Annotated in this window: 51 protein-coding genes (1 of these 51 cut by a window edge); 15 read left to right on the top strand and 36 right to left on the bottom strand. The window is 73.6% G+C overall.

Features of this window, described 5'->3' with window-relative positions; all coding sequences use genetic code 11:
* The 10 genes from VK501_RS21540 to VK501_RS21495 form a co-directional block, all read right to left on the bottom strand.
* Positions 1-562 (bottom strand): GTP-binding protein (locus VK501_RS21540; protein WP_324341064.1); only part of this gene is annotated, 562 nt, incomplete at its 3' end.
* 12 nt (positions 563-574) lie between these two features.
* Positions 575-1,486, bottom strand: a complete 912-nt coding sequence (gene cysD, locus VK501_RS21535) for a sulfate adenylyltransferase subunit CysD (RefSeq protein ID WP_324341062.1) — start codon at positions 1,484-1,486, stop codon at positions 575-577.
* On the bottom strand, positions 1,483-2,379 hold the full coding sequence (locus VK501_RS21530) for a sulfite exporter TauE/SafE family protein (RefSeq protein ID WP_324341060.1): 897 nt from the start codon (positions 2,377-2,379) through the stop codon (positions 1,483-1,485). The genes cysD and VK501_RS21530 overlap by 4 nt, the downstream gene beginning before the upstream one ends.
* Positions 2,380-2,385: 6 nt before the next feature.
* Complete coding sequence (locus VK501_RS21525) at positions 2,386-2,994, bottom strand: phosphoadenylyl-sulfate reductase (RefSeq protein WP_324341058.1); 609 nt, start codon at positions 2,992-2,994, stop codon at positions 2,386-2,388.
* Positions 2,982-4,799, bottom strand: coding sequence for a nitrite/sulfite reductase (locus VK501_RS21520; RefSeq protein ID WP_324341057.1), 1,818 nt, complete (start codon positions 4,797-4,799; stop codon positions 2,982-2,984). The genes VK501_RS21525 and VK501_RS21520 overlap by 13 nt, the downstream gene beginning before the upstream one ends.
* 105 nt (positions 4,800-4,904) lie before the next feature.
* Positions 4,905-6,164, bottom strand: coding sequence for an RNA polymerase sigma factor (locus tag VK501_RS21515; RefSeq protein ID WP_324341055.1), 1,260 nt, complete (start codon positions 6,162-6,164; stop codon positions 4,905-4,907).
* Positions 6,161-6,508, bottom strand: a complete 348-nt coding sequence (locus VK501_RS21510; protein ID WP_324341053.1) for a YciI family protein — start codon at positions 6,506-6,508, stop codon at positions 6,161-6,163. Before VK501_RS21510 ends, VK501_RS21515 begins: the two co-directional genes overlap by 4 nt.
* A 16-nt stretch (positions 6,509-6,524) precedes the next feature.
* A complete protein-coding gene (locus VK501_RS21505) occupies positions 6,525-6,875 on the bottom strand; it encodes a YciI family protein (RefSeq protein WP_324341051.1) in 351 nt (116 codons plus the stop codon).
* 147 nt (positions 6,876-7,022) lie between these two features.
* Positions 7,023-7,250 (bottom strand): hypothetical protein, encoded by a 228-nt coding sequence (locus tag VK501_RS21500; protein WP_324341049.1) that lies wholly within the window; start codon positions 7,248-7,250, stop codon positions 7,023-7,025.
* Positions 7,251-7,277: 27 nt separating this feature from the next.
* Positions 7,278-7,730 carry an FCD domain-containing protein gene (locus VK501_RS21495; protein ID WP_324341047.1) on the bottom strand — a complete coding sequence of 151 codons (453 nt, stop codon included), beginning with the start codon at positions 7,728-7,730 and terminating at the stop codon, positions 7,278-7,280.
* Between the two features lie 150 nt (positions 7,731-7,880).
* Here VK501_RS21495 and VK501_RS21490 point away from each other — a divergent pair, with 150 nt between their 5' ends.
* Positions 7,881-8,828, top strand: a complete 948-nt coding sequence (locus VK501_RS21490) for an ornithine cyclodeaminase family protein (protein WP_324341045.1) — start codon at positions 7,881-7,883, stop codon at positions 8,826-8,828.
* 554 nt (positions 8,829-9,382) lie between these two features.
* On the opposite strand, the gene VK501_RS21485 is transcribed toward VK501_RS21490, so the two are convergent.
* From VK501_RS21485 to VK501_RS21460, 6 genes are read right to left on the bottom strand one after another with little or no spacing between them, the layout of a single operon-like run.
* A complete protein-coding gene (locus VK501_RS21485) occupies positions 9,383-11,008 on the bottom strand; it encodes an alkaline phosphatase D family protein (RefSeq protein WP_324341043.1) in 1,626 nt (541 codons plus the stop codon).
* Positions 11,009-11,052: 44 nt separating this feature from the next.
* Positions 11,053-11,364: an NIPSNAP family protein gene (locus tag VK501_RS21480; protein ID WP_324341042.1), complete on the bottom strand. Its 312-nt coding sequence runs from the start codon at positions 11,362-11,364 to the stop codon at positions 11,053-11,055.
* Positions 11,365-11,373: 9 nt separating this feature from the next.
* Positions 11,374-12,228 carry an alpha/beta fold hydrolase gene (locus tag VK501_RS21475; protein WP_324341040.1) on the bottom strand — a complete coding sequence of 285 codons (855 nt, stop codon included), beginning with the start codon at positions 12,226-12,228 and terminating at the stop codon, positions 11,374-11,376.
* Positions 12,225-13,433: an NAD(P)/FAD-dependent oxidoreductase gene (locus VK501_RS21470; protein WP_324341039.1), complete on the bottom strand. Its 1,209-nt coding sequence runs from the start codon at positions 13,431-13,433 to the stop codon at positions 12,225-12,227. The genes VK501_RS21475 and VK501_RS21470 overlap by 4 nt, the downstream gene beginning before the upstream one ends.
* Before the next feature lie 39 nt (positions 13,434-13,472).
* Positions 13,473-15,044, bottom strand: a complete 1,572-nt coding sequence (locus tag VK501_RS21465; RefSeq protein WP_324341038.1) for an acyl-CoA carboxylase subunit beta — start codon at positions 15,042-15,044, stop codon at positions 13,473-13,475.
* A gap of 53 nt (positions 15,045-15,097) precedes the next feature.
* The gene (locus tag VK501_RS21460) at positions 15,098-15,874 is read right to left on the bottom strand and encodes a hypothetical protein (RefSeq protein ID WP_324341036.1); all 777 of its coding nucleotides are present in this window, start codon (positions 15,872-15,874) and stop codon (positions 15,098-15,100) included.
* A 246-nt stretch (positions 15,875-16,120) separates the two neighbouring features.
* Here VK501_RS21460 and VK501_RS21455 point away from each other — a divergent pair, with 246 nt between their 5' ends.
* Positions 16,121-17,218, top strand: coding sequence for a hypothetical protein (locus VK501_RS21455; protein ID WP_324341034.1), 1,098 nt, complete (start codon positions 16,121-16,123; stop codon positions 17,216-17,218).
* Positions 17,215-17,604, top strand: a complete 390-nt coding sequence (locus VK501_RS21450) for a hypothetical protein (protein ID WP_324341033.1) — start codon at positions 17,215-17,217, stop codon at positions 17,602-17,604. The genes VK501_RS21455 and VK501_RS21450 overlap by 4 nt, the downstream gene beginning before the upstream one ends.
* Positions 17,605-17,638: 34 nt before the next feature.
* On the opposite strand, the gene VK501_RS21445 is transcribed toward VK501_RS21450, so the two are convergent.
* Together VK501_RS21445 and VK501_RS21440 are read right to left on the bottom strand one after the other, a co-directional pair.
* Positions 17,639-18,115, bottom strand: a complete 477-nt coding sequence (locus VK501_RS21445; protein ID WP_324341032.1) for a DUF2269 family protein — start codon at positions 18,113-18,115, stop codon at positions 17,639-17,641.
* A 39-nt stretch (positions 18,116-18,154) separates the two neighbouring features.
* The gene (locus VK501_RS21440; protein ID WP_324341030.1) at positions 18,155-19,774 is read right to left on the bottom strand and encodes an acyl-CoA mutase large subunit family protein; all 1,620 of its coding nucleotides are present in this window, start codon (positions 19,772-19,774) and stop codon (positions 18,155-18,157) included.
* Between the two features lie 105 nt (positions 19,775-19,879).
* Here VK501_RS21440 and VK501_RS21435 point away from each other — a divergent pair, with 105 nt between their 5' ends.
* The 3 genes from VK501_RS21435 (at position 19,880) to VK501_RS21425 (ending at position 23,657) form a co-directional block, all read left to right on the top strand.
* Positions 19,880-21,043, top strand: coding sequence for a molybdenum cofactor biosynthesis protein (locus tag VK501_RS21435; protein WP_324341028.1), 1,164 nt, complete (start codon positions 19,880-19,882; stop codon positions 21,041-21,043).
* A gap of 54 nt (positions 21,044-21,097) precedes the next feature.
* Entirely contained in the window at positions 21,098-22,045 is a 948-nt protein-coding gene (locus tag VK501_RS21430; protein ID WP_324341026.1) for a UDP-glucuronic acid decarboxylase family protein, read from the top strand.
* Between the two features lie 97 nt (positions 22,046-22,142).
* Positions 22,143-23,657: a sugar transferase gene (locus VK501_RS21425; RefSeq protein ID WP_324341024.1), complete on the top strand. Its 1,515-nt coding sequence runs from the start codon at positions 22,143-22,145 to the stop codon at positions 23,655-23,657.
* A 55-nt stretch (positions 23,658-23,712) separates the two neighbouring features.
* On the opposite strand, the gene VK501_RS21420 is transcribed toward VK501_RS21425, so the two are convergent.
* The 8 genes from VK501_RS21420 to VK501_RS21385 all read right to left on the bottom strand — a co-directional run bounded on the left by VK501_RS21420 (position 23,713) and on the right by VK501_RS21385 (position 33,500).
* Positions 23,713-24,105 (bottom strand): hypothetical protein, encoded by a 393-nt coding sequence (locus tag VK501_RS21420; RefSeq protein WP_324341022.1) that lies wholly within the window; start codon positions 24,103-24,105, stop codon positions 23,713-23,715.
* A 70-nt stretch (positions 24,106-24,175) separates the two neighbouring features.
* Positions 24,176-25,402 (bottom strand): iron uptake transporter deferrochelatase/peroxidase subunit, encoded by a 1,227-nt coding sequence (gene efeB / locus VK501_RS21415; RefSeq protein ID WP_324341020.1) that lies wholly within the window; start codon positions 25,400-25,402, stop codon positions 24,176-24,178.
* A gap of 90 nt (positions 25,403-25,492) precedes the next feature.
* Positions 25,493-26,566 carry a glycosyltransferase gene (locus tag VK501_RS21410; RefSeq protein ID WP_324341018.1) on the bottom strand — a complete coding sequence of 358 codons (1,074 nt, stop codon included), beginning with the start codon at positions 26,564-26,566 and terminating at the stop codon, positions 25,493-25,495.
* A 12-nt stretch (positions 26,567-26,578) separates the two neighbouring features.
* Positions 26,579-28,807 (bottom strand): O-antigen ligase family protein, encoded by a 2,229-nt coding sequence (locus VK501_RS21405; RefSeq protein ID WP_324341016.1) that lies wholly within the window; start codon positions 28,805-28,807, stop codon positions 26,579-26,581.
* On the bottom strand, positions 28,782-29,369 hold the full coding sequence (locus tag VK501_RS21400) for a hypothetical protein (RefSeq protein ID WP_324341014.1): 588 nt from the start codon (positions 29,367-29,369) through the stop codon (positions 28,782-28,784). The genes VK501_RS21405 and VK501_RS21400 overlap by 26 nt, the downstream gene beginning before the upstream one ends.
* A gap of 61 nt (positions 29,370-29,430) precedes the next feature.
* Complete coding sequence (locus tag VK501_RS21395; protein ID WP_324341013.1) at positions 29,431-30,510, bottom strand: glycosyltransferase family 4 protein; 1,080 nt, start codon at positions 30,508-30,510, stop codon at positions 29,431-29,433.
* 61 nt (positions 30,511-30,571) lie between these two features.
* Positions 30,572-31,732, bottom strand: a complete 1,161-nt coding sequence (locus VK501_RS21390) for a glycosyltransferase (RefSeq protein WP_324341011.1) — start codon at positions 31,730-31,732, stop codon at positions 30,572-30,574.
* An 88-nt stretch (positions 31,733-31,820) separates the two neighbouring features.
* A complete protein-coding gene (locus VK501_RS21385; RefSeq protein WP_324341009.1) occupies positions 31,821-33,500 on the bottom strand; it encodes a glycosyltransferase in 1,680 nt (559 codons plus the stop codon).
* 109 nt (positions 33,501-33,609) lie between these two features.
* On the opposite strand from VK501_RS21385, the gene VK501_RS21380 reads away from it, so the two are divergent.
* Both VK501_RS21380 and VK501_RS21375 read left to right on the top strand, forming a co-directional pair.
* Positions 33,610-34,746 carry a glycosyltransferase family 4 protein gene (locus VK501_RS21380; protein WP_324341008.1) on the top strand — a complete coding sequence of 379 codons (1,137 nt, stop codon included), beginning with the start codon at positions 33,610-33,612 and terminating at the stop codon, positions 34,744-34,746.
* A gap of 64 nt (positions 34,747-34,810) precedes the next feature.
* Complete coding sequence (locus VK501_RS21375) at positions 34,811-35,749, top strand: NAD-dependent epimerase/dehydratase family protein (protein ID WP_324341007.1); 939 nt, start codon at positions 34,811-34,813, stop codon at positions 35,747-35,749.
* Between the two features lie 10 nt (positions 35,750-35,759).
* Here the strand turns inward: VK501_RS21375 and VK501_RS21370 are convergent, their stop codons facing one another.
* From VK501_RS21370 to VK501_RS21355, 4 genes are all read right to left on the bottom strand, one after another.
* Entirely contained in the window at positions 35,760-36,026 is a 267-nt protein-coding gene (locus tag VK501_RS21370; RefSeq protein ID WP_324341006.1) for a hypothetical protein, read from the bottom strand.
* A gap of 53 nt (positions 36,027-36,079) precedes the next feature.
* A complete protein-coding gene (locus VK501_RS21365; RefSeq protein ID WP_324341004.1) occupies positions 36,080-37,048 on the bottom strand; it encodes an NAD-dependent epimerase/dehydratase family protein in 969 nt (322 codons plus the stop codon).
* A 36-nt stretch (positions 37,049-37,084) separates the two neighbouring features.
* Complete coding sequence (locus tag VK501_RS21360) at positions 37,085-38,341, bottom strand: nucleotide sugar dehydrogenase (RefSeq protein WP_324341002.1); 1,257 nt, start codon at positions 38,339-38,341, stop codon at positions 37,085-37,087.
* 111 nt (positions 38,342-38,452) lie between these two features.
* Entirely contained in the window at positions 38,453-39,301 is an 849-nt protein-coding gene (locus VK501_RS21355) for a WecB/TagA/CpsF family glycosyltransferase (RefSeq protein ID WP_324341000.1), read from the bottom strand.
* Positions 39,302-39,454: 153 nt separating this feature from the next.
* Here VK501_RS21355 and VK501_RS21350 point away from each other — a divergent pair, with 153 nt between their 5' ends.
* Positions 39,455-40,432, top strand: coding sequence for a GDP-mannose 4,6-dehydratase (locus tag VK501_RS21350; protein ID WP_324340998.1), 978 nt, complete (start codon positions 39,455-39,457; stop codon positions 40,430-40,432).
* 102 nt (positions 40,433-40,534) lie between these two features.
* Here the strand turns inward: VK501_RS21350 and VK501_RS21345 are convergent, their stop codons facing one another.
* Together VK501_RS21345 and gmd are read right to left on the bottom strand one after the other, a co-directional pair.
* Positions 40,535-41,470 carry a glycosyltransferase family 2 protein gene (locus VK501_RS21345; RefSeq protein ID WP_324340996.1) on the bottom strand — a complete coding sequence of 312 codons (936 nt, stop codon included), beginning with the start codon at positions 41,468-41,470 and terminating at the stop codon, positions 40,535-40,537.
* 79 nt (positions 41,471-41,549) lie between these two features.
* Positions 41,550-42,521, bottom strand: coding sequence for a GDP-mannose 4,6-dehydratase (gene gmd / locus VK501_RS21340; RefSeq protein ID WP_324340994.1), 972 nt, complete (start codon positions 42,519-42,521; stop codon positions 41,550-41,552).
* Between the two features lie 75 nt (positions 42,522-42,596).
* Here gmd and VK501_RS21335 point away from each other — a divergent pair, with 75 nt between their 5' ends.
* A complete protein-coding gene (locus tag VK501_RS21335; protein WP_324340992.1) occupies positions 42,597-43,721 on the top strand; it encodes a glycosyltransferase family 4 protein in 1,125 nt (374 codons plus the stop codon).
* A 92-nt stretch (positions 43,722-43,813) separates the two neighbouring features.
* Here VK501_RS21335 and VK501_RS21330 read toward each other — a convergent pair whose 3' ends face one another.
* Positions 43,814-44,590: a class I SAM-dependent methyltransferase gene (locus VK501_RS21330; RefSeq protein WP_324340990.1), complete on the bottom strand. Its 777-nt coding sequence runs from the start codon at positions 44,588-44,590 to the stop codon at positions 43,814-43,816.
* Positions 44,587-45,450 carry a glycosyltransferase family 2 protein gene (locus VK501_RS21325; RefSeq protein ID WP_324340988.1) on the bottom strand — a complete coding sequence of 288 codons (864 nt, stop codon included), beginning with the start codon at positions 45,448-45,450 and terminating at the stop codon, positions 44,587-44,589. The genes VK501_RS21330 and VK501_RS21325 overlap by 4 nt, the downstream gene beginning before the upstream one ends.
* 35 nt (positions 45,451-45,485) lie before the next feature.
* Between VK501_RS21325 and VK501_RS21320 the strand changes: the two genes are divergently transcribed.
* The gene (locus VK501_RS21320) at positions 45,486-46,514 is read left to right on the top strand and encodes a glycosyltransferase (protein ID WP_324340986.1); all 1,029 of its coding nucleotides are present in this window, start codon (positions 45,486-45,488) and stop codon (positions 46,512-46,514) included.
* Positions 46,511-48,091 (top strand): oligosaccharide flippase family protein, encoded by a 1,581-nt coding sequence (locus VK501_RS21315; protein WP_324340984.1) that lies wholly within the window; start codon positions 46,511-46,513, stop codon positions 48,089-48,091. The genes VK501_RS21320 and VK501_RS21315 overlap by 4 nt, the downstream gene beginning before the upstream one ends.
* A gap of 179 nt (positions 48,092-48,270) precedes the next feature.
* On the opposite strand, the gene VK501_RS21310 is transcribed toward VK501_RS21315, so the two are convergent.
* Together VK501_RS21310 and VK501_RS21305 are read right to left on the bottom strand one after the other, a co-directional pair.
* Positions 48,271-49,893, bottom strand: a complete 1,623-nt coding sequence (locus VK501_RS21310) for a hypothetical protein (RefSeq protein ID WP_324340983.1) — start codon at positions 49,891-49,893, stop codon at positions 48,271-48,273.
* Entirely contained in the window at positions 49,890-50,609 is a 720-nt protein-coding gene (locus VK501_RS21305) for a cytidylyltransferase domain-containing protein (protein WP_324340981.1), read from the bottom strand. Before VK501_RS21305 ends, VK501_RS21310 begins: the two co-directional genes overlap by 4 nt.
* A gap of 45 nt (positions 50,610-50,654) precedes the next feature.
* On the opposite strand from VK501_RS21305, the gene VK501_RS21300 reads away from it, so the two are divergent.
* The 3 genes in view from VK501_RS21300 to pseC are tightly spaced (at most 34 nt apart) and all read left to right on the top strand, a layout consistent with a single transcriptional unit that may run on beyond the window.
* Positions 50,655-51,584 (top strand): hypothetical protein, encoded by a 930-nt coding sequence (locus tag VK501_RS21300; protein ID WP_324340978.1) that lies wholly within the window; start codon positions 50,655-50,657, stop codon positions 51,582-51,584.
* A gap of 34 nt (positions 51,585-51,618) precedes the next feature.
* A complete protein-coding gene (pseB, locus tag VK501_RS21295; protein WP_324340977.1) occupies positions 51,619-52,605 on the top strand; it encodes a UDP-N-acetylglucosamine 4,6-dehydratase (inverting) in 987 nt (328 codons plus the stop codon).
* Positions 52,602-53,289, top strand: partial view of a UDP-4-amino-4,6-dideoxy-N-acetyl-beta-L-altrosamine transaminase gene (pseC, locus tag VK501_RS21290; RefSeq protein WP_324340974.1) — the 5' portion only. It continues 494 nt past the right edge of the window; the window shows 688 of its 1,182 coding nt (coding positions 1-688); it begins with the start codon at positions 52,602-52,604; its stop codon lies off the right edge, out of view. Before pseB ends, pseC begins: the two co-directional genes overlap by 4 nt.

The following is a 53,289-nucleotide window of genomic DNA, read 5'->3' as shown; positions in this document are numbered from 1 at the left end:
CGCTCGAGCGGTCGACGACGTTGTCCCCGTGCAGCGCGCTGACGGGGATGAAGGTCAGGTTCTGCAGGCCGATCTCGTTCGCGAAGCACAGGAACTCGCGCACGACCGTGTCGAAGCGCTCCTCGGAGAAGCCGGCGAGGTCCATCTTGTTCACGCACACCGTGACCTGCGGCACACCCAGCAGCCCCGCGAGGGCGGCGTGGCGGCGCGACTGCTCGGTCAGCCCGCGGCGGGCGTCGACCAGGATCACCGCGAGGTCGGCGGTCGAGGCGCCCGTGACCATGTTGCGCGTGTACTGCACGTGGCCCGGGGTGTCGGCGATGATGAACGTCCGCCGTGAGGTCGCGAAGTAGCGGTAGGCGACGTCGATCGTGATGCCCTGCTCGCGCTCGGCGCGCAGGCCGTCGGTGAGCAGCGCGAGGTCCGGTTCACCGTCGCGGGTGACCGCCTCCAACGCGTCGCTGTGCAACGACTTCGCGTCGTAGAGCAGCCGCCCGATCAGGGTCGACTTGCCGTCGTCGACGGAGCCGGCGGTGGCCAGGCGGAGGAGGGTCGTGTTCATGAAGTTGGGGTCCTAGAAGTACCCGGCGACCTTGCGGTCTTCCATGGCCGCCTCGGACACGCGGTCGTCGGCACGGGTCTCGCCGCGCTCGGTGACGTTGGTGGCGGCGATCTCGGCGACGACGGCCTGCAGCGTGGAGGCCTCGGAGGCCACGGCGCCGGTGCACGAGATGTCGCCGACCGTGCGGTAGCGCACCGAGGCGGTGAACGGCTCGGAGTCGCGCTCGTCGCGCCCGATGAACGGCGAGTCGGCGTAGAGCATCCCGTCGCGGCGGAAGACCTCGCGCTCGTGGGCGAGGTAGATCGACGGCACCTCGATGTCCTCGTCCTGGATGTACTGCCAGACGTCGAGCTCGGTCCAGTTGCTCAGCGGGAACGCGCGGACGTTCTCGCCGCGGCGCACGCGGGCGTTGTAGAGGTTCCAGAGCTCGGGCCGCTGCGCCTTGGGATCCCAGCCGCCGAAGTCGTCGCGGAAGGAGAGGATGCGCTCCTTGGCGCGGGCGCGCTCCTCGTCGCGGCGCGCGCCGCCGAAGGCCGCGTCGAAGCCGTGCTCGGCGAGCGCGTCGAGCAGCGTCGTCGTCTGCAGCCGGTTGCGCGAGGCGCGCGGGCCGGTCTCCTCGGTCACCCGGCCGCGGTCGATCGACTCCTGCACCGAGGCGACGACGAGGCGCTCGCCGAGCTCCTCGACCATCTTGTCGCGGAACTCGAGGACCTCGGGGAAGTTGTGCCCCGTGTCGATGTGCATGAGCGGGAAGGGGAACCGGCCCGGGCGGAAGGCCTTCTCGGCGAGGCGCACGAGGACGATCGAGTCCTTGCCGCCGCTGAACAGCAGCACCGGCTTCTCGCGCTCGGCGGCGACCTCGCGCATGACGTGGATGGCCTCGGCCTCGAGGGCCTGCAGGTGGGTGAGCGTGTGGGTGCTCATGCGGGGAGGGCCTCCGGGAGGGGACGGGCGGGATGGCGGCGTACCTGGACGCGATGGATCAGCGCGACGACGATGCCGACGATCACGGGCACGCCCACGATCGTCCAGGTCGGCAGGTCGACGCCCGCCTTGGTCAGGACGCCGAGCGAGGAGCCCAGCAGGACGCAGCCCAGCGCGGGACGCAGGACGATGGCCGGCACCTGGCTGCTGAGCGCGGTGCCGATCAGCACGCCGGGCAGCGAGCCGACGAGGATCGTGCCCATCAGGGCGAAGTCGATGTTGCCGGCGACCAGCTGCGCCAGGCCGGCGGCCCACAGCACGATCGCCGCGTGGAAGACGTCGGTGCCGACCACGCGGTGCGGCGTGAGGCGGAAGACCAGGATCAGCGCCAGGCCGATCAGGGCGCCCGAGCCGACGCTCGTCAGCCCGAGCAGGAAGCCCAGCACGACGCCGAGGCCGACGGCGCGGACCTTGGTGCCCGTCGTCAGCTCGACCGTGTGGCGCTCGCGCTCGATCGCCGCCTGCAGGAACAGCGCGCGGAAGAGCATCGAGATCGAGACGACCAGCAGCGCACACGCCACGCCGGTCAGCAGGATCGACGGCGAGTGCTTGAGCACCAGCTCGAGCAGGATCACGCCCGCGACCGAGCCCGGCACGCTGCCGAACGCCAGCCACTTCGACACGCCGAGGTCGACGGTGCCCTTGCGCAGGTGCCGCCAGCCGCCGAGCGTCTTGGTGACCGCGCCGTAGGCGAGGTCGGTCCCGATGGCCACCGTCGGGTGCACTCCGGCGAACAGGATCAGCAGCGGCGTCATGAGCGAGCCGCCGCCGATGCCGGTCATGCCGATGAGGACGCCGACCCCGAGGCCGAAGACGATGACGAGGGGGTCCACGAGACCTCAGACCACGTGCAGTCCGCACTCGGTCTTGTCGGTCCCGGCCCAGCGGCCGGCGCGGCCGTCCCCGGGCTGGGTGCAGCACGCGCACCCGATCGAGGCGTAGCCCGAGTCGTGCAGCGGGTGGTACGGCAGGTTGCGCTCGAAGATGCGGCTCCAGACGTCCTTCTCGGTCCAGAACGCCAGCGGGTTGTACTTGGCGATCCCGCGCTTGGGGTCGACCTCGACCAGCTCGGCCGTCGCCCGGGTCGCGGCCTGGTCGCGACGCACGCCGGTGATCCACGCGTCGGCGTCGCCGAGCGCCCGCTCCAGCCCCGCGACCTTCAGCGGGGTGCAGCAGTGCTCGGGACCGGTCCAGGGCTGCTCGGGGTTCGCCGCGTCCTCGACCTCGACATGGACGCCGTAGTGCTCCTCGAAGCGCTTCCAGGTCTGCAGCGTCTCGGGGAACAGCACGCCCGTGTCGATCGTGACGACGCGAACCTGCGGCGCGATGGCCAGCAGCTCGTCGAGGATCACCGACTCCTCCTTCTGGAAGGAGCACAGAAAGACGAGCCGCTCGTGCTGGGCGGCCGTCTTCAGCGTCTCGGTGAGCTGGTCGCTCAGACCGCGCACTCGCCCTCACCCCGGATCACCTGGAACGGCACGCTGCGGTCCCAGTCCAGGAACATGTTCATGGTGTCGAGGCCGAACTCGACCGGCAGCGCGAGGTCGTGCTTGACCTCCTGCTCGAACCGGATGGTCCCCACGCGGTCGGCGTACTGCTTGAACGTCTCGCCCTCGGTGCGCTCCGCCTCGTACATGCGGATCCAGCGCTCGACGGCGACCGGGACGCGCTTGGCGGGCAGGCGCACCTTCAGGCGGGCGCCGTAGCCGACCGCGCCCTTCTCGTAGGTGCCGCCCACGTGCGCGACATACGCCGGGATCGTGTGCTCGCCGACCTTGATCGACGCGCCGTAGAACCCCAGGTCGGCGATGTGGTGCTGGCTGCAGCCGTTGGGGCAGCCGGAGTTCTTGATGTGGATCCGCCGTGAGAGTGGGTCCTGGATGTCCATCTCCAGCAGCTTGGCGTTGATGGCCGCGTTGAGGCCCATCGAGCTCGTGATGCCGAGCTTGCAGGAGTCGGTGCCGGGGCAGCTGACGTTGTCGGTGATCTCCTGCGCGCCGGCCTCGCCGAGGCCGATCGCCGTCAGGCGCTGCCACACGTCGTAGACCGCCTCGTCGCGCACCCAGCGCAGCACGAGGTTCTGGCCGACGGTCGTGCGGGCCCAGCCGCCCGAGAAGTCGCGCATGATCTGCGCGAGGTCGCGGAACTGCGACGGCGTGAGGTCGCCGCGGTAGACCTTGACCTCCACCGCGTTGAAGCCGGCCTGCTTCTGGGCGCGGACGTTGGACTCGCTGAAGCGCTCGAACTCCGAAAGGTCGCCGTTGGGCGAGCCGAAGGACGCCGGGACGGCCGGGGCGGCAGCCTCCTCGTCGACATCGAAGCGGCGGGCGGCCACGGAGAAGTCGCGCTCGGCGACCCAGTCGGCCCGGAGCTGCTCGTCGACCTGGTTGCGCAGCTCGTCGATGCCGAACTTGTCGACGAAGACCTTGATGCGCGCGCGGGCGCGGTTGACGCGCAGCCAGTCCTGGGCGTCGAAGATCCGGAACACCGCCTCGGCGACCTTCAGGTAGTCGCCGTTGTCGGCCAGGACGAAGTCGTACAGCGTGGGCGCGATGCGCGGCATGATCGACGTGCCGCCGCCGACCCGGACCTCGAAGCCGCGGTTGCCCGCGGCGTCGACCTTGGAGATGAAGGCGATGTCGTGGATGCCGGTGATCGAGCGGTCCTCGCCGGGCGTGCCCTCGAAGGCCGTCTTGATCTTGCGGGGCATCAGCTGCGTCGTGGGGTGCCGCACGAAGTAGCGGACGTAGGCGCCGACGTAGGGCGTCGGGTCGAAGACCTCGCCGTCCAGGATCCCGGCCCACGGGTCGCCGGTGACGTTGCGGACCGTGTTGCCGCAGCCCTCGCGGCTCGACAGGTTGCTGTCGGCCAGCTCGCGGATCGCCTTGGCGGCGTGGCGCAGCGGGATGTGGTGGATCTGGATGTTCTGGCGCGTCGTGATGTGCGCCTTGTCGAGCGGCGCGTACTTCTCGACCACGTCCGCGAACGCGTCCATCTGGTCGGGCGTGATGCCGCCGAACGGCAGCTTGACCCGGATCATCTGGACGTCGGGCTGGCGCTGCCCGTACACGCCCTGCTTCAGGCGGAAGCCGATGAACTCGTTCTCGGGCGTCTGCCCGTCGAGGAACTTCTCGGCCTCGTTGTCGAAGTCATCGAATTCCTGCGTGATCGCGGGGATGATGTGGCCGGGGACGTTCTCGTAGACCTCGGGGTTCTTGAGGGTCCCCTTGCGGCCGAGCGTGGTGGGCTCCATGCGGGCAAGGTAGCAAAACCCGATCGCAAATCCACCTATTAGCTCTGCCGCTTGGCCAAGCCGTTTTCACACGATTTCGGTGGGAATACGGCCCGTCGACCGGGCTCAGACGGCGGCGCGGCGTCGCTGCAGCTCGGCGCGCTCGACGGCGTTGCCCGTGGCGGCGATCGCGCGGTCGTAGGCGGCGGCCGCGGCGTCGGCGGCGCCCGTGCGGCGCAGCAGCTCGGCGTGCGCCGCGTGCAGCGGCGCGTAGCGGTCCAGCCGCGGGTCGTCGAGCAGCGGCCGGACGAGCTGCAGGCCGGCCTCGGGCGCGCCGGCGAACGCCAGCGCCGCGGCGCGGTTGACGCGGATGACCGGCGACGGCGCGCGCCGGTCGAGCTCGGCGTACAGCGTGGCGATCTCGACCCAGTCGGTCTGCTCGGCGCTCTGCGCGGTGGCGTGCAGCGCGGCGATGGCCGCCTGCAGCTGGTAGGGCCCCGGGCAGCGCAGCGCGATCGCGTCGTTCAGCGCGCGGGTGCCCTCGGCGACGCGGCCCTGGTCCCAGAGGGAGCGGTCCTGGCGGTCGAGCGCCACGTAGGCGCCGTGGTCGTCGGTGCGCGCGTCGCGGCGGGCGTCCTGCAGCAGCATGAGCGCGAGCAGGCCGAGGATCTCGGCGTCGTCGCCGACGAGGTTGACCAGCAGGCGGCCCAGGCGGATCGCCTCGGCGCACAGCTCGCCGCGGACCAGGCGGTCGCCCTCGGCCGCGGCGTAGCCCTCGTTGAACACGAGGTAGACGGTGGCGCAGACGCCGGCGATGCGGGCGCCGAGCAGCTCGGGCGGCGGGACGCGGTAGGGGATCCCGGCGGCGGCGATCTTGCCCTTGGCGCGTACGAGGCGCTGGTACATCGCCGCCTCGGTCGTCAGGAACGCGCGGGCGACCTCGGCGGTCGTCAGGCCGCCGAGGCACTTGACGGTGAGGGCGACGCGCGCCTCGAGCGCGAGCGCCGGGTGGCAGCAGGTGAAGATCAGCCGCAGGCGGTCGTCGGCGATCAGGGGATCGTCCTCGTCGCCGAAGGCCTCCGGGTCGGCGCCCGGGTGGGCGCCCGCCGCCGTGTCGCGCCGGGCGAGCGCGGCGAGCCGCTCGATGCGGTCGGCCAGCCCGCGCTCGCGGCGCAGGCGGTCGATCGCGCGGTGGCGCGCGGTCGTGGTGATCCACGCCCCCGGGCGGTCGGGCACGCCGTCGCGCGGCCAGGTCGCCACCGCGGCGGCGAACGCGTCCTGCAGCGCGTCCTCGGCCAGGCCGAAGTCGCCGACCTGGCGGATCAGCGTCGCGAGGATCGCCGGGCCCTCCTCCCTGAAGGCCCGGGCGATCGCCGCGTCGGTCATGGCTGGTCGAACTCCATGACGGGCCGGACCTCGACCGTGCCGTAGGGCGCGTTGGGCACCTTCGCCGCCCATGCGACGGCCGCCTCGCGGTCGGGCGCGTCGATGGCGTAGTAGCCGCCGAGCATCTCCTTGGTCTCGGCGAAGGGGCCGTCGGTGACGAGCGTCTCGCCGTCGCGGACGCGGACCGTCGTCGCGGCCTCCAGGCCCTCCAGGGCGTTGTCGCCGAGGTGGGCGCCGGCGTCGGTCAGCGACCGGCCGTAGGCCATCCAGTCCTCCATCGAGGCCCGCGCGTCGGGATCGTCGCGCACCTCCTTGGGGACGTAGAGCAACAGCATGAACTTCATTGCGGCGGCCTCCGGCTCAGGACTGGTCGAAGACCATGATCGGGCGGACCTCGACGCTGCCGTAGCCGACGCTCGGGATCTTCGCCGCCCACGCCAGCGCGGTGTCGAGGTCGGGCACGTCGATCAGGTAGTAGCCGCCGAGCATCTCCTTGGTCTCGGCGAACGGGCCGTCGGTGACCAGCGTCTCGTCGTTGCGGACGCGCACCGCCGTGGCGGTGTCGAGGCCCTGGAGGGCGTCGCCGGCGACGAGCACGCCGGACTCCTGCAGGTCCTGCGTGTACTGCATCCAGCGCGGGTACTCGGCGGCGAGCTGCTCCGGAGCCGGTCCGCCTTCGACCGGCGTGTAGATGAGCATCATGTACTGCATGGTGGCCTCCGTGGGGTCGTCTTCTCGGTCGGCGTATCCGGCCGTTCGAGGACTCGACGGCCAGGGTGCGACCGATTCGACACCTTCTGCGCGCTCGAGGCAAACGTGGCGCGTTGCCACTCGTGTGGCGGCCGGCGCCGCCCGCGGTCAGCCGCCCCAGGGAACCGGGTCGCCCCAGGGCGAGGGCGCGTCGGGCTCGCGGCCGGTGCCCTCCAGCAGCGCGGCGCGCTGCCAGGGGTTGGCGCGCGGCGCCTCCTCGACGACCACGGGCGCGAAGTCCCGCATGAACCGCTCGAGGGCCGCGACCACGGCGGCCGCCTCCTCGGGGGAGGCCGACGGCGCGACGATCTCCAGCTTCGGACGGCGGTTGGGCACGCGGCAAGCCTAGATGGTCGATCTCGGTCACGTGCGCTCCAGGGCCGCGGAGAGCGCCTCGCCGGCCTCGGAGTGGCTGCGCTGCACGAGGTCGACCGCGGTGTCGACGTCGCCGGCCTGCAGCGCGGCGATGATCTCCGGGTGCGTGTTGTCGCCGGCCGAGAACGCCTTGCGGGTGAAGATCCAGAGGTCCATGCGATGCAGCCGGGGCAGCAGCAGGTCGACGCTGACGCGCAGGTCGGGATCGCCGGCGGCGTCCAGAAGCACGCGGTGGAAGTCGTCGTCCGCGTGGATGGCGTCCTCGATGCGGCCCTCGCGCAGCGCGGCGACGTGGGCGGCGTCGGCGGCGCGGAGGCGGTCGAAGTCGTCTGGTGTCAGCGCGGCGGCGCCGCGGCGCGTGGCCTCGCCGTGCAGGCGGGCGGAGGTCGCGAACGCCTCGCGGGCGTGCTTGAGGTCGAAGGGGGGCGGATCCTGGGTCATCTCGTTCCGCTAACGCTACTCGTGCCCGAACGTGCCGCCCTAGGGGGTGCCGTAGGCGGCCAGCGAGGCCGAGGCCCACGATGGCCAGCCGTCGCCGCCGGAGGTGGGTCCCCAGTCGCGACAGCGACACAGTCTCCTAGTCTTCCGGCCATGCCAGCCGTCCCCGTCCTGGACCACGATGCGGTGCTCGCCGCGGTGTCGCCGCGCGAGGCCATCGACCGCACGCGCGAGGCGTTCCTGCGCCATCGCGCCGGCGAGTGGCGAATGCCGGCCAAGGTCTACCTCGAAGCGCCGCCGCACGGCGACTTCCGGGCGATGCCGGCGCTCGGCGACGGGCTGGCGATCCTGAAGTGGATCTCGTCGTTTCCCGGCAACCCGGCGCTCGACCTGCCGACGGTGATGGGGGTGCTGCTGGTCAGCGACGCGACGACGTCGGAGCCGCTGGCCGTCGTCGACGCCCGGTCGGTCACCGCGCTGCGGACCGGCGCGGTCGCGCCCGTCGCGGCGCGGGCGCTGGCGCGCGAGGGCGCATCCACCGTCGGGATCGTCGGCTGCGGCCTGCACGGCGCCTGGACCGCGCGCTGCCTGGCGGCCGACGGCTACGGCCCGGGCGTGTGCTTCGACCCGCGGCCGGAGGTCGCCGAAGCGCTGGCGGCCGAGCTGGGCTGGCGCGCCGGAACGCGCGAGGAGGCACTGGACGCCGACGTCGTGTGCTGCATCACGCCCGGCCGGGAGGTCGTCGTCGACGCCGGCGATCTCCGTCCGGGCCAGCACTACAACATGCTCGGCGCCGACGGCCCCGGCAAGGCGGAGGCCTCGATCGACGCGGTCGCCGCGTGCGCGCTGTTCTGCGACGAGTGGGCGCAGGCCTCGCACGGCGGGGAGCTGACGGGAGCGGTCGAGGAAGGCCTCGTGACGCGCGACCAGGTCACCGACCTCGGCGCCGTCCTGGCCGGCGAGGCGCCCGGCCGCCCGGGCGCCGAGGCCGTGACGATGTTCGACTCGACCGGCCTGGCCATCCAGGACCTGGCGATCGCGTCCGCGGCGCTGGCGGCGTGGCGCGACGGGCGCGTGGAGGCGGCGACGATGAGGTTGTAGGCCGTTGGAGGAGGGTCGCGGGGCGGGCGCGTGTGGCGTTCCGCTCCGACGGGGTCGGTGTGCGGGAGGCGGTCGGGGATCGGCGACGGGAACGGGCGTGGGGGCGGCCGCTGGCGTGTCGTGTCGTCCGCGGCGGTCGGGGCCGGGGGCGGTGGGCCTGTTTGGCGCGGTGTGACCGCGGTGTTCGGGCCCACCGTGGGGCGTTGGCGGTGGGTCGGGGGCGGTGGGCCTGTTTGGCGCGGTCTGACCGCGGTGTTCGGGCCCACCCTCCCTCCCGGGCGCCCGCGGACGACCGGCCCCGCCTCGTGCCCGCGCGCGCATGCTCTTGTCATTGCCAACAGACCCCGCGCCGCGGCACCACCGGCGCCCGAGCGGAACGCCACGACCGACCGCGCGTCGCGGCACCACCGGCGCCCGAGCGGAACGCCGCGACCGACCGCGCCGCGGCACCGCCGACCACGCGCCGCGGCACCGCCGGCCCCTACGCCGCCGGCCCCTACACCGCCGGCCCCTACACCGCCGGCCCCGGCAGCCGCCGGCGCCGCGGCCGCCCCCTACGCCGCCGGCCCGTGCTGGCCCTTGATGCTCGGCTGGCCCGGGGTGATGTGGTAGGTCCAGTCGGCGGAGGGCAGCTTCTTGGTGGTCTTCTTCTTGATGGTCTGCAGGCGCACGAGCTCGCACGACAGACCGGACGGCTTGGCGACGACGGAGCCGAACCCGTGGTGGTCGAAATCGGCGTTGTCGACCTGGGGGTTGATGCCGCGCAGCGAGTCGATCAGGGCCGGCGGCGTCGCGGGGTTGGCGTCGTTGCCCTTGATGATCGTGCCGCCGCCGGCGTCGAGGTCGGTCTCGCCCAGAGACTGGGAGGTGATGGACCCGCCGACCAGCTCGGTGGCGACGGTGTCGCCGGTCGCGCCGTCGCCGGTGCGGACGTCACCGGCGATGAACGTGTGGATGTCGCCGGTGACGAAGACCACGTCCTTGATCTGCTGATCGCGGATGTAGGTCAGCAGCTCCTCGCGCTCGCGCGGGTAGCCTTCCCAGTTGTCATACGTGTGGTTGGCGCCGCCGAGCACGCGGGTCGGCATGACCGTCACCTCGTTGGCCATGATCTTCCACGTCGCCGTCGACTTCTTCAGCGCGCCCTTGACGAAGTCCATCTGCGGCCGGCCGAGGAAGTCGCGCGGCTGGTCGTAGTCGGCGCACGGCGCGACGACCGCGTCGTCGCACGGCTGGTCGGCGCGGTAGGAGCGCTGGTCCATGACGATCAGCTCGACGGTCGAGCCGAACCGCAGCGTGCGGTACAGCCGCTCGCCGGTGGCGAACGCCGGCATCGACTCGAAGAACGCCTTGCGGGCGGCCTTCTTGCGCGCCGCGCTGAAGTGGTTGCCGGGCGGAAGGCCGCCGTCGGGCTCCTTGCCGGCGTAGTTGTCCTGCACCTCATGGTCGTCCCAGAGCATGACCATGGGGAACTTGGCGTGGACCGCGCGCAGCGCGGGGTCGGAGCGGTAGAGCTGGTACTTCTCGCGGTAGTCGGCGAGCGTCACGGACTCGCGGACGATCCCCGGATTGTCCGGGTTCTCGCGGCCGACGTGGTCGTCGCGCACCCCGGTCCCGCCCTTGACCGAGTGGTAGGCCTCGGCGTAGATGTAGTCGCCGAGGCAGACGACGAAGTCGTAGTCGCCGTCGGCCATGACGTCCAGGGCGTTGTAGTAGCCGTGGGTGTAGTCCTGGCAGGAGAAGAACGCGAACTTCACGTCCTCCTTGGAGTCGGCCGGCAGCGCGGTGCGGAACCGTCCGACGGGGCTGTCGGTGCCCTTGGTCGCGAAGCGGTAGTAGTACTCCTCGTGGGCCTTGAGCCCCGTCACGCGCGCCTTGACCGCGTGGTTGGACGCCGCGCCGGTCGTGACGTTCTTGCGCGCGACGACCTTCTTGAAGGCCTTGTCGGTCGCGACCTCGAGCTCCACCGTGCCGGTCCCGCCGCCGCCCGACGGATCCAGGCGCGTCCAGAGGCTGATGCCCTTGGGCGTCGGATCCCCGGAGATCACGCCGTCGGGGAAGCGCCCCGACGCGAACGGACGCGTGCGCGCCGCCGCCAGCGGCGCCGCGAGCGAGGTGGGCACGAGGACGGTGGCGGCCGCGCCCCCGGCGCGGGCGACGAACTGGCGACGGGTCTGCATCGGCCGAACCTACCGGTGGAGCCGGCCGAAAGTGTGAAGTTCCCTCAGTGCTGCAGGCGGTCTGCCGCGACCGGCTGCAGGACCTGCGTGTCCGCGCTCAGCAGGAGGTCCTTGGGGTCGCGCGGCAGCGCGGATCGTGCCGGGTCGTCGTAGTAGATCTTCTCCGCGGCGTCCCACCCGTCGGGCGCCTCGTGGCCGACGACCCACGCGAACGTCCCCTTCTTGGGGTCGTTCCAGGCGCCGAGCACCTGGTAGCCGTGGGACTCGCGCAGCGGCACGAGGTGGTCGCGCCAGAGGGCGACGAACTCGTCCATCGCGCCGGGACGGACCTGGTAGGTGCGCAGCTGGCAGAGCATCGCGCCAATCTACGAGGCCGCTGCGGCGCGTGCGGTCTGCTCGCGCAGGAACGGCAGGACGGCGCTCGCGACGCCGGCGGGGTCGTCGGCCAGGGGCCAGTGGCCGCTGGCGGGGAGGATCGTCACGGGGGCGTCGCGGAACACCTCGCGCTGGCGCTCGGCGAGCCGCACCTTCAGGTACGGGTCCTTGGCGCCCCACACCACGAGCGCCGGCCGCGGGTGCTCGCGCAGCTTCGGCGCGATCGCCTCGACGTGCGGGCCGATCGGCGTGTTGCGGTAGAGCCGCAGCACCGCGCGGCGCGTGCCCTTGTCGGCGTACAGGTCGAACATCTGGTCGGCGAAGGACTGCGGGAACGTCGGCGGGTTGGTCCGCTTCATGAAGGCGCGGGTGCCACGGCGCGACGAGGCGGCGAAGAACAGCTCGCCCAGCCCCGGCGTCCTCCACACCTTCGCCAGCGCGTGCCAGCCCTCGCGCAGCAGCACGCCGGTGTTGATCAGCGTGGTCGACGCGTGCGCGTCCGGATGGTCGGCCGCCCACTGCAGGCCCCATGGCCCGCCGAAGTCGTGCAGGACGAGGTGCGCCCGGTGGACGCCGAGCTGGTCCAGCGCGCCGCCGAGGTGCGCCGCGTAGCCGGGCACGGTGTAGGGGAAGCCGGCCGGCTTGTCGGCGCCGGCGAAGCCCGGCATGTCGAGCGCGACGGTGCGCGCGAACGCCCCGGCCGGCTCCATCAGCAGCGCCCAGTCGCGGCCGGTGCCGGGGTTGCCGTGGACGAAGACGACGGCCTCCTCGGCGCCCTCGGGCCCGGTCTCGAACACCGGCGAGCGCACGCCGGCCACGGTGACCTCCGCCGTCCGCAGGCTCATCGCCCGACCGCCGCCACGACCGCCGCGCGCGCGATGCGGCGCGGGCGCATGATGCGGTCCAGCGGCTCCGCGCGCGCCGCGAGGTCGTGCATCAGCTCCGCGGTGCGCTCGTCGCGCGTGGCCGCCCGGTAGAGGGTGCGCTCCAGCGCGTTGGGCCCGCGGCCGCGCGCGTAGTCCGACATCTGCAGGTGGTGCAGGGCGAGCTGGCGGCGATGGCGGCGGCGGTAGCGCTCCAGCGCCGGATCGACGTCGGTGCCCGCCTGCAGGGGGCCGGCGATCTCGTCGGCCAGCCAGGACGCCGACAGCAGGCCGAAGCCGACGCCGACGCCCCACACGGGGTCGCTGGCCTGGGCCGCGTCGCCGACGAACGCGATGCCCGCGCGGGCCGCCGGGCGGCGCACGTTCGGCAGCTCGATCTTGCCGATCAGCGGCGACACGCGGGTCGCCTGCTCGAGCTTCGGACGGCGCGAGAGGCCGTCGAACGCGCGGACGAACTCCCCCTCCTTGTCGGCCTTGAAGGCGGGCAGGCGGTCCTTGGTGAGGAAGACGGCGGCGATGGTCAGCCCGTCGTCGTTGGGGAACGCGTAGAGCACGTCGCGGCCGCGCAGCCACATCTGCGAGCGGCGCTCGCCGGCCTCCAGCGGCAGGTCCTCGTAGTAGGCCATGTACCCGAAGCGGCCGTGGGGCTGGACGCGTCCGGGGATCCCGGCCAGGCGGGCGACGTCCGAGCCGCGGCCGTCGGCGCCGACCACAACCGGCGCGCGGACCTCGACGTCCTCGCCGGCCGCGGTGCGGCCGCCCAGCCCGCTCGGCCGGCCTGTGTGGTCGCGCAGCACCTCGGTGACGGTGACGCCCTGGCGGACGTCGACGTTCGGGGTCTCGGCGGCGAGCTCGCGCAGCATCGGGTCGAGCTTCTCGCGCCGCAGGCTGTAGCCGAACGTGTCGCCGCGGGGGGTCGCCCAGCCCGCGTCGGTCCACACCTCCAGGCCGTTGCGGACGGCGCCGGCCTCCTCCATCGCGGCGGCGAGGCCGAGGCGCTCCAGCACCGGCGTGGCGCCGGCCTGGATGAAGTGCGTGCAGACCACCTTGTAGTGGTCGGGCTTGGTGCTGCGCTCCAGCACGGTGGTGCGGATGCCCTGGCGGCCCAGCAGGGCGGCCAGGGCACAGCCGGCGACGCTGCCGCCGGCGATGACGACGTCGGGCATGGGCGCGACGCTACCCGAGTGGGTTGCGTCGCGCAACTGTCACAGCGGGATGTTGCCGTGCTTGCGCTTGGGGCCGGGCTCGCGCTTGGTCTGCAGGGTGTGCAGCGCGTTGATGAGCTTGGTGCGCGTCTCGTGCGGGACGATGACGTCGTCGATGTAGCCGCGCTCGGCCGCGCTGTAGGGGTTGGCGAAGCGCGCCTTGTAGTCGTTCATGAGCTTCTTGCGGCGCTCGTCGGGCGTCGGCGAGCTCGCGAGGTCGCGGCGGTAGATGATGTTCACGGCGCCCTCGGGGCCCATCACCGCCACCTCGGCCTGCGGCCAGGCGAAGTTGAAGTCGGCCAGCAGGTGCTTGGAGGCCATGACGTCGTAGGCGCCGCCGTAGGCCTTGCGGGTGATGACCGTGATCTTCGGGACCGTGGCCTCGGTGTAGGCGTACAGGAGCTTGGCGCCGTGGCGGATGATGCCGCCCCACTCCTGGCTCGTGCCCGGCAGGAAGCCCGGGACGTCGGTGAACGTGATGAGCGGGATGTTGTAGGCGTCGCAGGTTCGGACGAAGCGCGCGGCCTTGGCCGAGGCGTCGATGTCGAGCACGCCGGCCATGTGCGCGGGCTGGTTGCCCACCACGCCGACCGAGAACCCGTCCAGGCGGGCGAACCCGCAGACGATGTTCTTGGCGAAGTGCTCGTGGATCTCGAAGAACTCGCCGTCGTCGACGACCAGCCGGATGACGTTGCGCATGTCGTACGGCTTGTTGGGGTTGTCGGGCACGACGGTGTCGAGCTCGGCGTCCTGGCGGTCGGGATCGTCGGTCGGGTGGATGCGCGGCGGCATCTCGAGGTTGTTCTGCGGCAGGAAGCCCATGAGGAAGCGCGTGTCCTCGAGCAGCTGCTCCTCGTCGTCGGCCGCGAGGTGGGCGACGCCGGACTTCGTGTTGTGGGTCATCGCGCCGCCGAGCGACTCGAAGTCCACCTCCTCGCCGGTGACCGTCTTGATGACGTCGGGACCCGTGATGAACATGTGCGACGACTCCTTCACCATGAAGATGAAGTCGGTGATCGCCGGCGAGTAGACCGCGCCGCCCGCGCACGGGCCCATGATCAGGCTGACCTGGGGGATCACGCCCGAGCACTTGACGTTGCGAGTGAAGACGTCGCCGTAGGCGCCGAGGGAGACCACGCCTTCCTGGATGCGGGCGCCGCCCGAGTCGTTGATGCCGATCACGGGGCAGCCGATCTTGGCCGCCAGGTCCATGATCTTGCACATCTTCTCGGCCATGACCTCGCCGAGCGAGCCGCCGAAGACGGTGAAGTCCTGCGAGAACACGCAGACGCGCCGGCCCTCGATGGTGCCGTGGCCGGTAACGACCGCGTCGCCCCACGGCCGGTTCTTCTGCATGTCGAAGTCGCTCGTGCGGTGCCGGACGAACGTGTCGAGCTCCTGGAAGGAGCCCGGGTCCAGCAGCTTCTCGATGCGCTCGCGCGCCGTCAGCTTGCCGCGTGCGTGCTGCTTCTCCTCGGCCTCGGGCGAGGAGTGCATCGCCGCCTCGCGCAGCTCGTTGAGCTGAGCGAGCTTCTCGTCGAAGGTCTCGGGGTTGTGCTGGCGCTGGGTCATGGGCGGCGGCGAACGATAGTTCGCGAAGCCGCGCGCCGGTCTGCTGCCTTCGCCTACCCGCGCGAGAACGGGCGGTGGTGCGCGGAGCCGAGGTCGTCGAGGACGCCGACGAGGACGGCTTCGAGGTGCTCGTCGTCGAGGGACGCGACGGCGGGCGGAGTGGGCTCAGGCTCGGGCTCGGGGTCCGCAGCGGGCTCGGGCTCGGGCTCGACGACCGCGACCGGCTCGGGCTCTGGGGCCGGCTCGGCCTCCGGCTCGGGCTCGATCACCGCGACGGGCTCAGGCTCGGGGGCCGGCTCGGCCACGCGGGCCGTGGCGGCGGCGCGCCGGCGAAACAGCCGGGCGAACAGGCCCCGGCGGGAATCCGCGGGCGCCGGATCGAGCTCCAGGACGGCGAGCGACTCGGTGACCTGCGCCAGCTCGGGCTCGGGCTCGGGCTCCGGCTCGGGCTCGACCACCGCGACAGGCTCGGGCTCGGCCACCGCGACAGGCTCGGGCTCGACCACCGCGACCGGCTCGGGCTCGGGCTCGATCACCTCGACCACCTCGGGCTCGGGCTCCACCACGGCGGCCGGCTCTGGCTCGGGCTCTGCAGCCTCCACCGCGGCCGCCGTGATCGTGACCTTCGTCCCCCAGCCGGACGCCTCGAGCTCCACTGTGCCGCATGCGCGGTCGCCCTCCCAGACGACGGTGGTCTCGTTCTCCAGCCGGGTGATGCGGATCTCGCCGAACTCACCGAGGTGGCGCGCCAGGGTGCTGACGTCGCTGATCTCGGCCCACAGCTCGGGCGGGGACTTCACCAGGGTGCGCTGCACTCGGGGCTCGGACATCAGGTCGGGTTTCGCCCCGGCCCAGGGCGATCCCTTCCCGTGGTCGAAGGCCTGCAACCGCTGTCCCGCCCGAGGGGTCTTCCAAGTGCGGATATCCGCACGTCCGGGGTGAACCAGGGATCTCCCCGATGTACGGACAGCCCCCCTTCACGCACGCTTCACCCGGAATTAGGTTCCTCGCTCGGCACCCAGCTGCAGGGGCGGGTCCGGTCCAAAGCCCCTGTAACTCAAGCGTTGGGAGTCGATATGCACCGCAGCTCCAAGTTCGCCTTCGCGTTCGCCCTGTGCAGCCTCGCGCTGCCCGGCGCCGCGTCGGCCGCGACGAAGGCCGTGTCGGCAGGTCCGCCGCTGAAGAAGCCGCCGCCCGGCGTTCCGAAGGACGCCGACGTCAACCGGTTCTATCCGCAGTCGATCAAGGTGCACGCCGGCGACAGCGTCAGGTTCACGATCGCGGGCTTCCACACGATCAACTTCCCCAAGAAGGGCGAGGGCTCCCCGCCGCTCGCGGCGCCCGATGCGACGCGCCCGATCTCCGCGGTCAACGACGCGGCGGGCGCCCCGTTCTGGTTCAACGGCCAGGGAACGCCGGTGATCCCGCCCATCGTCGGACTCGGGACCGGCAGCGGGAAGGCCTACACGGGCGCCGCGGCCGTGGGCTCGGGCCTGCCGTCGGGCTCCGGTCCGCCGAAGCCGTTCGTCGTCAAGTTCCCGAAGGCCGGGAGCTTCACCTACTACTGCGCCGTGCATCCCGGCATGAAGGCCTCGGTGTCGGTCGTGTCCAAGAGCACGCCGGTGCCGTCCGCCAAGGTCGACGCCGCCCGGGCCAAGACCCAGCTGGACAAGGACATCGCGACCCTCAAGAAGCTCGACAAGGCCAAGGGCCCGGCGGATCCCAACACCGTGGAGGCCGGTCCCGACACCAGGGGTCCCGGTCCGGTGCTGCTGCGCTTCACCCCGGCGTCCCTGACCACGAAGGTCGGCACCCCGGTCACGCTGGAGATGACCCCCGGCACGACCGAGGACCACACGTTCACGTTCGCCAAGGACGTCAAGGCCGCGGGCAAGCAGGCGGAGAAGACGTTCGTCGCGCCCCTGCCCGGAACCGGTCCGCCGACGCTGGCGTTCGACCCCAAGTACGCGTTCCCCAGCGAGGCTCCCGGGACGCCCGTGAGCTACGACGGCAGCAACCACGGCGACGGGTACCTGAACTCCGGCGTGCTCGACGGAGACCCGAAGACCGTGTTCCCGCAGAAGTTCACCGTGTCGTTCAGCGCGCCCGGCACGTACTCGTACTTCTGCGCCATCCACCCGTTCATGACCGGGAAGATCACCGCCGCGTCATGACGCACCCCGTCCGCCTGGCCGTCGCGCTCTCCGCCCTCGTGGCGGGGAGCGCGGCGGCCGCGCTGCCGGCGCTCGCGCCGGCAGCCGCCCCGACCGGCCACCAGGCCGCGACCGGCAAGACCCGCACGGTCGGCGTCTACACCGATTACTACGACCCGCCGAAGACGACCATCCACGTCGGCGACCGCATCAAGTGGGTCTGGCACTCCAGCGGCTTCGCGCTGCACGACGTCTACACGGAGTCCGGTCCCGAGGAGTTCAACTCGCCGACGCAGGCCGGCGGCAGCTGGACGCACCGCTTCAAGAAGTCCGGGACGTTCAAGCTCTACTGCACGGAGCACCCCGAGATGACGATGGCCGTCACGGTCAGGAAGGTCCGCCGGTGAGCCTCTCGCAGCGCGGCGCGACCTCCTGTGCCGCCTAGGCCCCGGGCTTGGCCACCATGAAGAAGATCGCGACGAGCACGAGGCCGCTGCACGCGGCGGCCACGATCGCGACGCGGCTGAAGAGCGCGGCGTACTCCGGGCCGAGCTCGCCGCCGGCGTCGAGGTCGCGGCGGGCCAGCTCGGTGAGGCGGCGCTCGTTGGGCGTGAAGAACATGCCGCCCAGGCCGCCGATGATCAGCAGGATCACGAGCGGGACGGTGACCCACACCTCCGACCACACGTCGAGCTTGCTCGCGAGGTAGATGCCGGCGATCAGGATCACGGCCATGCCCGGCATGATCAGCCGGCTGCTGACCAGGCCCTGGGCTTCGTGCACCGCCGGCATCACCTGCGGGTGGTTGCGCCGCAGGTACGGCAGGAACACGGGGTAGGCGAACGTCACGCCGAAGGCCGCGACCACGGCCATGACGTGGATCGCGACGACGACGCTGGTGAAGTCCACGGCGAGCATCCGCCGGACCCTAGTTGATGGGCCGGGTGGCCCCCGCCGCTAGAACGTGGGCGCGTATTTCCCGAACACGTCCTGCATCGCTCCGCAGACCTCGCCGAGCGACGCGCGGTCGCGCAGGGCGTCCTTGATGAACGGCAGGAGGTTGTCGGTGCCGGCGGCCGCGGTGCGCAGCGCGTCGAGACGCGAGTCGACCTGGGTCTGGTCGCGGTCGGCCTTGAACTTCTTCAGGCGCGCGACCTGCTGGTGCTCGGACTCCGGGTCGACGCGGAGGAGGTCCGGGACCTCGATCTCGTCCTCCTCGTACTTGTTGACGCCGACGACGATGTCCTGGCCGAGGCGGTAGCGCTCCTGGTAGCCCCAGGCCGACTCGTCGATCTCGCCGGTGATGAACTCGATCGCGTTGACCGAGCCCCCGAGCTCGTCGACCTTGGCGATCAGCTCCTGCGCGCGCGACTCGATCTCCTCGGTCAGCGACTCGACGAAGTACGAGCCGGCGAACGGGTCGACGGTGTCGGTGGCGCCGGACTCGTGCGCGATGACCTGCTGGGTGCGCACGGCGATCTTGGCGGCCTTCTCGGTCGGCAGCGCGAGCGCCTCGTCGTAGCCGTTGGTGTGCAGCGACTGCGTCCCGCCGGCGACCGCGGCGAAGCCCTGCAGGGCGACGCGCGCGATGTTGTTCTCCGGCTGCTGGGCGGTCAGCGTCACGCCGCCGGTCTGCGTGTGGAAGCGCAGGGTCATCGACTTGGGGTCCTTGGCGCCGAAGCGGTCGCGCATGATGTGCGCCCACATCCGCCGGGCGGCGCGGAACTTCGCGACCTCCTGGAAGACGTTGTTGTGGCCGTTGAAGAAGAAGGCGAGGCGCGGGGCGAAGTCGTCGACCGCCAGGCCGGCGGCGATCGCCGCCTGCACGTACGCGATGCCGGAGCAGAGGGTGAAGGCGACCTCCTGCACTGCTGACGAGCCCTTCTCGCGGAAGTGGTAGCCGGAGATCGACACCGTGTTCCACTTCGGGATGTTCTCGGCGCAGTAGGCGAAGAGGTCGGTCGTCAACCGCATGGTCGGCACGGGCGGGTAGATGTAGTTGCCGCGCGCGATGTACTCCTTGAGTACGTCGTTCTGCGTGGTGCCGCGCAGCTTCTGGGACTCGACGCCCTGCTCCTCGCCGACCAGCTCGTAGAGGAGCATCAGGCAGGCGGCGGGCGCGTTGATGGTCATCGACGTCGACACCTGGTCGAGCGGGATGCCGTCGAACGCCGTGCGCATGTCGTCGATCGTGTCGATCGCGACGCCGGTGCGGCCGACCTCGCCGAGGCAGCGCGGGTTGTCGGAGTCCAGGCCGAGCTGCGTGGGCAGGTCGAAGGCCATCGACAGGCCGGTGCCGCCCTTGGAGAGCAGGTAGCGGTAGCGCTCGTTGGACTCCTTGGCGCTGGCGTAGCCCGCGTACTGGCGCATCGTCCAGAACTGCTTGCGGTACATCTCGCGGTGCGGGCCGCGGGTGTAGGGGAACTCGCCGGGCTCGCCGAGCTCGAGCTTGTCCGGGAGGTCCTCGGCGGTGTAGAGCGCCTTGACCTCGATGCCGGAGTCGGTGAAGCGCCTCGGGTCGTCCGGGCCCACGATGGGCGCGACCGTCAAGCGCTCCTGTGCAGGAGTCGTCGCCATGTGGCGAAGGTTACGACGCGGCGATCCGGCGGCGCCCTGCGCCTTGGTCCGGCGGCGGCGCGGCGGGGAGCCGCGCACCGGAGGCGCTCCGTACTCTCTTCGGGGGTGAGAGTGCGTGTGCGGTTGTTCGCGGGACTGCGTGAGCGCGCAGGGCGGGACGAGCTCGAGCTCGACCTCCCCGACGGCGCCCGGGTCGCCGACGCCCTGGCGCAGGTGGAGCACCTGGCGCCCGGCGTGTCGCTCGTGCTCGCGGTCAACCGCGAGTACGCCGACCCCGACGTGGTGCTGTCGCCCGGCGACGAGCTCGCGGTCGTCCCACCGGTGAGCGGCGGCGCGGTGCTCGACGGCCCGCTGTCGGTCGACGACGTCGCGGCGCGCGTGGCCGACCCGCGCGCCGGCGCGATCGTCACGTTCAGCGGGACGACGCGCGACGTCGGGTTCCTCGACTACGAGGCCTATGCCGAGATGGCCGCAGAGCAGATCGAGCGGATCGTCGCCGACGCCGTCGAGCGCCACGGGCTGTGCGCGGCGGCGGCCGACCACCGGGTCGGGCGCGTCGCGCTGGGCGAGGCGTCGGTCGTCGTGGCGGCCAGCGCGCCGCACCGCCCGGAGGCCTTCGCGGGCGCCCGCGAGATCATCGACCGCATCAAGGCCGAGGCGCCGATCTGGAAGAAGGAGGACGGTGGCTGGGTGGCGGGGACGGTGCCGACCGAGGCGCCGGCGCCGGGGCCCGCGGCCGGGGCGCCGGACGACGACCCGCCGACCGCGGGCCCCGTGCTTGACGTCGCCGTGGACGCCCGGCTCGAGCACGGCGGGCGCGTGCTCGTCGTGCTCGGGCAGGCCGAGGCGGAGGCGCGCGTCGGCTGGCTCGGAGGGCGCTTCCATCAGCTGCAGTGCACCGAGCCGCTGAGCGTCGGCCAGGGCGACGTGGTCGAGATCCGGCGCCTGCGCGACGACGAGCTGCTCGGCGAGGCGACCGTGCTCGACCCCGACGCAGCGCGGCACGGTCCGACCAATGACGCGCTCGTGCGGCTCTCGGCGCTGGAGCGCGGCGAGGTGCTCGGCGACGACGCCGAGGTCGCGCCCCCGCTGCTGGACGCCGAGGCGCTGGCGCTGGAGCGCCGCTACGTCGAGGCCGGCGCGGCGCCGCCGGCCGACGCGGAGCTCTCGATCCCCGAGCGCGCCGCGCTCTTCGCGCTGCGCGAGGCGGGCCGCGTGGTGCTGCTCGAGCGCGGCCGTCACGTGCACGTGACGTTCGCGCAGGGGTGAGCGGCGACGCCCGCGCCCGGCCCACCGGTCAGCCATGTGGTTACGCTGTCGCGCATGGCTACCGCTCTCGTCACCGGCGGCGCCGGCTTCCTCGGATCGCATCTGTGCGACGAGCTGCTGCGCCGCGGTCATCGCGTCATCTGCGTCGACAACCTCGAGACGGGGTCGCTGGCGAACATCGCCCACATCCGCCAGCCGGAGCTCACGTTCCTGCAGGCCGACATCGTCGAGCCGTACTTCGTCGACGAGCAGGTCGACGTCGTCTACCACCTGGCGTCGCCCGCGTCGCCGATCGACTACCTGCGTCTGCCGCTGCACACGCTGAAGGTCGGCTCCTACGGCACGCACCACACGCTCGGGCTCGCCAAGCGCCACCGCGCGCGCTTCCTGATCGCCTCGACCTCCGAGGTCTACGGCGACCCGCAGGTCCATCCGCAGCCCGAGAGCTACTGGGGCCACGTCAACCCGATCGGCCCGCGCGGCGTCTACGACGAGGCCAAGCGCTACGCCGAGGCCCTCACGATGGCCTACCACCGCCAGCAGGGCGTGGACACGGCGATCATCCGCATCTTCAACACCTACGGCCCGCGCATGCGCCCCAACGACGGCCGCGCGATCCCGACCTTCCTGCGCCAGGCGCTGTCGGCCAAGCCGATCACGGTCTTCGGCGACGGCAGCCAGACGCGCTCCTTCACGTACGTCAACGACCTGATCGCGGGCATGATCGCGCTGGCGGAGTCCGGCTACCACGACCCCGTCAACATCGGCAACCCCAACGAGTTCACGCTCCTGGAGCTCGCCGAGGCGGTCATCGAGGTGACCGGCAGCGACTCCGAGATCGTGTACGAGGCGCTGCCCACCGACGACCCGAAGATCCGCCAGCCGAACATCGACCTGGCCAAGCAGATCCTGGGCTGGGAGCCCACGATCGGGCTCCGCGAGGGCCTGCAGCGCACGCTCGACGAGTCGGGCGCAGACGTGCTCGTCGGCCCAGCACGCTAGCGTCACGGGTGCCGGTCCCAAACGGGACCGGTCCTGAAACACATCTCGCATGACGAACCCGCGACATCTGCCACCCTCACACGTTGAGGAAGGGGAGATGCCGAATCTGAAGCCTGCGGACCTGAAGCCGGTGGATCTTCCGCCGTTGGACGCCGCGCTGCCCGACAAGGACATGCGCGCCAAGCGGCCGCCGGGCATGAGCTTCCTCCTCCGCTGGTCGACGCTTCGGCGTGGCGCCCGAGTGGTCTCCCTGCTCGCCCTCGATCTCGGGGCGATCATCCTCGCGATCTTCACGGCGCTCTGCCTGAAGGCCGCCGCGCGCGACGCCTGGGAGCCGAGCGTCTCGTGGGCGCAGGCCAAGGACTACGTGCCGTTCGCGTTCCTGGTCGCATCGCTGCTGTTCGCGCGGTCCGGGCTGTACGCCGAGCGCGCGCAGCGTCCGGGGCTGACGCGCATCGTGGCGTCGCTGTTCCAGACGACGCTCGTCGCGCTCATCTTCGCCGTCGTCAACGGCGAGGAGTTCTCGAGCTACTACATCTTCTACGGGACGCTGTTCTTCGCGGTCGCCTACGTCTCGACGGCGCGCTTCGCCTACGAGCAGCTGACGGGCCTGATGCTCCGGGCGGCGGGTTACAAGCGCCGTGCGATCCTCGTCGGCAGCGGCGAGCAGATCGAGGCCGTCGCGCACGCGCTGCTGGCCTCCGGCGGGCACAGCCCCGTGCAGGTCATCGGCTTCATCTCGCTGACCCCACGCCCCGACAACGGCCTGCGGTCGCTCGGCGCGCTGGCCGACATCGGCGCCATCGTCGCCGACCACAAGGCCGACGAGGTCATCATCGCCGACCCGGCGTTCCCCCAGCAGCAGGCGGTCGACCTCGTCGACACCTGCCACCAGCAGGGCGTCGTCGTGCGCATCGCGCCGTCGACGATGGAGATCCTGATCCACCGCGCTGAGTTCGTCCCCGGCCAGTCGGTGCCGCTCTTCGAGCTCAAGCCGCCGGTCTTCGACGGCATCGACTTCGCGCTGAAGCGCTCCTTCGACGTGGCGGTCGCCTCGGTGCTGCTGCTCGTCCTCAGCCCGCTGCTGCTCGCCATGGCGCTGGCCGTTCGGCTCACCTCGCGGGGACCGATCTTCTACCGCTCGTGGCGGCCCGGCATCGGCGGCGTGCCGTTCCCGTGCCTGAAGTTCCGGACGATGTACCACGACGCGGACCGCCGCCAGGCCGAGCTCGAGGGGCGCAACGAGGCCACCGGCGCGCTGTTCAAGATGCGCGACGACCCGCGGGTCACCCGCGTCGGCCGCATGCTGCGCCGCTTCTCGCTCGACGAGCTACCGCAGCTCATCAACGTGCTGCGCGGGCAGATGTCGCTCGTCGGCCCGCGGCCGCTGCCGCAGCGCGACTTCGACCGCCTCGAGAACTGGCACAAGAAGCGCTACCTCGTGCTGCCGGGGATCACCGGCCTGTGGCAGGTCTCAGGCCGCTCGGACCTCGACTTCGACGACCTCGTGCGGCTCGACTTCCTCTACCTCGAGCGGTGGTCGGTGTTCCTCGATCTGACCATCCTGGTCAAGACCGTCCCCGCGGTCTTCACGCGCCGCGGCGCGTTCTGAGCGCTCGGGGAACACTGGCCCAGAGGGCCAGGTTCCCTTGCGGATGAGGGACCTCCTAGGCCGTGACCGGCTGCGGCTCGCCGTCGCCGAGCAGCAGCGCTGCGTGCGCGCGCACTGGCTCGCGGTCGCCGTAGTAGATCGCGACGTCCACGTGCAGGCCCTTGCGCAGCGGCTTGATCCCGCGCGGGCCGATGCGGACGGGCACGACCGTGGTGCCCCGATCCAGCGCTCCGTGGGCCTGGCCGAGGCGGAGCTCGCGGCGCGCGACGACGACCCGGACGGCGACCTGGGTCGCGGCGCTGAGCCGCACCTCGATCGTCCGGTCGGTCCGGACGAGCGTCGCGCTGCGGAACGCCAGCGGCGGCACGTGCGGCGGGCCCTGCGCGCCGGCCGGCGCGGCCGCTGCGGCGACGAAGACGGTGAGCAGGGCGGCGGCGCGACGGCGCACGACTCCGATGCTAATGGGCCACGCGGGAACGTCTCACCGGATCCCCCGGCGAACGTTCCCGCGCGACCCACTAGACCGCGTCGATCAGCCTGTCGCCGACGTAGCCGCCCCGCCGCACCCCCGGCGCGATCGCCCAGAGCCCGGAGCCGACGTGCTTGATGTACTCGTTGAGCGCGTCGTGGGCGCCGAGGTGGTTCTGCAGCGTGATGAACGCCGCGGGGTCGCGCATGTAGGCCAGGAAGAACAGGCCCGCGTCGAGCTGGCCCAGCTCGTGGTCCAGGCCGTCGGTGAAGGAGTAGCCGCGGCGCAGGATGCGGGCGTCGGCGTTGTTGGAGGGATGCGCGAGGCGCACGTGGCTGTCGGCCGGCAGCGTGCCGGGCTTGAGCGTGGCGAACTCGTCGGTGCCGCCCAGCGGCGCGCCCGCGACCTTCGTGCGGCCCATCGTCTGCTCCTGGTCGGCCAGCGACGCGCGGTCCCACACCTCGATGAGCATGCGGATCCGGCGTGCGACGAGGTAGCTGCCGCCGCGCAGCCAGGCCGGCTCGGCGGCGGCGTCGCCGACCCAGACGTGCGCGGCCAGGGCGCGGGCGTCCTCGGCCTTGAGGTTGTTCGTGCCGTCCTTGAAGCCCATCAGGTTGCGCGGCGTGGCCTGCGCGCGGCTGGTCGAGGACGTGCGCCCGAAGCCCAGCTGCGACCACCGGACGGTCACGACCCCACGGCCGATGCGCGCCAGGTTGCGCACGGCGTGGAACGCGACCTGCGGGTCGTCGGCGCAGGCCTGGACGCAGAGGTCGCCGTCGCTGCGCGAGCGGTCCAGCGCGTCGCCGGGCAGGTCCGGCAGCCGGGAGAGCGCCGCGGGGCGGTGGGCGGCGAGGCCGAAGCGCTCGTCGAACAGCGTCGGGCCGAAGCCGAACGTCGTGGTCAGCCGCGCCGGCGTGAGGTCCAGCGCCTCGCCGGTGTCGTCGGGCGGCGCGAGCTGGGCGCCGGCGGCGCCGGTGCCGATCGCGTCGCCGCCCGCCATCGTGGCGGCCGCCGTGGTCCACGCGCGCAGCAGGTCGCGCAGGTCGGTGCGCGTGACGTCCGGCTCGAGGTCGAAGGCGGCGAAGTGCAGCCGATCCTGGGCGGGCGTGACGATGCCGGCCTGGTGCTCGCCGTGGAAGGCGACGACGTGGGCGTCGGCGTCCGGGGGCGAGCCGTCCTCGTGGTCCTGGCCGGCGGCGAAGCCGGCGCCGGCCGCGGCTGCGGCGAGTCCGGCGGCGCCGCCGGAGGCCAGGAGTGCGCGTCGAGTGAGGGCCATGGGAAGCGGTCGGGCGCCCCGTGTTAGGGCACCCGAACACAGATGCTAGCGGCCCGTGCGGGCGCCGCCTGCACGTGGGACGCGCGGGCGCTACGTCGCGGTGCCGTCGTGCAGGCCGCGGCGGCGCAGCTCGGCGCGCTCGCCCGGCAGGACCTCGAGCAGCAGCTCCTCCATGCGGTCGGCGTAGACGTCGCCGCCGAACCGCTCGGCCGCCTGCCGGGCCGCGGCGCCCATCACGTCGCGCTGGTCGAGCACGCGGAGGACCGCGACCGCCAGCGCGGCGGTGTCGCCGGGCTCGACGAGGGCGCCGGTGACGCCGTCGGTCACCAGCTCGGGCAGGCCGTCGACGCGCGTGGCGACGACCGGCGTGCCCGCGGCCATGGCCTCGGCCACGACCGTGCCGAACGGCTCCTGGCGCGAGGGCAGGACGAGCACGTCGAGGTGGGCGAGGATGCCCGCGGCCTCGGCGACGCGCCCGACGTGGTGGACGTCGGCCGACGCGCGCACGGCGATGGCGTAGTCGGAGTCCTCGTCCTCGTACGGGTCGTCGCCGACGACCACGACGCGCACGTCGGGCCGCGCGGCGCGGATCGCGGGCGCGGCCTTGACGAGGTCGAGCGCGCCCTTGCGAGGCACGAGCCGGCCGACGAAGCCGACGACGGGGCCGCCGCCGTCCTCGCGGGTCGGCCACGGCGCGGGCGCCCGCGGTGGGTCGAGCTCGACCGGGCAGCCGATGACGTGGACGTCGAGCGGGTGGAGCCGGCCGCCGACGGCCTTGGAGTCGGCGAGCACGAGGTCGGCGCCGTGCCAGTGGCGCGGGACCCGCTCGACGATGTCGTGGACGTGCAGCGCGGTCACGTGCCCGCGCAGCGCCGGCAGCAGCCGCCCGGCGACCGTGCCGTTGAGGTAGGTGACGTCGGTGTCGCGCGACAGCCGGCGGGCGCGCGGCCACGAGGCGACGGCGCGGGCGCCAGCGCCGTGGGCCAGGCCACCGACCTCCAGCGGCTCCCACGGGAAGCCCGCGTCGGCGAGCGCGGTCTCCTCCTCGCCGGGCGACGTGATCGTGATCTCCCAGCCGCGCGCCTCGAGGCGGCGCAGCAGGCGCAGGAGCCCGATCTCCGGGCCCCCGGGCCGGTCCACCTGGCAGACGGCGAGCAGCCTCACGGCAGGGGGCGCCTAGCCGGCCTTGCGGCGCTGCTTCTTGGACTTTGCCTGCGCGTCGGCCTTCGCCTTGGCCTCGGCCTTCGCCTTGGCGTCGGCCTTCGCCTTGGCGTCGGCCTTACGCTGGGCCTGCTGCTGCAGGAGCCGCAGTGCGTCGAGGTAGTCCTGGGCGCCGGTCGGCGACTTCGGATCGAGATACAGCGCGGGGCCCAGGAGGCGCAGCGCGAGCTTCGGATCGTTCTCCTGGTCCAGCGCGAAGCGCGAGAGGTACTCCCACGTGGACGGGTTGGACGGCTGCAGTCGCACCGCCGCGACCAGCGCGGCGCGGGCACGGTCGGGGTGCTGGTGGGAGCTCTCGACGACGGCGAGCGTCAGCAGCGGATCGATCGACAGCGGGTTGCGGGCACGGGCCGCGCCGGTCAGCGTCAGCGCCTTGGGGTAGTCCTTGGCCGCGGCGGCGATCGCCTGGTTGTCGGCGGAGACCGAGCGCAGCGGCTGCCACGCCGTCCATGCGGCGACGAGTCCGAGCGCGACGGCCAGGCAGGCGCCGGCGACGCGCCAGGGCGAGCGGATCCCCTCGCGCAGGCGGCCGCCGAGCAGGCGCGGGTCCGGCGCGCGCTCGTCCAGCGGGCCGCGCCCGGCGACCCAGCCGGCGGCCAGCAGCGCGATCACCGCGGTGCCGGGGACGAACCACGTCCAGTCCACGAACGAGTGGATGCCGAAGACGAGCACGACGGTCGCGAGCGTCGCCATCGCGACGTGCTCGGGCCCGAACGTGATGCGCGGGTCGGGACCGGCGGCGGATGCGGGGCGCCGCAGCGCGCGCCGCGCGGGACCGGGCAGCGGGATGCGCCAGCCGAGCGTACGCCCCGTGGCGACGAGCCAGGCGAGCAGGAGCGCGCCGCTGGCCGCCAGGCCGATGATGCCGAGGTCGGCGGCGGTCTGCACGCCGTAGCCGTGGGAATGGGTGACCGTCAGGCGATCGGTGCGGTACCGCAGCCGCGCGGTCTTGTAGCCGCCGGCGCCGACGCCCTTGAGCTTGTGCGCGTCGAAGATCTTGAGCGACTCGTTCCAGTAGCGCGCGCGGACGCTGCCCACCGAGGTCAGGCGGCTCGGGTCGTTGAAGATGCGCGTCTGGTCGTTGGGGTCGGTCAGCGACTTCCAGCCGCTGGAGATCGAGCCGCCCAGGCCCTTGGACGACATCGCCAGCGCCACGACCAGCACGACCGGGACGAGCGCGACGCCGACGAGGATCACGGCGCCGGCGCGCCGGCGGGCCGGCTCGGAGGGCGCACGGCGCGCGGCGGCGAACCCGACCGCAAGGCCGAGCGCCAGCAGCAGCAGCGCCATGACGACGACGACGAGCCCGAGCTCGTGGCCCGAGGTCGCGCGCTCGGAGATCGGGACGTTGTCCTTGGTCAGCGTGTCCTGGGCGAAGACCCAGCCGGTCGCCGCGAGCGCGCCGATCGCTCCGCCGGCCAGCACCGCGACGCCGCGCAGGCGCAGCGGCACCACGACGAACCAGAACACGCAGCCGACGACGACGGCGAGCAGCGAGCCGCGCGAGTAGGCCAGCAGGACGGTGAGCAGCAGGATCCCCATGACGGGGTAGGCGAGCGCGTTGATCGCGGCGTGGCCGGAGCGGCGCGCGCCCAGCCACAGCGCGGGCGGGACGCCGAGCGCAGCGGTCAGGCCGACGGCGTTCCAGTAGCCGAACGGCTCGCGGAGGCGGGCGTAGATCTCGTCGCCGGCCAGCGCGCCGGGGAACACTTTGGTGAGGATCGCCCAGATGCAGATCGCGGTCGTCGAGACCACGATCGCGCCGATGGCCGCGCTCCACCAGGCGCCGCCCGTCCGGGCGAAGACCACGCCGCCGGCGAACACGGCGAGGTAGGAGATCGTCCGGTTGGCCTCCAGCCACGCGTCGGAGGGCTGGACCGCCCAGGTGATCGACAGCGCGGTCACGGCGGCCAGGGCGACGAAGAGGCCGATGCTCAGGCCGCCCCACCAGCGGCGCCCGCTGGCGGCGAGCGCGGCGAGGGCCGCGAGCAGCCCGCCGAGCACGTCGAGCGGCATCTCGACCTTGGTGGTCGAGCCCAGCGACAGCCCGCCGCCGGCCCGGAGGCCGACGGCGGTGAGCGCGACGGCGAGCGCCGCGCCGAAGAGGAGCTCGGCGCGCGGGAGCCGCGGCGCCCGGCGCTCCCCCAGGAAGCTGGTGCTAGGCGGTGCGGCGACCGTCGACAAGGCGTTTCGTTCCGAGGGCGGCCGCGCACACCGCGCCGGCGGCGAGCAGCGCGAGCATGACGAGCAGCGGGGTCGGGAGATCGGTGATGCTGCTGGACTTCGCGCCACCGAGCGTGCCGGGCGTCAACGGCCGGCCGTCGAGCTTGACGGGCGCGTTGCCGGCCACGACGGCCTTCTGGAACGCGGCGCGCTCCTGGGGCGAGGCGGTCGCCAGCGGATCCACGGCGCCACCGCCCGCGGTGCCGGTGTCGCCGCTGCCGCCCGTGGTGCCGCCGCCGGTGGTGCCCCCGCCGGTGGTGCCGCCGCCGCCGGAGCTGGAGCTTCCGCCGCTGCCGCTGGCGGCCAGCTGCGCCCGCTTGATCTGATCGCGGCAGTCGCTGTACTCGTCGACGTCGGCGGGCAGGTTGGCCAGCGCGTCGGCGTAGTCCTTGGCCGAGTAGGTCTTGTTGATCACGCCGTCGAGCGTGCAGTCCCTGATGAGCGCGGAGCCGCTGGCGTGGGCGAGCGCCGGGAGGGCGAGCGCGAAGACGAGGGCGAGGGCAGTGAGGAGGCGGAGGCGCATGGCGCGACGCGGGCCTCCGGGATGGCGTTCGTGAAGCTGGAGTCCCTGCTGAAAAGACACGTTAGCGATCCCCTTCGTGGCCCGCGCCCACGCTCACCAGTGCCTCCGAGAACCCGGCGGCCCACGCGGCGAACGTGTGGGCGGCGGCGTCCTGCGCGGCGGCGGCGCCGAGGCGCTCCCGCAGCGTGGGGTCGTCGCGCAGGGTGCGCAACGCGCGGGCGAGCGCGGCGGTGTCCCCGGCGGGGACGACCAGGCCGTTGCGCTCGTGGCGCACGAGGCCCCCGGCGGCGGCGCCGACGGCGGTGGTGGCGATGACGGGCAGTCGTTGATGCATGGCTTCGTTGGCGACCAGGCCCCAGGGCTCTCGGAACTCGCGGGTGGCGATGGCCGACATCACCAGGACGTCTGCACCGGCGTAGAAGTTGCGCAGGGCCGGGGCGTCGAGGCGACCGGCGGCGTGCACGCCCGGGACCGGGTCGCGGTCCGGTTCGGCTTCCCCGGCGAGCTCCAGCGCCTCCTTCGGTGGTCCGAAGCCGGACATCTTCCAGGCCGCCAGCAGCTCGGTCAGGCCCTTGTAGCGCGCGGGGCGCCCGACGTTCAGCGCGACGAACTCGGCGCCCGCCGGCCGGTGGGGCGCGCCGGCGGGCGCGCTCCAGAAGTCGACGTCGACCGCCTGGGGCGCGACGTGGACGTTGTGCGCGCCGCGCGCGGCGACGAACGCGCTGACGTGCGGGCCGTAGGTGACGACGGCGTCGGCGCCGCGGTAGATCGCGCGCAGCAGCGGCACGCCGGCGAGCACATGCGCGGGCGTGCGCGGGTGCGACCAGAGGGCCGACCAGAGGACGAACGGCACCCCGGCGCGGCGGGCGCCGCGCCACGCCGCGGGCAGCGCGGTGCGCCCGGCGGTGCCCGCGATCACGGCGCGGTAGGCGCCCGACGCCGCCAACCCGTAGGCCTCGCGCTGGGTGATCGCGCGGTGCGGGACGCCCGGGTCGTCCACGGCGCCGGTGGCGTGGTGCGAGCGGCCGCCGAACAGGGCCAGCTCGATCCCCTCGCGCTCGTGCAGCGCCCGGAACGCTCCGGCGCGATCGGGTGGCACGTGGTTGGTGACGACCACGACCGGACGGGTGTCCGCGCTCATCCGCGCAGCACCTCGCGGTCCGCCGTCACGGTGACGACCAGGACCGGACGGGTGTCCGCGCTCATCCGTCGAGGGCCTCGCGGTAGGCCGCGACGGTCGCGGCGCCGCACGCCGGCCAGGTGAAGTGCGCGGTGACCGTCGCCTGGGCGGCGGCGCCGATGCGCGCGCCCCAGTCGCCGTCGAGCAGCGTGTCGATCTCGGCCGCGAGCGCCTCGGGGTCGCCGGGCGGGACGAGCCGCATCCCGTGGCCGAGGCGCGCGATGTCCTCGGGCCCGGGCTCGCCGCGCGACCCGATCGCCGGCAGCCCGGCGGCCATCGCCTCGACGTAGGCCACGCCGAACGCCTCGTCGGTCGAGGGCATCACGAACACGGACGCGTCGCGGCCGCGGCGCATCGCCTCCTCGTGGCTGAGCGACCCGGTGAACTCGACGCGGTCGCCGAGGTCCAGCTGCGCGGCCAGGAGGGCGAGCGCGTCGCGCTCGGGCCCGTCGCCGATCAGGCGGTAGCGCAGGTCGGGACGCCGGTCGCGCAGCACCCACATCGCGCGCAGCACGTCGGCCTGGCGCTTGCGGGCGATCAGCTGGCCGACGGTGACGAGCGTCGGTTGCGCCGGCGGGCGGCGCTCCATCGGCGTCAGGTCGGTGCCGAGGTGCACGACGCGGGTCTCGGTCGCGCCGAGGTCCTGGACCGCGTGCTCGATCCCGAGCGAGTTGGCCAGCACGATGCGGGCGGCGCCGAACGCGCGCTGCACCTTGGCGCGACCGGCGGGCAGGCGCGCGGTGTGGAAGACGTCGCCGCCGTGCTCGGAGATGACCAGCGGGACGCCGGGGCGCGTGCGCAGCACGGCGTCGGCCGCGGGCAGCGCGTAATGGGCGTGGATCAGGTCATAGGGGAACGTGCGCCGGATGCGGCGCAGCGCGAGCGCGAGCGCCGGCGCGGCGAACGCGCCCCAGTACGGGTAGCTGCGCCCGCGCGGTGGCGAGACGAACTTCACGTAGCGGACGTCGAGGCCGTCGAGCTCGGCGCGGCCGGGCTGGGCGATCGCCTCGCGCCACGCCTGCGGGTCGCCGATCCGCGCGGCCGGCGCGATCGGGCGGTGCAGGACGACGACGCGCACGTCGGCGCCGGCGTCCCGCGTGGCGAGCGCCTGCCGGTGCGCCCAGACGCCGAGCACGGGGTCGGCGACCCGCGGGTAGAACTCGGCGACGACCAGAACTTTCATGGGCGAAGCCTCGCCCAGGGGGCTCGTTTCGCGGGCGCGAGCTCGCCCAGGGGCTCGCTCGCACGGCGGCGGAGGGCCGCGGCGTCAGTCATGTCGCTCTTTCGCCGATCCGGTGGCTGCTCAGCGTGCGGACCTCGCCGCGCGGGACGTAGGCGCGGCCGTCGAGGAAGCGGCGCGCCTCGGCCGCGGCGGTCGCGCGCGGGTAGCCCTCGGCCGCAGGGCGGATGGTGTGGCCGATCGGCGTCGCGTCGACCACGCCGATGCGCCAGCCGCGCTGCCGGGCCACCGCGCTCCAGTGCGCGTCCAGGCCCCACCCCATCTTGAGGTTCTGGGGAAACGGCAGCAGCACGGCGGCGGCCTCGCGGTCGAAGGCGGTGACCGGTCCGATCTCTACGAACGTCGTCTCGCGCCAGTCGCCGCCGGCCTGCCGCCGCGTCACGTCCCACGCGGCGTGCGAGTGGCGCCGGTGCGCGGGCTGGGCCACGCGCAGGCCGCCCGCCTCGGCGCACGCGACGAACGTGTCGACGAAGTCCCGCGGAAGGGCCACGTCGTCGTCCATCACGATGGTCCAGTCGAAGGACGGAAGGTCGTGGTGGCCGAGCAGGACGTCGAGGTTCTCGAACTTGCCGAGCGTCCCCGCGGGCACGATGTCGACCGTCACGTCGTGGCGCGAGCGGGCCAGCTCGGCGCGCGCGTGCGGGATCAGGTTGGCGACGTCGAGGCGCTCGATCCCGACGACCAGGACCCGGCGGCGGGGCGTGACGCGCGCGGCGCGGGCGCGGCGGGGCCGGGCCGGGAGGTCGGCGAGGTCGAGCAGCGCGTCGTGCGCGCGGAGCAGCCGGCCGCGCCGGCCGGCGACGAAGCCGCTGCGGCCCGAGAGGAAGTCGTCGACGCCCGGCGTGGCGGGCGGCACGGCCGGCAGCGCGACGCGCTCGTCCAGCAGCGAGCGCAGGCGGCCGAGGGAATGGGCGCTCAGGATCGGGCCGTTGGCGCAGCGGAAGCGCGGCCCGTGCAGCAGGCAGCCGGCCAGGATCCGCAGCTCCTCTCGGGGCGCCGGGGCCGTGCCCTTGAAGACGTCGAAGCGGCGGCTCGCGCGCCCGCGCGCGTACGCGGCACGGGCCAGCGAGGCGATGCGCGCGTCGTCCTGCGCGCGGCGGTGGTCCAGCGCGGCGCCGGCCACGTAGCGGATCCGGCCGCCGCCGGCCTTGAGGCGCGCCTGCCACTCCTGCTCGTCGCCGTAGAGCTCGCGCGTCTCGTCGAACGGCCCGACGCGCTCCAGCGCGCTGCGCCGCACCGCCATGTTCGCGCCCCAGGCGTGCTCGCAGTCGCGGTCGCCGGGGCCGAGGTCGAGGTGCGTGATCGGCGGGTCCTCGCGGCCGCAGAGGGCCAGCGGACGGCCGTCGAAGCGCGCGCGGATCGGGCCGGTGAAGACGCCGACGCCGGCGGGCTGGGCGGCGTCGGCGACGATCAGCGCGGCGAGCCATCCGGGCCGCACCTCGACGTCGTCGTCCACGTAGGCCAGCAGCGGTGCGGTCGTCTCGCGCGCGCCGGTGTTGCGCGCGGCGTTCAGGCCGCGGCCGCGGTCGTGGGCGACGTAGCGGGCGCCGTGGCGGGCGGCCACCGCGCGGGTAGCGTCGCTCGGCCCGTCGTCGACGACGAGGACCTCGGCACCGAACGCGGCGGCCTGCGGGGCGATCGACGCGAGCGCGACGTCGAGGTACCCGGGGCGCCCGGCGGTGGGCAGGATGACGGCGGCGGGCGCGGGCACGGACGGGAGGACGTTACGACGTGGCGAAGTCGTTGCGGGGTCAGGCCCCGCTACGGGTGGCGAAGGTCGTTGCGGGGTCAGGCCCCGTTACGAGGTAGCGTCGCGGCGCGTGATCCTCTTCCTGCACAACCGCTATCGCACGCCTGGGGGCGAGGAGCGGGTCGTCGAGGACCTCGCCTGGCTTGTGCGCGAGCGGCTCGGCGAGGACGCCGAGGTGCTCGAGCGCGACAGCGCGGCGCTCGGCCGCGCGCGCGCCACGGCGGGGCTGTTGCGCGGCGGCCTGGACCCCGAGGAGGTCGCCGCGGCGGTGCGGCGCAGCGGCGCGCGGATCGTCCACGCCCACAACCTCACGCCGGCGCTCGGCTGGCGCGCGCTTGCCGCCGCGCGGGAGGCCGGCGCGCGCACGGTCTTGCACCTCCACAACTACCGGCTGGTCTGCGCCGTCGGCACCTGCGTCGACCCGGCCGGCGCGGACTGCACGCGCTGTCACGGGCGCGACACCCGGCCCGGCGTGCGCTTGAACTGTCGCGGGTCGCGGGCCGAGGCGGTGGCCTACGGCGCGGCGCTGGCGCTGTGGCAGCGCCGGCTGGTCGCGCTGGCCGACGTCGTCGTCGTGCCGAGCGCGGCGGCCCGCGAGCGCCTGATCGTGCTCGGCGCGCCGCCGGCGGCGTCGACCGAGGCGCACGTCGTCGGCCATGTCGTGCGCGAGCTCGCCGACGCGCCGCCCCCGCGCCCCGCGCAGCCGTCGGCCATCGTCGCGTCGCGGCTGGCGCGCGAGAAGGGCGTCGAGGTCGCGATCGACGCATGCGCGCTCGCCGGCCTCCCGCTCACGATCTGCGGCGACGGACCGCTGGAGGCCGAGCTGCGCGCCCACGCCGCGCGTGCCGGCGCCGACGTCACCTTCGCCGGTCGCGTCAGCGCCCCGGAGCTGCAGCGCCTGCGCGCCCGCGCCTCCGTCGCGCTCGTCCCCTCGCGCGCCGCCGAGACGTTCGGCCTCGCCGCGCTGGAGGCGATGGCGGCGGGCGTGCCGGTCGCGGCGTCGCGCGTCGGCGCCCTCGCCGAGCTGGCGCCGGACGCCGCGCTGGTGGCTCCCGGCGATGCCCGTGCCCTGGCCGACGCCGCGCTCGCGGTCGTCGCGGACGCCGGCGCGCCACGCCGCGCCCTGGCCGCCGCGCGCCGGCGCGCCGCGCCCGACGTCGTCGCTCCGCAGTTGGCCGACGTCTACGAACGCGTCGCCCGCGGCTGAGCGCCCACCGAGGACCCTGAGCGGTCGTCGTGGGCCTCGACGTGCCCTATAGCCTGCGGCGCCCATGCGTGCACTCGTCACCGGCGGCGCCGGCTTCATCGGATCGAACCTCGTCGACGCGCTCCTGGCGCAAGGCGCCGAGGTCGACATCGTCGACACGCTCGTCACGGGCCGGCGGAGCAACCTGGAGGCCGGCGCGCTGGAGCGCGGCGCCCGCCTGCACGAGATCGACATCACCGATGCGCCGGCGCTGAACGCGCTGGTCGCCGACGCCGCGCCCGAGGTGATCTTCCACCTCGCCGCCCAGATCGACGTGCGCAAGTCGATCGACGATCCGGCGCTCGACGCGAGCGTCAACGTGGTCGGCACGATCAACGTGCTCGAGGCCGCCCGCCGCGCCGGCGTGCGCCGCGTGGTCAACACGTCGACCGGCGGCGCGATCTACGGCGACGCGCAGCGCATCCCGTCGCCCGAGGACGAGACGCCGCTGCCGATGGCCGCCTACGGCCAGAGCAAGTTCTGCGCCGAGCGCTACCTCGGCTGGTACGGGCGGCTGTACGACCAGAGCAACGTCACGCTGCGTCTCGGCAACGTCTACGGCCCGCGCCAGGACCCGCTGGGCGAGGCCGGCGTCATCGCGATCTTCTGCGGCAAGGTCAAGTCGGGCGAGGCGCCGACCATCTACGGCGACGGCAGCCAGACGCGCGACTACGTCTACGTCGGCGACGTCGTCCGGGCCCAGCTGGCGGCCGGGCAGTCCGACATCACCGGCGAGGTCAACGTCGGCACCGGTCGCGAGAGCAGCGTGCTCGACATCGTCGCGGTGATGAAGGAGCTCGTGCCCGAGGCGGCCAGGACCTTCGACCCGCGCTTCGAGGACGCGCGCCTGGGTGAGATCGATCGCTCCTGCCTCGACGTCACGCGCGCGCGCGACGCGCTGGGCTTCGAAGCCCAGACCTCGCTGCGAGACGGGCTGCGGGCGACGCTCGAGGCGACGCTCTGAGCACGCGCTCCTAGGCCACGCCCGCCGGGGCCGGCGGCACCGAGTTGACGCCGGCCGGCGCCGCGCGCTCGTCGTGCCTGTGGCCGCTGCGCTTCTTGACGACGACGGCCGCGGTGCCGACCGCGACGGCCGGAGCGGCGACCTTGGCGGCCTTCTTGCCGGCCAGCCAGGCGATCCGCGCCTTGGCGAACGTGACGGCGGCCGAACCGGCGGTGCCGGCCATGCTCAGCGCGCGCTGCTTCCTGGACGGCTTGCGGCGGATGGAGAGATGAGGCATGCCCCTTGCGCTACCCGGCCTTCGGGCACGCAAACGCCCTGCGCGGCCGGCGTTCAGGAGGGCGTGACGACGCCGCGCAGCCACTCCGCGGTCTGGCGGACGCCGTCGCGGACGCCGATCTGGGCCTTCCAGCCCAGCAGGCGCTCGGCCTTCTCGACGCTCGGCCAGCGCCGCACGACGTCGACCGGATAGGTCGGCAGGTGCTCGAGCGCGAAGGCCTCCGGATCGCGCCCGCACTCCTCCCAGATGACGCGCGCGATCTCGGCGACCGTCATCTCCTCGGCGGCCGAGATGTTGAAGTCCTCGTGCAGGCCGGCGGGCGACGCCATCGCGGTGACGATGCCGTCGGCGATGTCGTCGATGTGGGTCAGCGTGCGGGTCTGGGTGCCGTCGCCGAAGATCGGCAGCGGCGCGCCCTCGGGCAGCGCGAGGACCTTCTTGATGACGTCCGGGACCATGTGCGCGATGCCCGGCTCGTCCTCGGGCATCTCGCCCGGGCCGTAGGCGTTGAACGGGCGGCAGATGGTGTAGGGGAACCCGTGCTCGTCGTGGGCGGCGCGCACGTAGACCTCACCGGTGAGCTTCGAGAACCCGTAGGCGCTCGCCGGGATCGGCGTGTCGTGGATGTGCGCCTCGGTGGTCGGGTACTCGGTCGCGCGCTCGAAGACCATCGAGCTCGACACGTACACGAACCGCTCGACGGAGTGATCGAGCGCGGCGCGCACGACGCCGTTGTAGAGCGCGTTGTTGACCTCGGTCAGCGTGTGGGGCAGCTTGTGGAAGTTGCCGATGCCGCCGACGATCGCCGCGAGGTGGATCACGTGCGAGCAGCCCTGCGTCGCGGTGCGCGCCTCGGCGAGGACGCGGAGGTCGCCGTGGTGGACCTCGCAGCCCTCGCGCATCCACTGCGGCGCCTCGCGCTGGTCGCTGACGCGGACCTCGTAGCGAGGATCGCTGAGCAGGCGGCGGACGACCGCCGCTCCGATGGTGCCGGCACCGCCGGTGACGAGGACGCGGTTCATGGTCTGCGAGGGGTTCCTGACGGCTCGGGTGGGGGTTCAGCGGGCGCCGAGGCCGGCGAGCACGACGACCTCGTCGGTGTGGGCGAAGACCGTGGCGGCGCCCCAGCAGTTCCACGGGTCGACGAGCAGCGCGTCGGTGCGCGCGCCGTCGACGATCTGGCCCAGCGCCTCGGGCGTGCAGAACTCGGGGTGGTTGGTGGCGACGACGACGGCGTCGGCGTCGGCCACCGCGTCCTCGAGGGACTGCGTCGGCGTCGGCACGCGCGGGTCGTGGATCGCGACGTCGGCCAGCTCGCGCTCGAGCATGCGGATCAGCTTGTAGGACAGCGAGTCGCGCTCGTCGTCGGTGTCGGACTTGAACGCGAGGCCGAGCACGGCGACCTTCCTGCCCTCCAGCGAGCCGACGCGGCGCTTGAGGCCCTGCACCAGGAACAGCGGCACCGACTCGTTGACGCGGCTGACGGCCAGCAGCATGCCGGGAGCGTTGGAGCGTTCCTCGCTGAAGGCGAAGTCCTTGCGCAGGCAGGTGCCGGCGGTGAGGCCCGGGAGCCTCATGCCGCCGCGCGGGTAGTCGCGGTTGATGAGGTCGATGACCTCGAAGACGTTGGCGTCGTACTGCTCGCAGTCGACCATCAGCAGGTTCGGCAGCGCGAACGTCGTGTAGCGCAGGATGTTGGTCCAGATCTTCGCGAGCTCGGCCTGCACCGGCGTGGTCTGCACGATCGGCGCGCCGAGGCGCTCGAACAGCTCGGCGGCGACCTCGCCGGAGCGCTCGCCGACCCCGCCGACGATGCACGGCAGCGTGGAGATCTCCTCGAAGAACCGCGCCGAGGCGATCCGCTCGGGCACGTGGGCGACGAAGACGTCGGTGCCGATGTCGAACCCGCGGTGCTTGCGCAGGTAGCCGGCGACGAAGTGGGTGGTGTTGGGCGCGATCGTCGACCGCAGGTGCAGCGCGTGGCCCTCCCGCAGGTGCGGCAGGAGGTCGTCGAGGACCGCGCGGATCTGGCGCAGGTCGATCTCGATGTGCGACATCGCCGGCGTGCCGAGCGTGAGCACGATGTGGCGAGCCCGGTGCGCGTCGGCGGCGTGCTCGGCCAGCTCCAGGCGGCCGGCGACGCGGTCGAGCACCTCCTGGGCGCCGGGCTCCTCGAACGGCATGAGGCCCTCGCGCAGCGCACCGATGCGCGCGGGATCGATGTCCACGCCGATGACCTCCAGGCCCGCGTCGGCGAACGCGAGCGCCAGCGGCAGTCCGACCCTGCCCAGGCCGATGACGGCGACATCCTTCATGCGCCGGACCCTCGCCCAGAGGGCTCGGTCATCTTCCGGGAAGCTCGCCCAGAGGGCTCGTTCCCGGGCTCTCTGGCGGCGGGGCTCATCGCCCGGGAGGCTAGCGGTCGGTTAGGAGCGTGGGTCGCGGCGGGCAAGCAGCCGGCGGTGCCGGGCGTACTGGCGGGCGAACCCGAACACGAAGCGCGGGTTGTAGGTCAGGTACCGCTTCCACAGCCGCCGCGGCTCCTTGGAGAGGCGGAAGAGCCACTCCAGGCCGGCGGCCTGCATCCACGACGGGGCCTGCGGCACGAGGCCGGCGTGGAAGTCGAACGCGGCGCCGACGCCGACGAGCACTGGCGCGTCGATGCGGTCGCGCAGCGTGGCCATCCACTTCTCCTGCTTGGGCACGCCGATGCCGACCCACACGACGTCGGGCTTGGCGTGGTTGATCTCGGCCACGACGGCGTCGATCTCCTCGCTGCTCAGCGCGCGGAAGGGCGGCGAGTAGCCACCGACGATCTGCAGGCCGGCGAAGCGGCGGCGCAGGTTGAGCGCCAGCTGCACGAGCGCACCCTGGTTGCGCCCGCCGTAGAGGAACATCCGCGCACCGGTGAGCGCGCTGCGCTCGCAGTAGTGCGCCATGAGGTCTGGGCCGTACACGCGGTGCGACAGGTCGTGGCCGAGCGCGTTCATCGCCCAGACCAGCGGCTGGCCGTCGGGAACGACGAGCGACGCGCCGAGCACGGCCGCGCGCAGCTCCGGATCGTCCTGGCAGGCGACCACCGTGTGGGTCGCCGCGACGCAGATGTAGCCCTTGCCCTGCGCCTGGACGGTGGCGTCCATCCAGTCCATCGTGCGCTCGTAGTCGGTGAGCGCGAGTGGGACCCCGAGGACGTTGGTGGCGGGTGGCGGCACGGAGAGATCGGCGGCAGCGGCCGTCCGGGCGTCGTCCAGGGGTGCGGGGGTGGAGGAGGGCATGCGGCTGTTACAACGCTCCAACGCTCGCAAGGTTTCGCGAGTCGGTAGGACACGCGTCCAGTTCCCAGGCTGGACGGCACCGTAACCCGGGCGCCGGTCGGAGTCCCGTAGGCTGCGCGCGGTGCGACGGTCCGGACCAGTGTGGCAGAAGGCGTGAGCCCGCGGCGCGCGCTCGTGACCGGGATCTCGGGCCAGGACGGCTCGTATCTGGCCGAGCTGCTGGTCGCCGAGGGCTATGACGTCAGCGGCGTGGTCCGCGATCCGGTGGATCGCGAGCTGCCCAACCTGGCGGCCGTCCGCGACCGCCTGTCGCTGCTGCCCGGCGACCTGCACGAGCCCGGCACGCTGGCCGACGCGCTGAGCGCCGTCCGGCCCCACGAGCTCTACCACCTGGCCGCGCCGACGTTCGTGCCGACGTCGTGGGACGACCCGCGCGCCGTGCTCGACGCCATCGCCGGCGCCACCGCCGACCTGCTCGGCGCCGCGCGGGCGCTGGACCCCGAGATGCGCATGTTCGTCGCGACGTCGGCCGAGATCTTCGGCGACGCCGGCGAGGCGCCCCAGGACGAGCGCTCGCCGATGCGGCCCCGCTCGCCGTACGGCGTGGCCAAGCTCGCCGCCCACGGGCTCGTCGGTGCGCTGCGCGAGCGCTTCGGCACCTTCGCGGTGTCGGGCATCACCTACAACCACGAGTCGCCTCGCCGCCCGCAGCACTTCCTGCCGCGCAAGGTCACGCGCGGGGCGGCGGCGATCGCCCTCGGGCTCGAGGACGAGCTGGTGCTCGGCGACCTCGGCGCGGTGCGCGACTGGTCGCACGCCGCCGACGTCATGCAGGGCGCGTGGCTCTCGCTGCAGGCAGCGACGCCGCACGACTTCGTCTTCGCGTCCGGCACGGGGCGCACCGTGGGCGACCTCGTCGACGTGGCGTTCGCGGCGGCCGGGATCTCGCCCGAGGGCCGCATCCGCGTCGACCCGTCCTTCGTCCGCCCGGCCGAGCCGACGCCGCAGATCGGCGACGCCTCCCGCGCCCGCCGCGAGCTCGACTGGACGCCGAAGATCACCTTCGAGGCGATGATCGGCGAGATGGTCGCGACCGACCTGGCGGAGCTGCGGGCCGCCGGCGACGGCTAGGAGACCGTGTCGCTGTCGCGACTGGGGACCCACCTCCGGCGGCGACGGCTGGCCGTCGTGGGCCTCGGCCTCGCTGGCCGCCTACGGCACCCCTAATAGGCGTCAGCGTCCGCCCGCGACGCGCGTCAGCGTGTCGCGCAGCGTGATCGACGAGTCGACCGCCGCGGGCAGCATCGCCAGGCGCGGACGCCCGGCGGCCGTGTGCCAGCCGCGGACGCGGGACTTCAGCGGGATCGTCGTGCGGTGGCGCACGAGGCCCCAGCCGACGACCATCGACTCCAGCAGGAGCGTGCGCGGCGCCGCGGCGGTGTGCAGCACCCCGTAGCGGCGCAGGCCGTAGCCCCGCGCGAAGCCGGCCATCTCGCGCTGCCACGGCGAGTCGATGCCCGCCGTGGCCCCGCCGACGTGGATGGCCCGCGCGCCGCGCGCCTCACGCGCCTGCCAGCCCTCGGCCCGCATTCGCAGCGCGACGTCGATGTCGTCGCCGTAGGCGAACAGCGCGTCGTCGAAGCCGCCGACCTGCTCGAAGGCCGCGCGCCGGTAGGCGCCGGCGCAGCCGCTCGGTCCCGCCAGGCGCTCCAGCGCCACGTCGGCGTCGGGTGGCAGCCCGCGCAGACGGCAGTGCACCAGCAGCGTGCGGTCGATCGCCAGCCCGAGGCAGTCCACGCGCTCGGGCCGGCCCGGAGCCAGCACCATGGAGGCGACCATGCCGACCACCGGCTCGTCGAACGGGGCGACGATGGCTCGCAGGAAGCCGGGCTCCACCTCGACGTCGTTGTTGACCAGCACGAGGATCTCGCCGCTGCCGGCGGCCACCGCGGCGTTGACGGCGCGGCCGAAGCCGACGTTCTGCTCCAACTCGACCACCCGCACGTGCGGATGGTCGGCGCGGAGCATCGCGACCGTGCCGTCGCCAGACGCGTTGTCGGCGACGACGACCGTGTGCTCGACGTCCTGCGTCGCGAGCGTGCGCAGGCACCGATCCAGCAGCTCGCGGCGGCACCAGGTCGGGATGATCACGTCGACGCTCGGGGTCATGGTGGCTCTGGCGCGAAGCTACTCCGGCCGGCTCACCACTTCCATCCGAGCCATTGACAGCCCGGCAGATGGCGCGCCCTCAGGGCTTGAGCAGCTCGAGGTCGGCGCGGGTCATCAGGCGGATGAGCTCCTCGAACGTGGTCTGGGGCGCCCAGCCGAGGTCGCGCTTGGCCTTGCCGGGGTCGCCGATCAGCTGGTCGACCTCCGCGGGGCGCAGGAACTGCGGGTCGAGCTTGACGTACTGCTCCGGGTCGCCGGTGAGGCCGGCTTCGTCGAGCGCGATCTCCACGCACTGGCGCACCGTGTTGGTGCGGCCGGTGGCGATGACGTAGTCGTCGGCCTTGTCCTGCTGGAGCATCAGCCACATGGCCTCGACGAAGTCCTTGGCGTAGCCCCAGTCACGCTCGGCGTCGAGGTTGCCCAGGGACATGTGGTCGCGCAGGCCGTGCTTGATCGCGGCGGCGTGCCAGGTGATCTTGCGGGTGACGAACTCCAGGCCACGGCGCGGCGACTCGTGGTTGAAGAGGATGCCGCTGGTGGCGTGCAGGTTGTAGGACTCGCGGTAGTTGACGGTGATGAAGTGCCCGTAGGCCTTCGCCACGCCGTAGGGCGAGCGCGGGTAGAACGGCGTGCTCTCGGTCTGCGGGACTTCCAGCACCTTGCCGAACATCTCCGAGGACGACGCCTGGTAGAAGCGCGCCTCGGGGCAGACCTCGCGCATCGCCTCCAGCACGCGCGTCACGCCGACGCCGGTGAACTCGGCCGTCAGGGTCGGCTGGATCCACGACACGGCCACGTAGCTCATCGCGGCGAGGTTGTAGAGCTCGTCGGGCGCCGAGTGGCGCAGGGCGTCGGTCAGCGACCGATGGTCCAGCAGGTCGCCCTGATGCAGGGTGATCCGGTCGCGCAGGTGCTCGATCCGGTCGAACTTCTCCGTCGAGGCCCGGCGGACCATGCCGTGGACCTCGTAGCCCTTGTCGAGCAGCAGCTCGGCCAGGTAGGAGCCGTCCTGACCGGTGATTCCGGTGATCAACGCGCGTCGTGGAGCCATGTGGGCGGGGACGCTATCGCGGCGAGCCGCTGCTACGCCGCCGGGTGAGAGCGACCTCGTACGCTGCCGCCTGACATGCGCATCGTCTACTTCACCGACACCGAGCAGATCGGCGGCGCCGAGCGGCACGTGGCCGACCTCGCAGCGGGCGTCGCCGCGGCGGGGCACGACGTCCTCCTGCTGGCGCCGCAGGACGAGCTGCTCGAGTTCGTCCGGGCGACGAGCACCGACGTCGAGGTGCGCCGCGCCGGCGATCGGTCCTACCACGGCACGGGCGGCGCAAGCCGTGCCGTCGCGCTGGCCCGCGGGCTGCCGGGACTGCGCAGCGCGCTGCGCGGCGCGGGCGGCGATCTGCTGCACGTCAACAACGGGGGGCTGCCCGGCTCGGACCTCTGCCGCGTGGCGCCGCGCCTGGTGCCGCGGCCACGGGTGATGACCATCAACTCGATGCCGTGGGATCGCGGCGGCTCGCGCGTGCAGGCGGCCGCCGATCGCTTCGTGTGGTCGGCGATCGACGCCGCGCTGTTCCCGTCGCTCATCGTCGCCGAGGCCGCGATCGCGCGCCGCGGCATGCCGCGCGGCCTGCTGCGCCACCTCCGCTACGGCGTCCGGATGCCGGACGCCGCCGGCGCCGAGGAGCTGCGGGCGCGCCTGGCCCCCGACGGCGAGCTGCTGGTCGGCATGGTGTCGGCGCGCGCCGTCCCCGAGAAGGGCTACGACGTCTTCGTGGACGCGCTGGCGCAGGTGCCCGGGGTCCGTGGCGTGCTCGTCGGCCCGCACCTCGGCGCCCCGCTGGAGCAGCGCATCCGCGACCGCGGGGTCGAGGAGCGCCTCGCCCTGATCGGCGCGGTGCCGGCGGTCAACGCCTACGACCACGCGATCGACGTGCTCGTGATGCCGTCGGTCAAGGAGGAGGCGATGCCGCTCGTGATGCTCGAGGCGATGGCCGCGGGCAAGCCGATCGTCGCCTCGCGGCTCTCCGGGACGCCCGAGGCGATCGAGGACGGCGTCACCGGCGCGCTCTTTGCGCCCGGCGACGTCGATGCGCTGGCCGCGCTGCTGCGGGCCGCCGACGCCGACCGCGACCTGCTGGCCCGCCAGGGCGCCGCCGGCCACGCGCGCTGGCGCGAGCTCTTCTCGCCCGAGGCGCTCGTGTCCTCGCACGTCGCGCTCTACGAGCAGCTCGTCGGGCGGCGCTAGGGGTGCCGTAGGCGGCCAGCGAGGCCGAGGCCGACGATGGCCAGCCGTCGCCGCCGGAGGTGGGTCCCCAGTCGCGATAGCGACACAGTCTCCTAGCCCGCCGGCGTCTGGAAGACCGTCAGCAGGTACGGGCTCGCGAAGCCGCTGTTGAGCTTCTCGGTGAAGCCCAGCCGGCGGAAGCGCGCCTCGGCGAGGACGAGCGGCGTCACCCACGGCTTGCCCATCTTGATGATGATGGGGTCGGGGCCGCCGATGTACTCCTGGTGCAGGCGCTCGAGGCCGTGCTCGTCGCCGAGGCGGCGGTAGAGCGCCGGGTCCATCGCCCGGAGGTTGTGCAGCGCGAGGTAGGCGGGGTCCGACCAGCGCTGCAGCGTCTTGTTCAGCCCGCGGAAGTTCGGGACGCCGACGACCAGGCGGCCACCGGGGTTGACGAAGTCCAGGTGGCGGGCGAAGACGCCCTCGAGGTCGGCGAAGTGCTCGATGAACCCGAAGGACAGGACCACGTCGTAGCGCTGCGCCTCGGTGGTGAAGAAGTCTGCGTGGTGGATCCTGCCCTCGAGCCCAAGCGAGTCGAGGTTGGCCTGCGAGAGGTTCGCGCCCTTCTCGCTGTACTCCACGCCGTCGGCGATCACGCCGAAGCGCTGCGCGTAATAGGCCAGCCACTTGGCCGGCGCGCAGCCGATCTCGATGACGCGCTCGCCCTTCTGCGCGGGCGCGAGGCGCTCCAGCGCGTGGGCCATCGACTGGTCGAAGGGCATGTCCAGGTCCGGGAGGCACGGCGGCTGGACGTTGGCCCAGTAGTACTCCTGCTCCCAGAACTCCTTCTCGACCAGCGTGTCGCCCCCGGTTCCCACCGGCGTGTCGCTCATCGCTCGACCGTACCGCGTCTGCGCAGCCGCGCCCGGGCCACGACGGCGCGCGCGAGCACGGCCACGTCGCGCGGACGGGCGCCGCGCGCCACGGCCTCGGCGGCTTGCGCGAGGGCAAGCCGGTCGCGGGCGATCACGGTCTGCTCGCCGTCGAGCCGGCCGCGGTCCAGCGCGCGCCGGAACGTGGCCTGATCGGTGCGCGCCATGCGCGTGCGGCTGGAGGAGATGGAGCCCTCGGCGACGCGGTAGAACACGAGCGGCTCGTCGACGTAGACCACGCGCTGGCCCGCCTCGACGATCCGCAGCCACAGGTCGTGGTCCTCCGAGCCCCAGCACTCGGTGGAGAAGCCGCCGGCCTCGTCGACCGCCGCGCGGGGGCAGAGCGAGGCGATCAGGATCGGGTTGTCGCGCAGGACCTCGGTCACGCCGGCGCCGCCGGCGCCGCCCTGGCGATCGCGGTAGCGCCCGAGGCGCGTGCCGGCGGCGTCCTCGAGCCACGCGTCGCAGCAGACGATCCCGACCCCGGGCGCCTCGGCGTCGTAGCGCGCGACCATCGTCTCGAGGTACTCGGCGGCGAAGCGGTCGTCGGCGTCCAGGAAGGCGACGAGCTCGCCGGTCGCCGCGGCGAGCGCGACGTTGCGCGCGCCGGCCGGGCCGAGGTTGCTCGGCGCACGGACGAGGCGCACCCGCGGGTCGGCCGCGGCGGCCGTCTCGACGCGCTGCGGCGTGTCGTCGTGGGATGCGTCGTCGCAGACGACGAGCTCCCAGTCCGCGAAGCCCTGGGCGACCACCGACGCGATCGTCGCATCGATCGTCGCCGCGTTGTCGTGGGCCGGTGTGATGACCGAGACGCGGGGCATTGCCCTACGCTGCCGCCTGGATGCCATCGTCGGCCATGGGTCAGCGAAGCCTGGCACAACGTCCGCTCTGGCTGCTCGACGATGGGGGAGCCGTGCTGGGCGGTGGACAGCTCTTCGCGCTGCGCCTCGCACGCAGCGCCGATCGGCCTGTGGTGCTCGCGTGCCCTGCGGGCTCGCCGCTGGCGCGCGCCGCCGCGGCCCAGGGCACGCCGTGGGTCGACGTCCCGTTCCCCGCGCCCCATCCGGCGCAGGCCGGCGCGCTGCGCGCCGCGGCTCGCCGGCTCAGCGCGGTGGTGCCGGCCGACGCCGCGGTCGTCAGCGGCGCGATCCGCGCCTCGCTCGTGGCGGGGCTCTCGCGCATCCGGGGACCCGTCGTCCACCTGCTGCACGAACGCGACTCGGCCGCGCGGCCGACGGTGCGCCTGGCGCTGCGGCGCAGCCGCGTGCTCGCCGTCGGCGCGATCGGCGCGCAGACCTACCGCGCCGCCCTGCCGCGGGCGCGCGTGATCGCCGTCAACAACTTCCTGGCCCGCGACGAGCTGGCCGCGCTGGCCGGGGTGCGCCGCACGCGTACCGGCGGCGTGCTCGGTGTCCTGGCGCGGCTGATCCCCGAGAAGGGCATCGCCGAGCTGGTGGACGAGCTGGCGGCCGCCGGCGGCGCGTGGACCGAGCTGCGCGTCGCCGGAGCGCGGCAGGACGAGGGCTACGCCCGCCACATCGAGGAGCGCGCGGCGCGGGCCGGACTCGCCGACCGCGTCACCCTGCTCGGCGCCGTCGACGATGTCCCGGCGTACCTGGGCGCGATCGACACGCTCGTCGTCCCCAGCACCGGCCGCGAGGGCCAGCCGACCGTCATCCTCGAGGCGCTGGCCACCGGCGCGCCCGTCGTCGTCCGCCGGCCGATGATGTCGGCCGACTTCGCGGGCCTGCCCGTCTTCGCCTACGACGACCCGCCCCAGCTGGCGGCCGCGCTGGCGCACCGCGCCGGCGCCGACGTCGCCGACCTGGAGGCCCGCTTCGGCGTCGGCCAGGTCCTCGCGGCCATCGACGAGGCGCTCGTATGAGCAGCCCGGAGGTCTTCCCGGAGCCCGACCTCGGCGAGGTCGGCGCGGGCGCGGGCGGCGGCGGAGAAGGCTTTGACGAGCGGCGGATCGCCCGCGGCGCGCTCCTGCAGCAGGCCTCCCAGGTCTGGGGCACCGCGTGCATGCTGCTCGTCGCCACCCTGCTCGGCCGCCGGCTGTCGCTCGACGCGTTCGGCGTCTACGGGCTGCTGATCTCGCTCGTGGCCTACCTGGTCACCGTCCAGGTCAGCGTCGAGGGCGCGGCCGTCCGCATGCTCTCCGAGGCCGAGGTCGAGCCGTCGCGCCGTGCGGAGGTCCTCTCGACGACCATGGCCATCTACGCCGTTGGCGGCGTCGTCGCCGCCGCGCTCGTCGCCTCCGCCGGCGTCGCGCTGGTGGGTGTCCTCGGCATCCCCGACGACCTGCAGGAGGACGCTCGGCACGCGGTCCTGGCATTGGCCGCGATCACGGTGATCGGCTGGCCGTTCAAGGCCTTCCAGGACGCGCTGCGCGGGATGCAGCTCTTCGGCGCGGCGGCCGCGGCGGAGATGGCGGCGTACGGGACGATGGCGGCGGGGATGACCGCCGCCGTCCTGCTGGATGCTCCCCTCTGGGTGATCGTCGCGATCGGCGGGTCGCTGGCGGTCATGACGGGGCTCTGGGCGCTGGTGTCGCTGCGCGTCTTCCGCGTCGGCCTGCGCTTCCACTGGTCCGAGATCTCGTGGCCGCTGGCGCGCCGGATGCTCCGCGTGTCGGCCTACCTGTTCGTGGCCGGGCTGGCCGACCTGGTCGTCTACTCGCTCGACCGGGTGATCCTCGCCGCGTTCCGCTCCACGGCGAGCGTGGGCCTCTACGAAGGCGCCGCCCGGCCGCACAACCTGATCCGCCAGCTCAACGGCACGCTCGTGCTGACCGTCGTGCCCGTCGCCTCGCGCTACATCGCCGAGGGCGACGACGTGCGGCTCCGCGAGTTGCTGGTCCGCGGCACGCGCTACGTGGCCGCCATCGTCGCGCCCACCACGGTGGTGCTGATCGTCCTCGCCGCGCCGCTGCTGGACGTGTGGCTCGGGGATCGATACCGCACGGCGGCGCTGGCGCTCGCGCTGCTGTCGAGCTACTGGCTGATCGGCTGCGCCACGGGCGTGCTCGCCTCCATGGTCGTCGCGGCCGGGCGCGTTCGGTTCCTCGCGCGGTACGCGTGGGTCGTCGCGATCTCCAACCTCGCGGTGTCGCTGGCGCTCACCCCGTCGCTCGGCCTCGACGGCGTCGTGCTCGGCACGACCGTTCCCTACCTGCTGGCCCAGCCCTGGTTCCTGGTCAAGGCGAGCCATGGCTTCGGCGTCTCGCTGGGAACGCTCGTCCGCAGCGCGCTGGCGCCCGCCTACACGGCCGCGGCGGTCGTCGCCCTGGTGCTCGTCCCGATCCGGCTGTTCGCCGAGCCGCAGAACCTGCTGAGCCTCGTCGCATCCGCCGTCGGTGCGCTCGCGCTGGGCTGGGGCGTGCTGTGGTTCTGCTTCCTCACCCCGGGCGAGCGGCGCCTGGTGGCGTCGATGGTGCCGGGTCTGGCCCCGCGCGCCTGATCGGCGCTGGCCAGCTCAGAACGTCTTTCAGAAAGAGCACGGTCTGAGCGGGGCGCCTCGCGGCGCCGCAGTCCCTGGCCGCGGATCGCCGGGCCACCAGCACGACTCGCCGCGGCCAGGGCCTGCGGCATCCCCGAATGCGCGCCGCTCAGCCCGCACGCTGATTCTGAAAGACGTTCTCAGGCACGGCCCGCCCGCGCCAGCGACGAGACGAGGTCGCAGACGCGCTCGATCGCGTCGGTCCGGGCGCCGAGCGCCTCGCGCGCCGGAGCGTCGGCGGCCGAGGAGGCAAGCTCACCGGTGACGTCGGCGATCCGGGGGAGCCCGTCCGGCGAGCCGTCGAACGGCCACGGTCGCGGGGTCGAGGTGACGTCGAGGAACGTGGTGGGCACGCCCAGCGCCGCGGCCTGCAGCGTGGCGGTCGACAGCGCCCCGACGCACGCGCCGGCGTCTGCGAGCAGGGTCTCGATGGGCGTGACCGCATCGACCGTGACGTGCAGGTCGCGGCCGGTGGCGAGCGCGAGATAGGACGCCGGGGCGACGTCGGACGGATGGGGCCGCACGATGACGTCGGTCCCCGGCCGCTGCCGCTGCAGGACGTCCAGCGCAGTGGCGACGTGCCGCTGGCTGATGCGCGCGTCGATGCGCGCCGAGATCCGCGTGTGGTAGTCCACCAGGACGACCGTGGGCCCCGCCGCGGCGCCGGCGCGGACACTGCGCGCCGGAGGCTGCGCCAGGTGTGCGGCGCCCGGGTTGCCCGTGACGTGCAGGGCGCCCGAGGCCCGTGCCGCCACGGGAGCGACGTCGCGCTCGGCCCAGAGCGCGACGTCGTCGGCGAGCGACTTGTCGGGGTCGTTGAGCTGCGAGTCGAAGCCATGCTGGACCAGCAGCGACGGGAGGCCGGCCTCCCGCGCGACGCCGAGCAGGATGCGCTGGTCCTCAGGCGAGTCGAATGGCAGCACGATCAGGCGCAGCGACCGAGCCGAGAGCACGCGGCGCCAGTGCGCGGCGCGGGCGAGCGTGTCGTGCGCGCGGTCGCGCAGCATGCGCAGGGCCAGCGCGTCGAGGGCGTCGAGCGGTGGCCCGGCGCCGTCGAGCACAGCGGCCAGGCGCTCGGCGGAGCGGCGTCGCGCCGCCGCGTTGGGGTGGCCGCCCCAGCCGCCGTGCAGCCCGGCGCGCATGGCGCCGGCGCGGCCGACGCCCGGCAGCAGCACACCCGCGGGCACGAGCTGCGGCCGGCGTTGCGCGGCCAGCCGGCGCCACACCGGCTCGAGATGCCAGTAGGAGAGCGCGAGCACCTCGCCGCGGACGCGCGGAGGCACGCCCACGTCCGACACCAGGCGCGCCAACGGCGCCGGCGGCGCCTTGGGCAGGGCGGGCGCGGCTCCCGCGCCGCTGCCGGTGCGGGCGTCGATCCCGGCCTCGGTGACGACTGACAGGAGCTCCTCGCTGAGCCCGGCGCCCTCGACGGCCGTGACCCCCGCGCGGGTCAGCGCGTGGCGCAGCCGCGTCGCCGGCAGGAAGCAGCTGGCGAGCAGCTCGATCTCCCAGGCGAAGCCGAGGTCCACGCCGTCGACCGTCAGCGACGTGGCGCGCGCGGCGCGCCAAGCCGCCATGGCGGCGAACGCGTCGCGGTCCGCCGCCGCCCGCGCGGCGTCGTCGAGGTGGTCGTCGACCGCCACCCCGGCGGGCAGCGCGAGCCCGTGCTCCGGCGAAGGGTCCAGCACGAGGTCGGCGCCGGGACGCAGCACAGCGGCGTCGAGGCCTGCCGTGCCGCGATGCAGGCGCACCGGGGCCGTCACGCGCGCTCCGGGAGGAGGTCGCGGCGCTCCAGCGCGGCGAGGAGGTCCGCGAGCCCGAACGCCGGGTCGCCGGCCAGCAGCTCCTCCAGGAGCGAGCGCACGAGGTCGAGGTCCTGCTGCGTGTCCACGGTGATGCGCACATCGCCGAGGTCGCGGTCGAGGTCGACGGTCCGCACGCGCCAGCGCGGGTCGCGGTGGAAGCCGAGCGTCACGTGCTCGCGCAGCGCGGGGTCGGTCGTCGCGGCGTCCAGCGCGTCGAGGCTGGCGCGCGAGAACGCCTCGGCGTCCAGGCCGTCGGGCCAGGTGCGGCCGGCCGGCGGGGCGTTGGTCGCGAGGTCGGCGCCGCCTTCGCGCAAGGCGGCGAGCACCGCCTCGATCGGCTCGGCGCCGATGAGCGGGCAGTCGGCCGTCAGGCGTACGACGGTGCCCGCGCCGGCCTCGGCGGCGGCGCCGGCGTACCGCCCGAGCACGTCGTCCTCGCTGCCGCGGAACACGGGAACGCCCGCGCGGGCCGCCGCCGCGGCGACCACGTCGTCGCGCTCAGCGGTGGTCGTCGCCACCCAGACGGCGTCCAGCGCGCCGACGCGACGGAGCCGCTGCAGCATGATCTCGAGCATCGTGCGGCCGTCCACCGGCGCCAGGGACTTCCCGGGCAGGCGCGTCGAGCCCATGCGCGCCTGCACGATGGCCACGACGGGGCGGGCGGGCTCGCTCACCCGGGCGTACGGCGGTCGTCGAGCATGGCGCGCACAATACGGCGCGTGAACTCCGAAGGATCTTCTCCGGCCCGCCGCGTCGCCTTCCGCTGTGACGGCGGCGAGCGCGTCGGCGCGGGGCACGTCGCGCGGTGCCTGCCACTGGCCGCCGCGCTCGCCGCCGGCGGTCATCGGCCGGCGTTCTGCGGCGAGTACGACGGGCTGGCCGCGTGGCTGCTGGAGCGATCCGGCCTGCCCGTGGCGCCCGGCGCGGCGCTGGACGACGGCCCCTGGGCGGCGGCGGTGATCGACTCCTACACCATGTCCGAGCCCGAGATCTGCGCCGTGGCGCAGCGCCTGCCAGTCGCCACGATCGGGGAGGCCAACCGCTGCGAGCGCCGCGGCGTCCTGGTCGACCCGCACCTCGACCGGCGCGGCGAGGCGCCCACCGACCGCCTCCTGCCCGGTCCGGACTTCGCCCTCGTCGACCCCGCCTTCGCGACGGCCCGGCGCGACCGGACGGGCCCGGTGCGGACCGTGCTGGTCACCGTGGGCGGCGGCAGTGCCGGGCGTCCGCTGGCGGCCGCGGCGGTCGCCGCGGTGCGCGCGACGTTCCCCGAGGCGCGGGTGCTGACCGCCGGCGGCGTGGCGTGCGACGGGACCGAGCCGCTCCCGTTCCCGGGCACGCTGCTGGACGCGATCGGCGCCGTGGACGTCGCCGTCTCGGCCGCGGGGACCACGGCCTACGAGCTGGCCGCCGCGGGCGTCCCGGCCGTCGTCGTCGCGGTCGCCGAGAACCAGCGCCGTGTCGTCGACGGCGCGCGGCGCAGCGGGTTCGCGCTGGCGGGCGACGACTTGGCGGCCGCCGTCGGTCACCTGGCCGACCCCGCCGTGCGCGCGCGCCTGCAGGACGCCGGACCTGCCACCGTCGACGGGCGCGGGGCCGAGCGGACGGCTGCCGCTCTGGCACGGCGCTGGTGGGCGCAAGGAGGCTGACCGGGCCGGGGTCCCGGTAACGTCTCGCCGCGACATGGACCTCACCGGGAAGACCATCCTCATCACGGGCGCGACGGGCTCGTTCGGCAAGGCCTGCCTTGACGTGCTGCTCTCCGCGCACGAGCCGAAGGCGGTCCGCATCTTCAGCCGCGACGAGCTCAAGCAGTCCGAGCTGCAGGTCAAATACCGCGACGACGACCGCGTGCGTTTCCTGCTCGGCGACGTGCGTGACCGCGAGCGGCTGGTCCGTGCCACCAAGGGCGTCGACCTCATCATCCACGCGGCGGCGCTGAAGCAGGTCCCGGCGTGCGAATACAACCCGTTCGAGGCCGTCCAGACCAACATCATCGGCGCCGAGAACGTCGTCGCCGCGGCGATCGAGAACGACGTCCAGCGCGTCGTGCAGCTCTCCACTGACAAGGCCGTCAACCCCGTCAACCTCTACGGCGCGACGAAGCTCGCCGCCGAGAAGATCGTCACGCAGGCCAACACCTACGCGACCGACACCGACGCCCGCTTCGCCAACGTCCGCTACGGCAACGTCGTCGGCTCGCGCGGCTCGGTCGTGCCGATCTTCCTCGAGCAGGCCAAGACCGGGCGCCTGACGATCACCGACGACCGCATGACGCGGTTCTGGATCACGCTGCCCCAGGCGGTCGAGTTCGTGCTCTCCAGCCTGCACATCATGGAGGGCGGGGAGGTCTTCGTCCCCAAGATCCCGTCGATGACGGTCGCCGACATCGCCGAGGCCATCGCGCCCGACGCCGAGCGGGTCATCACCGGCATCCGGCCCGGCGAGAAGCTCCACGAGGTCATGGTCACCGAGGACGAGGCGCGCCACACGCAGGAGCTCGAGGACCGCTACGCGATCGTGCCCGAGTTCCCGCTCTGGCGCACCGAGCCCTACGGGCACGGCCCGGGCGTCCCCGACCTCTTCCGCTACTCGTCGGACAACAACACCCAGTGGCTGACCGCCGACGAGCTACGGGCGATGCTGCCGACGCTGCAGACCGCGGTATGACCGAGCCGTTCCTGCCCTACGGCCGGCAGGAGATCGACGACCACGACGTCGCCGCCGTCGTGGAGGCGCTGCGCGACCCCTTCATCACGCAGGGCCCGCGCGTCGATGCGTTCGAGCGCGCGTTCGCCGACGCCCACGGCGCGCCGCACGCGGTCGCGTTCGCGAACGGCACCGCCGCGCTGCACGCCGCCGCCGCCGCGGCCGGGCTCGGGCCGGGCGACGAGGTCCTGACCACGCCGCTGAGCTTCGTCGCCTCGTCGAACTGCGCGCTGTTCGTCGGCGCGCGCCCGCGCTTCGCCGACGTCGATCCGCACACGGCCAACCTCGACACCGCGCGGGCGGTGGCCGACGGGCACGCCGACGGCGTCAAGGCCGTGGTCGCGGTCTCGCTGGCCGGCCTGCCGGTCGACCTCGAGCCGCTGCAGGGGCTGCGCGACCGCGGCGTCGCGATCATCGAGGACGCCGCGCACGCGGTCGGCGCCCGGCGCGCGAACGAGCCGGTCGGGGCCGGCGGCCTGGCCGACATGACGTGCTTCTCGCTGCATCCGGTCAAGTCGATGACCACCGGCGAGGGCGGGATCGTCTCGACGGCCAGCGCCGAGCTGGCCGATGCGCTGCGCACGTTTCGCACGCACGGCATCGTCCGGCGCAGTGAGCCCGACGACCCGCTGCTCGGGCCGTGGC

This window comes from Baekduia sp., from assembly GCF_035318805.1.
Classification (GTDB): domain Bacteria; phylum Actinomycetota; class Thermoleophilia; order Solirubrobacterales; family Solirubrobacteraceae; genus Baekduia.
Note: the sequence above shows the minus strand (reverse complement) of the source record. Positions and strands in the feature narration are given on the sequence as shown.

Bases quoted from the DNA above. Each gene is read 5' to 3' on its own strand.
- VK501_RS21335 (WP_324340992.1), top strand. From the start codon at position 42,597: ATGCGCATCGTCTACTTCACCGACACCGAGCAGATCGGCGGCGCCGAG.
- VK501_RS21430 (WP_324341026.1), top strand. From the start codon at position 21,098: ATGGCTACCGCTCTCGTCACCGGCGGCGCCGGCTTCCTCGGATCGCAT.
- VK501_RS21445 (WP_324341032.1), bottom strand. From the start codon at position 18,115: ATGCTCGCCGTGGACTTCACCAGCGTCGTCGTCGCGATCCACGTCATG.
- efeB (WP_324341020.1), bottom strand. From the start codon at position 25,402: ATGGCCCTCACTCGACGCGCACTCCTGGCCTCCGGCGGCGCCGCCGGA.
- VK501_RS21425 (WP_324341024.1), top strand. From the start codon at position 22,143: ATGCCGAATCTGAAGCCTGCGGACCTGAAGCCGGTGGATCTTCCGCCG.
- VK501_RS21520 (WP_324341057.1), bottom strand. From the start codon at position 4,799: ATGGAGCCCACCACGCTCGGCCGCAAGGGGACCCTCAAGAACCCCGAG.
- VK501_RS21315 (WP_324340984.1), top strand. From the start codon at position 46,511: ATGAGCAGCCCGGAGGTCTTCCCGGAGCCCGACCTCGGCGAGGTCGGC.
- VK501_RS21390 (WP_324341011.1), bottom strand. From the start codon at position 31,732: ATGAAAGTTCTGGTCGTCGCCGAGTTCTACCCGCGGGTCGCCGACCCC.
- VK501_RS21345 (WP_324340996.1), bottom strand. From the start codon at position 41,470: ATGACCCCGAGCGTCGACGTGATCATCCCGACCTGGTGCCGCCGCGAG.
- pseB (WP_324340977.1), top strand. From the start codon at position 51,619: ATGGACCTCACCGGGAAGACCATCCTCATCACGGGCGCGACGGGCTCG.
- VK501_RS21465 (WP_324341038.1), bottom strand. From the start codon at position 15,044: ATGACCCAGCGCCAGCACAACCCCGAGACCTTCGACGAGAAGCTCGCT.
- VK501_RS21400 (WP_324341014.1), bottom strand. From the start codon at position 29,369: ATGCGCCTCCGCCTCCTCACTGCCCTCGCCCTCGTCTTCGCGCTCGCC.
- VK501_RS21475 (WP_324341040.1), bottom strand. From the start codon at position 12,228: ATGAGCCTGCGGACGGCGGAGGTCACCGTGGCCGGCGTGCGCTCGCCG.
- VK501_RS21490 (WP_324341045.1), top strand. From the start codon at position 7,881: ATGCCAGCCGTCCCCGTCCTGGACCACGATGCGGTGCTCGCCGCGGTG.
- VK501_RS21495 (WP_324341047.1), bottom strand. From the start codon at position 7,730: ATGACCCAGGATCCGCCCCCCTTCGACCTCAAGCACGCCCGCGAGGCG.
- VK501_RS21450 (WP_324341033.1), top strand. From the start codon at position 17,215: ATGACGCACCCCGTCCGCCTGGCCGTCGCGCTCTCCGCCCTCGTGGCG.
- VK501_RS21395 (WP_324341013.1), bottom strand. From the start codon at position 30,510: ATGAGCGCGGACACCCGTCCGGTCGTGGTCGTCACCAACCACGTGCCA.
- VK501_RS21510 (WP_324341053.1), bottom strand. From the start codon at position 6,508: ATGAAGTTCATGCTGTTGCTCTACGTCCCCAAGGAGGTGCGCGACGAT.
- VK501_RS21485 (WP_324341043.1), bottom strand. From the start codon at position 11,008: ATGCAGACCCGTCGCCAGTTCGTCGCCCGCGCCGGGGGCGCGGCCGCC.
- VK501_RS21515 (WP_324341055.1), bottom strand. From the start codon at position 6,164: ATGACCGACGCGGCGATCGCCCGGGCCTTCAGGGAGGAGGGCCCGGCG.
- VK501_RS21440 (WP_324341030.1), bottom strand. From the start codon at position 19,774: ATGGCGACGACTCCTGCACAGGAGCGCTTGACGGTCGCGCCCATCGTG.
- VK501_RS21365 (WP_324341004.1), bottom strand. From the start codon at position 37,048: ATGAACCGCGTCCTCGTCACCGGCGGTGCCGGCACCATCGGAGCGGCG.
- VK501_RS21360 (WP_324341002.1), bottom strand. From the start codon at position 38,341: ATGAAGGATGTCGCCGTCATCGGCCTGGGCAGGGTCGGACTGCCGCTG.
- VK501_RS21375 (WP_324341007.1), top strand. From the start codon at position 34,811: ATGCGTGCACTCGTCACCGGCGGCGCCGGCTTCATCGGATCGAACCTC.
- VK501_RS21320 (WP_324340986.1), top strand. From the start codon at position 45,486: ATGGGTCAGCGAAGCCTGGCACAACGTCCGCTCTGGCTGCTCGACGAT.
- VK501_RS21460 (WP_324341036.1), bottom strand. From the start codon at position 15,874: ATGTCCGAGCCCCGAGTGCAGCGCACCCTGGTGAAGTCCCCGCCCGAG.
- VK501_RS21455 (WP_324341034.1), top strand. From the start codon at position 16,121: ATGCACCGCAGCTCCAAGTTCGCCTTCGCGTTCGCCCTGTGCAGCCTC.
- VK501_RS21370 (WP_324341006.1), bottom strand. From the start codon at position 36,026: ATGCCTCATCTCTCCATCCGCCGCAAGCCGTCCAGGAAGCAGCGCGCG.
- VK501_RS21470 (WP_324341039.1), bottom strand. From the start codon at position 13,433: ATGCCCGACGTCGTCATCGCCGGCGGCAGCGTCGCCGGCTGTGCCCTG.
- VK501_RS21355 (WP_324341000.1), bottom strand. From the start codon at position 39,301: ATGCCCTCCTCCACCCCCGCACCCCTGGACGACGCCCGGACGGCCGCT.
- cysD (WP_324341062.1), bottom strand. From the start codon at position 1,486: ATGAGCACCCACACGCTCACCCACCTGCAGGCCCTCGAGGCCGAGGCC.
- VK501_RS21325 (WP_324340988.1), bottom strand. From the start codon at position 45,450: ATGCCCCGCGTCTCGGTCATCACACCGGCCCACGACAACGCGGCGACG.
- VK501_RS21330 (WP_324340990.1), bottom strand. From the start codon at position 44,590: ATGAGCGACACGCCGGTGGGAACCGGGGGCGACACGCTGGTCGAGAAG.
- gmd (WP_324340994.1), bottom strand. From the start codon at position 42,521: ATGGCTCCACGACGCGCGTTGATCACCGGAATCACCGGTCAGGACGGC.
- VK501_RS21505 (WP_324341051.1), bottom strand. From the start codon at position 6,875: ATGCAGTACATGATGCTCATCTACACGCCGGTCGAAGGCGGACCGGCT.
- VK501_RS21480 (WP_324341042.1), bottom strand. From the start codon at position 11,364: ATGCTCTGCCAGCTGCGCACCTACCAGGTCCGTCCCGGCGCGATGGAC.